The following is a 57,671-nucleotide window of genomic DNA, read 5'->3' as shown; positions in this document are numbered from 1 at the left end:
AGCCGATGAACTCACTCGGCGAGATGACGGTGCACTTCACGATGGGTTCGTACACGTGCCGCGACTTGCCCTCCGGCCAGTACGACGGGTTGGTGACGACGTGTTCGGTGCCGTCCTCCATCTCCACCCGGTACACCACGTTGGGCGCGGTGGAGATGAGCTCGAGACCGAACTCGCGCTGCAACCGCTCGCGGGTGATCTCCATGTGCAGCAGACCGAGGAAGCCACAGCGGAAGCCGAAGCCCAGCGCCACCGAGGTCTCCGGCTCGTAGGTGAGCGCGGCATCGTTGAGCTGCAGCTTGTCCAGCGCGTCACGCAGATCCGGATAGTCGGAGCCGTCGACCGGGTACAGACCGGAGTAGACCATCGGTCGCGGCTCGCGGTAGCCGGTGAGTGCTTCGGTGGCGCCGTTGCGGGCGCTGGTGACGGTATCGCCGACCTTCGACTGGCGCACGTCTTTCACGCCGGTGATCAGATAGCCGACCTCGCCGACGCCCAGCCCCTGGGTGGGCTTGGGTTCGGGCGAGACGATGCCGACTTCCAGCAGCTCGTGGGTCGCGCCGGTCGACATCATCTTGATCTTCTCGCGTGGGGAGATCTTGCCGTCGACCACGCGGATGTAGGTGACCACACCCCGGTAGGTGTCGTAGACCGAGTCGAAGATCATCGCGCGGGCCGGTGCGTCGGCGTCGCCCACCGGAGCGGGGACGGCCTCGATCACCTTGTCCAGCAGCTCGGTCACGCCGACACCGGTCTTGCCCGAGACCCGCAGCACGTCGCCCGGCTCGCAGCCGACGATGTGGGCCAGCTCGGCGGCGTAGCGATCGGGATCCGCGGCGGGCAGGTCGATCTTGTTGAGCACCGGAATGATCGTGAGATCCTTCTCCAGCGCCAGATACAGGTTCGCGAGAGTCTGCGCCTCGATGCCCTGGGCGGCGTCGACCAGCAGGATCGCGCCCTCACAGGCCTCGAGCGCGCGAGAGACCTCGTAGGTGAAGTCGACGTGGCCCGGGGTGTCGATCAGGTGCAGGACGTAGTCGGTGCCGTCGACCTGCCACGGCAACCGCACGTTCTGCGCCTTGATCGTGATGCCGCGCTCACGCTCGATGTCCATCCTGTCCAGGTACTGGGCACGCATGGCCCGCTCCTCGACCACACCGGTCAGCTGCAACATCCGATCGGCCAGGGTCGACTTGCCATGGTCGATGTGGGCGATGATGCAGAAGTTCCGGATCCGGGACGGATCGGTGAACGTCGTATCGGCAAAACTGGAAGCCACTCCACTCCTCGCGGGGTATAGGCGAACTGCGCCCATCGTCCCATGCGCCCAGCTACTCCACTCGCACCGGTGCACCCGACCGCGTCATTCCTGCGAGCCCGGGCCCTGTCACCGGTGCACCGAAGTGCGAGTCGGCGTTATATTTCACAGATGGCCAGCAGTTGGAACAGTCTCGGCAAGCAGCTCGGCGTCATCGCCAAGGAGCAGGGGCCCAAAATCGTGCGCAAGCAGGGGCCACGACTGCTCGAGAAGCTGGTGGACGCACTGGCGACCAAGCCGGGACCCGCCGTCGCGGTGCGCCCGACGGCCTCGACCCCCGTGCCGACGGCGCATCGCGCCCGCCAGATCGTCTACTGCCCGCAGCTCGACGGGCGCGCCGACCCCGGGGAGATCGTGTGGACCTGGGTGCCGTTCGAGGAAGACCCGACCAATGGCAAGGACCGGCCCGTGCTGGTGGTCGGGCGCGACCGCAAGACTCTGCTCGGACTGATGCTGTCGTCGAAGGCCGACCGCGCCCACGACCACAACTGGGTGGGCATCGGCACCGGCCCATGGGATCACGACGGCAGGCCGAGCTGGGTACGGCTGGACCGGGTACTCGACGTGCCGGAGGACGGCATCCGGCGCGAGGGTGCGATCGTCGAGCGCAAGACCTTCGACCTGGTCGCGCACCGGTTGGTAGCCGAATACAGCTGGAGCTGAACGACAATCGAACCCCGACCCGGAGACATCCGGATCGGGGTTCGACGGTTCGTAGCTAGGAGTGCACGTCCTTGGACCGGCCGAAGATCAGGCCGTAGAGCAGTGCGCCCAGCGCCCCGCCGATCAGCGGGAACACGATGAACGCCCATATCTGCCCCATCGCCCCGTCCTGATACGGCGCGACGCCCAGGCTGCGCGCCGGGTTCACCGAGGTGTTGTCGATCGGCAGCGAGACCAGGTAGATCACCGTGAGCGTGACGCCGATCGAGAGCCCGGCCAGTGGCACGTCGGAGATCTGATCGGTCGAGGCCAGCACCACGAACACCAGCAGCGCGGTGAGCATCACCTCGATGATGATGGTGGCCGCCAAGCCGTACCCGTTCTGCACCACCACATCACCGAGCGGACCGGTCACCGCCGACGGGCTGTGCGCACCCCAGCCGTTGGCGCCCAGACCGTCGACCGGCCGGTCGTAGGCGGGCAGATTGTTGGCCAACGCGAACACCACCAGTCCGGCGAGGAACGCGCCGACCACCTGGGCGATCACATAGCCGACCGCGCCGATCACACTGATCCGCCCGAGCAACATGTGCCCGAGCGTGACAGCCGGGTTGACATGGCAGCCCGAGATCGGCCCGATCGCGTAGACCAGGAACAGCAGCGACAGTCCGAAGGCGAAGGCGACACCGAGCGGGCCCACCCGATCACCCGCCAGCACCATCGTGCCGACGCCACAGACCACGAGGACGAAGGTGCCGAGCGCCTCGGCCACCCACTTCTTCGGCTCCGGGACGACTTCGATTTCGACGAGTTCCTGTGCAGTGGGAGACATCGGCCGCCACCTCTCCGGGAGGAATAAACCCCGCGGCGAGCGGGGTCCGCACGAGCCTCTCGGACACTACGCGAGCCGGGTGACCTCCACAACGACCTCCAGGTCTGTCGAGCCGCCGCCGGAGAACACGCCTTTCAACGGCGGCACATCGGCGTAGTCACGACCGACGCCGACCGACACGTGCTGCTCGTTGACGGCGAGATTGTTGGTCGGGTCGTAGCCCCACCACTGCCCGGTCCACGCCTCGATCCACGCGTGCGACTGGCCCGCCACCGTTTCGCCGATCGCCGCACCCGGCTTCGGATGCAGGTACCCGGACACGTAGCGACTGGGAATTCCCATGCTGCGCAACAACACCAGCGTCAGGTGGGCGTAGTCCTGGCACACGCCGCGACGTTCGGCGAAGGCCTGCAACGCCGAGGTGTGCACCGAGGTCGTGCCCGCGATGTAGTCCATCTCCTTGTGCACCCACTCGGCCGCGCGCACCACCGCCTTGGCCGGCTCCTCACCGCGCGAGAGCTGACGCGCCACCGTCGACAGTTTGCGATCGCGCGGCACATAGGCGGTGGGACTGAGCATTTCGTCGAACCGGTCGACGACCCGCCCGCCCTGCAGTTCGTCCCAGCTCAGTTCCTCGGTGGGTTCGGCGAACGGTTCGGTCTCGACCACCGAGGACCCGGTCACCTCGAGTTCGGTGTGCGGTGCGTGCAGGTCGAAGGCCGTGACGGCGGTGCCCCAGTAGTCGGTGTAGCGATAAGCCCTGGTGGCGGGCACGGTTTCGACGCGATTGAGGATTACGTTCTGCCTGCTGTCGGCGCGCGGGGTGAGCCTGGCCTCGTTGAACGACCGCGTCACGGGCGCGTCGTAGACATAACCGGTGGTGTGCACCACCCTGATCCGCCAACTCATAGCTCTCCCTCTACCTGCACGCGGCTGTCCTGCTTGCTGCGCACGTCGGTCCACGCCACCCACGGGGCGGCATGGAAGTACTGGCGTGACACGGCTTCACTGAGCTCACGGCACGATTTCTGCAGGGCGAGCAGGCGGCTCTGCAGATCTTCCAACAACACTCCCGGCGGCAGGAACTCGAGTTCGCTGCGCGCGCGTCCGAGCACCCGTTGCGCCTCGTGCCGCGCGCCGACGCGACTGCCCGGCCGCTGATCGAGCTCGGTCAGGCAGGCCTCGGCGACGCGCAGCGTGTGGAACACCGAACGCGGGAACAGGCGGTCGATCAGGATGAACTCGGCGACTCTGGCCGCGTCGAGGGCGCCGCGATGGGTGCGCAGGTAGGTGTCGTGCGCGCCCGCCGAGCGCAGCACCGTCACCCAGGCGGGCGAGGAGGTCTTGTCACCGGCGCGTGAGAGCAGCAGGCGCACCATCATGTCCACGCGTTCGATGGAACGCCCGAGCAGCAGGAAGCGGTAGCCGTCGTCACGACTCAGGGTCGAGTCGGTCAGTCCGGTGAACATCGCCGCCCTGCCCTTGATGTAGGAGAAGAACTCGTGCGGACCGAGGCCACGCGCCGCCCGCTCCGCCGCGGCCATGCCGTTGTAGGTGGCATTGAGGCACTCCCACATCTCACTCGAGGTGACTTCGCGTGCGCCGCGGGCGTTCTCGCGGGCTTTGGTGATGGAGTCACTGATCGAGACGCCGTGGTCGTGGCTGTAGGCGACGAGATCGGTGACCGACCACACGTCGAGGCGAAGGCCCTCGGGTGGTTCGATCCCGAGCACCTTCAGCAGCACGCGAGACGTGCGGTCCGCGTCGACGGTGGCGTCTTCGAGCAGTTGGTGCACCGCCACGTCCAGGATGCGCGCTGTGTCGTCGGCGCGCTCGACGTATCGGCCGATCCAGTAGAGGGATTCGGCGTTTCGAGCAAGCATGTCTCTATTCCCCGATCAACCGCTGTGTCTGCTGTTGTTGCTGCTGTTGCTGATTGGCCTGCGGGGTGCTGAGTTCGCGACCCAGCTCGAACGAATCCGCTTGCGGCGGTTCGCTGACGAGCTCGGGTCCGGCCAGTTCCCGGTCTTCGGTCCCCGAGCGCCCGGCCAGCACCCAGGTGTCCTTGCTGCCGCCGCCCTGACTCGAGTTCACCACCAGCGAGCCCTCCGGCAGCGCGACCCGGGTGAGTCCGCCGGGCAGCACCCAGATGTCGTCCCCGTCGTTGACCGCGAACGGGCGCAGGTCCACGTGCCGGGGCGCGAGATCGTCACCGATCTTGGTCGGCACCGTCGAGAGCTGCACCACCGGCTGGGCGATCCAGCCACGCGGGTCGGCCTTGATCTTGCGCTTGATCGTCTCCAGCTCGCGCGGCGAGGCATCGGGCCCGATCACGATGCCGTAGCCACCGGAACCCTCGACCGGTTTGACCACCAGTTCGCCGACCCGGTCGAGCACCTCCTCGCGTTCGTCGTCCAGCCAGCAGCGGAAGGTGTCGACATTGGGCAGGATCGGCTTCTCGCCGAGGTAGTACTCGATGATCTTGGGCACGTAGGTGTAGATGAGCTTGTCGTCGCCGACACCGTTGCCCACCGCGCTCGAGATCACCACATTGCCCGCGCGGGCGGCGTTGAGCACGCCGGCGACGCCGAGCACGGAATCGGGGCGGAAGTGCATCGGGTCGAGGAAGGTGTCGTCGATGCGCCGGTAGATCACGTCGACCTGACGCTCCCCCGCCGTCGTGCGCATGTAGACGACATTGTCGCGGCAGAACAGGTCGCGACCCTCCACCAGCTCCACACCCATCTGCCGGGCCAGCAGCGAATGCTCGAAGTAGGCGGAGTTGTGCACGCCCGGCGTGAGCACCACCACGGTCGGGTCGACCTCGTTGGGCGCCGCGGAGGCCCGCAGCGCGCGCAGCAGGTGGCCCGGATAGTCGCCCACCGCGCGCACCCGATGCGAGGAGAACAGATCGGGGAAGACCCGGGCCATCGTGCGCCGGTTCTCCATCACATAGGACACCCCCGACGGCGAGCGCAGATTGTCCTCCAGCACCCGGAAGTCGCCCTTTTCGTCGCGGACCAGGTCGATGCCCGAGACGTGGATGCGCACGCCGTTGGGCGGGACCAGCCCGGCGGCCTCGCGGTGGAAGTGCTCGCACGAGGTGACCAGACGCTTCGGGATCACCTGATCACGCAGGATGTTCTGCTCGCCGTAGACGTCGGCCAGGAACAGTTCCATCGCGGTGACCCGCTGTTTGATGCCGCGTTCGAGCTTGGCCCACTCCGCGGCGGCGATCACCCGCGGCACCAGATCCAGCGGGAACGGGCGCTCCTGGCCCGACAGCGAGAAGGTGATGCCCTGGTCGATGAACGCACGGTCCAGCGCGTCCGATCGTTTGGCCAGGTCATCGACATCATTGGCGGCCATCGCGGCGTGGATGCCCTTGTAAGGCGCCCGTACCTTCCCCGATGCGTCGAACATCTCGTCGAACGCGTCGGCGAAGCGGCCGGGGCCATATCCCTCGAACAATCCGGTGTGGGTGGCTGCCGGATGGCCGTTCGTTCTCACCATCGCCGGTGATGCAGATCGAGCCGTACTCGGCGCAGTGGTGGAGGTCATGACAAAAACTGTGCATCACCCGGCAGCAGGGTCGTGTGTGACACAGGTAAATTCTTTGCATCACCTGAAACGGGTGAAATCGGCGTTGTCTCCCCGGTCGACCGGATGAGGGCCGATTTCGCCGGGGGGTGGCGAGCTGGTAACCTCGATCTTCGGCGCGGTGTTACCCGTAGTTCAGCACCATCTGCTGCATCGTGGGCGCGCGCCCGACGAGCTTTCAAGGAATACCACCCAGCGACAGGAAACCAGAGGATACAGGCGTGGCCAACATCAAGTCCCAGATGAAGCGGATCCGTACCAACGAGGAAGCGCGCAAGCGCAACCAGTCGGTCAAGTCCGCGCTGCGCACCGCGATCCGCAACTTCCGTGAAGCTGCCTCCAGCGGTGACAAGGAAAAGGCTGCTGAGCAGCTGCAGTTCGCGAGCCGCAAGCTCGACAAGGCTGCGTCCAAGGGCGTCATCCACGCCAACCAGGCGGCCAACAAGAAGTCCGCGCTCGCGCTGGCTCTGAACAAGATCTGATCGACGGCGAGCCTGGTGCTCGCTGGCAATACTTCGCAAGACGCAGCCGCCGTGGCCTCGATGACCACGGCGGCTTTTGTCGTTCCCTTCCACCGGCTACCATTCGCGCCATGCTGACGGTGTACGCGAATCAGACGGTGGTACGAGGCGATGACCTGGCCGAGGTGATCCGCGCGGCGGAGATCCTGGGTATCGGTCTCAAGGTCGAAAATGTGATGGTGCCCGACGAGGACGGTGGCTACGGCGCCGCGTGGATCGTCACCCGTGAGGACGAGGTTCCCCTCTACGACGAGTGGGAGGGACGCTACGACGACCTCGACGACGACGAGGATGTGGACGTCTCGCTGGTCGTCGCCGGCGAGTAGTCAGTTCACGCAGGGCACCTGACCCGAGGTGATGTCGCTGCGGACCGGCCTGCCCGCGTCGGGAGTCTGTGGCGCCGACGTGGTCGTGCTGGTCTGCCAAGCGCCCGCTGTCGACTCCGACGACCAGGCGGCAGGCGGTTCGGTGCGTTGTCCGGTGCGCCTGGCCGTGGTGGAGGCCGGGACCGGCATACCGAAAGCCGCGGCCATCTCGCGGCGGATCGCCGACCGGTCGACGATGTTCACGTCCTGGCCGTTGATCACGTCGTAGCGCAGCACCGGCAAGGTACGGAACTCGACCTCGGGATCGTCGGCGGCGCCCAGGGTGCGGACGAATTCGGTCATGTTCCAGCCGTCCGACAGCACGATATTGCGATGCGCCACATCCATCAGTGCCGAGAGCTTGCGCGGGTCGGTGAGGGTGCCCGCGCTGCGAAGCTGGCGGGCCACCGAGGTCAGGAACGCCTGCTGGCGGTGGGTTCGGTCCAGATCGCCGTTCTCCAGCCCGTGCCGCTGCCGGACGAAAGCCAGCGCCTGTGCGGGATTCAGCTGCTGGCGGCCGGCGGGAAAATCGGCGCCGGAGAACTCGGAGTCCTGGACCGGCTTGTTCAAACACACTTCCACGCCGCCCAGCGCGGCGGCCAGCTCGTAGAAGCCCGCCAGGGTCACCTCGGCGAACCTGTCGATCGGCACGCCTGTCAGATCCCGGACCGCGGCCACGGTAGCGGCCCGCCCCGCCTCCCTGCCCGCCTGTTCCAGCTTCCGCTGATCGGTGATGCCCTGCGCGATCAGCCGGTCCTGCACGGCCGCCTTCTTCAACCCGTACGCCTCCTTGATCTTGGCGTGGGTGTAGCCCGGGATCCCGGTGACCGGCACATAGTCGTCGCGTGGTATCGACACCGCGACGATCTTGTCCATCGACGCCGGAATATGCACCAGGATCAGGGTATTGGCGTTGTATCCGCCTTCGTCACCGTCACCGGCGTGCAGTTGCTCGAGGACCTCGGCCGGTAGCTCGTTGCCGTTCTGATCACGGCGGGTATCCAACCCGATCAGCAGGATGTTGAGATCGCCCCCGAGTGAGTGCGGGGCGTCGTCACCGATCGCCCGCGACCGCAGGAACCCCGCATCGAAACTCCCCGCCGTCGACCACCCATATGCCGTGACCACCACCACCGTGGCCGACAACACCGCCGCGACCACCTGCACCACCCGCCGAGCTACCCGCCCCGCCGATCCCCGACCGCGTCGACCGCGCCCGCCTCGTCCATCCCGGCTACCACTCGGCTCAACCATCTCATGATCAACTGTGCCAGCCGCGAGAGCGACCGGACATCGCGATTGGATCCCGATTGGATGGCGGTGCGGCGCGCCTGCTCAGCCGCGCTGGTCAGCCAGTGGCGCGGAGGTCGAGGATGCGGGCGAGGGCGTGTTCCACCGCGTAGGTGGCGTCGGCGGCGCCGCCTTTGACGTCGGCATTGAGGGTGGCTACCACCTGTAGGGCGGTGCCGATGGTGGTGGGGTTCCAGCCGCGGGCTTGGGCTTGGGCTTTCTTGATCTTCCAGGGGGGCATACCCAGCTTCTGGGCGAGGGCGAACGGGTCGCCGCGGCCTGCCGAGCCGACTTTGGCGATGGTGTGGACCGAGTCGGCGAGGGCGTCGGCGAGCAAAACGTGGGGAACGCCGCGGTCGGTGGCCCAGCGCAGGGCTTCCATCGCGCCGGGACGGTCGCCGGCGACCGCGAGGTCGGCGACGTCGAAGCCGGTGACCTCGGCCCGGCCGGAGTAGTAGCGGCGGACCGCGTTCGCGTCGACCTTGCCACCGGTATCGGACACCAATTGTGAACAGGCGGCGGCCAATTCACGCAGCTCCGAACCGACCGATTCGAGCAAGGCTTGCACGACTTCGGTCGAGACCTTGACCCCGAGGGCCCGGAACTCGCCTCGCACGAACTCCACGCGCTCGGCGCCTTTGTTGAGTTTGGTGCACTCGTGGACCGTCGCGCCCTTCTTCTGCAGTGCGGGTGCCAGCGCTTTGGCCCGTCCGCCGCCCGAGTGCAGAACCATGAGCACCACACCGTCGGGCGGATCGGCCGCAGCCTCGGTGATCACCGCGACCGCGTCCTTGCCCGCTTCCGCTGCCGACTCAAGCACGATCACCCGGTCTTCGGCGAACAGCGAGGGGCTGAGCAACTCGGCCAGTTCCGCCGTGCTGGCGTCACCGGCGCGCAATCGGTCGACGGGTACCGAATCCGGATCGGGCGCACAGGCCCGCACCTGCGCGGTCACCATCGCAACCGCACGTTCGACCAGCAGTTCCTCGTCGCCGAGGACCAGATGCACCGAGGCAGGGCGTTCGCTCACCAGGCGATCCTACGTACGCCCACCGACATCCCTTGGCGCCGACCTCGGGCATGTTGCCGAGCACCGTCGTCCCGCTGCGCCTGGCCGAGTTCGACCAGCTCCCGAGGCGGCCGGAGGCGACTCGACCACCGGGAATCGACGTGCTGCTCGTTCTTCACGGTGACCTTCGAGCATCGGTCCGAGACGTCAGTCGTGACGGGTATCAACGTGCCCACCGACCGGATCGAGATCCTCGACGCCATCCAGACGTGGGGCCGTGCCGCGTCTGCGGTGCTCGTCGACGAGACGTGACGGTCCGCAGATCGGCGGCGGTACCCACGATCACGACGTCACCCTCGAGGTCGGTCCGAGCGACGGTTGCGCCGAGCGCGGCGAGGGTCGAGGTCACCGTGGGGTGCGGATGCCCGAAGGTGTTGTCCGACCCGGCACTGACCAACGCCAGGCGTGGTCCGACCGCACGCAGGAATGCCGGTGTGGTGGTGCGTGATCCGTGATGGGGCACCTTGAGGACGTCCGCCCGGACATCCTCACCGCGCATGATCCGGGCCTGTGCCTCGGCCTCGATGTCGCCGGTGAACAGGATCGTTCCGGCCGGTGTACGTGCTCGCATCACCAGTGACCGATCGTTGGCCGCATCGGCCGACAGCGACGTCGGCAGGTCCCGGCTCGGTGCCAGCACACGCAATCCGACTGCGCCGAAGGTCATTTCGTGCCCCGCGTGCAGTTCCATCAACGGAATATCAGCCGCACCAGCCAGTTCCGTCACCCGCTCCACTCCCTCGGTGTCGCCACCGTGGCCATGCGATTCTCGTTGGGAAACAGTCTGTTCCGCGGAACGGCGACCACTTGTCGCCGGCCTCTCCCCCGGCGTCCCACGCGGGCACACGACATGATCGTCTCCCGTCGGCCGCACCGCGGTGCCCACCGTCGACGCTCGCTCCTTCGGATGTGAGGTTGCGGTCGGCTGCGGTCGCCCTGGCATGGTCGGCGTCGCCGAGCGCGACGGCGGTCCGCCCGAGTCGTCCGGATGCAACGGTGGGACAGCCGAATCCACAGAGGGCACCCGCACGGCGACTACCCCCTGCGCAGGTGGTGACGATTCCGCTGTTCGCGATGGGTATCTCTCGATTTCTGTGGGATGCGAGGGAGTTCCGGTCGACGGGGTGAGGTTCGGCGGTGTCGGCGCAGTGCTCGGCGTCGGCGCAGTGCTCGGCGTCGGCGCAGTGGTGCGGTCTGCGGCGGCACAGGTTTCGGCGATCGCTGAGCGGAGTTCCCCCGGGGCGGTAGCTATAGCGTCGACAGTGCGGCCTCGGAGAGCGCCGGCGAGTCCGTTGATGTGATCGGCATGGGGGTGAGTGAGGACCAGTAGCGGGATGTGGGTGATTTTCAGGCGATCCAGGCAGGCCCGGATCGGGCGTGGGTCCGGGCCGACGTCTACGACGACCGCGGCACCGGGAGCAACAGACAGAGCCAGGCCGTCGCCCTGCCCAACGTCACACATCGCGAGCACCCAGCCCGATGGTGGCCATCCTGGCTGCAAGAAGCGCACTGGGAGCAGCACAATCGACACTCCCAGCACCACTACCGCGAGGAGTCTGCGGGTGTGCGACCAGCGCAGTGCCGCCACGACCACGACGACGATCACCGCCGCGACCGATCCTGCGACCACGCCGCCAGGCACCGTGATCGTGGCGCCCGGCACCGCGGCCGCGCGATCCGCGACGCCGAGCAACCACCACATCGGTGGCCGCGCACACCACAGCACCCATACCGCGGCATCACCCCATACGCAGGCCACGACCGCGCCCACCGCGCCGATCACCGTGATCAGCCCGACCACCGGTGCGACGAGCGCGTTGGCCACGATCGCCACCAGGCTCATCCGCCCCGACAGCGCAACCATCATCGGCACGGTGACCACGAACGCGGCTGCCGATACCGCGACGATCTCCGCGGGCGCGCGCCACCAACCATGCGCCCGCAACCAGTCCGCCCAGCTGGGCGCGAGCAAGATCAGCCCCGCGGTCGCGAGCACCGACAGCGCGAATCCCGCGCTCACCGCCAATTGCGGTGCAACGGCCAGCAATCCGATCACTGCCGCACACAACGCCGGCAGCGCCTGCTTGCGTCTGCCGGTAAGCAGGGCGAGCACTGTCACCGAGCCCATCGCTGCCGCGCGCAGCACACTCGGGTCGGGGCGGGCGATCACGACGAACAGTGCGACAGCCCCCGCCGCCGCGGCAGCACTGGTCCGCGGGCCGGCCGTGAGCAGGCGGGTGAGTGCCAACAGGGCCGTCAGCAGGATTGTGAAATTGGCTCCACTGACCACACAGAGGTGCTGCAATCCAGCAATTTCGAATGCGTCACGCACTTGTTCCGGCAGCGCGACAGTGTCACCGACAACGAGCGCGGGCAGCAACCCCGCCGCAGCAGGTGGCAGTGCCTTGGCGGACGCGTCCACCAGATCCGTTCGCACGCTCGCCGCGACCCGCTGCCACCACGGCGGCTCACCGATCCGCTTCGGTGCGTCGGCGGCGTGCAGGGTGGCAACCGTCAGATCGGCGCGGTTCGGCTCGCTGACCTCAGCCCGGAATCGCACCACTTGCCCAGGCGACAGCTCAGCCCACTCACTACCCTGCGCGAGCACCACAATCGAACCGCCTGCCTGCGTCCATGCCGGGCCATGACCGAACTCGCGCAGACCCGCACGAACAATCCACCGCCGCTCACCGCCGAACCCACCGGCGCGCAGGGGCTTCGCGTCATCGGTGACCACCGCGAGCACGTTCACCGACCGGCCGAACGATTCTCGCAACGGATGTGCCTGGACATGGTGCTCCTGCCAAGCACCGGCCGCCGCGAACCCCGCACCGAGCAGCATCGTCGCCAACCCGGTCACCGCGACAACCCGCCACCGCTCCCGCCGATGCGCCATCGCCCACAGCAGCACCACCCACAACCCGATCGCGACCACGACCGACGCAGCAGCCAGCACCAATCCCGCGACCCACCCCACAGTCACCGCGACAATCGTCGCCACCCAGCACCCGAACGCCGCAGGAACCAATCGCATATCGAGTACCTGTAGCTCCGGCTCCCCTTTGCCCGTTTGTTGTCCCACGCGTACCCGGCGTCCCGGCCCCCGCCCCGCCGACTCCCAGAGCTCTGCTGCTCGCGTCCACCGACGTCGACCCGACCTTTCCTGCGAAGCGCCCTCGCGTTCAGCCGTTCCCAGCCGCCCACGCCGGTCCGAATCTCCCGGAATCGTTCTCCCGTGCTGTACGGCTCTCGGTCGCCGGCGCGGTTCCTCCCGAACCGCTCCCTCGCCCGGCTCGTGTCTCATCCGCCTGCCGTGTCGTCAGGTCGGGGCGTACCGATGCCCAGGTCAACCACATCGTTCGCAGAACGAGAGTTCTCGCCCGATCCGAGTGGACATGCGAGGCGACTGAGATCGCCTGATCCCGGCGCGCCGTCCTCCACTGTTTCGATGGGCTGATCTGTGGCGGGCCTGGTTCCGAGCCGTGCGCAGGGCCACACCGGGCAGGTCACGCGATCACCTCCGCGCGGGGTGTCTTCGCATGGATCATGCCGTCACCAGGTCGCGGAGTCGAGCCAGCCGGGCGGGACCGATGCCGTCTACCTCGCCGAGTTGAGCGACATCGGTGAAGCGTCCGTTGGTGGTGCGCCACGCGAGAATTGCCTTGGCGGTGACCGGTCCTACGCCGGGCAGTGCGTCCAACTCGGCTTCGGTTGCGGTGTTCAGATCGATGCGCGAATTGCCGGACGAGACACCGCCACTGAGACCGGCAGTGCTCGAACCTGCGGTGCTCGAACCTCCTGGTTTCGAGCTCGCGGTGTTCGAGCCGCCGGTGCCGGGCGGGGTCACAGGTGCGCGACCAGCACCGATCGTGATGCTGCCGAGGCGTGGTTGACCGGTTTGAGGATCCGTGGCTCCGACTATGACCTGGTCCCCGTCCACCAGTCGTTGAGCCAGGTTCAGGCCTGCCAGGTCGGCACCGTCACGAATCCCTCCTGCCTTCTCCAAGGCGTCGGCGATCCGGGAACCGTCCGGCAATCGGTGCAGCCCGGCTCGTTCGACCAAACCGACCACGCTGACGACGACATCGGCACTCGAGGTCGGACCTGGACCGGACATGGCCGAGACCACCGTGGTCGGGCCGGGCTGTACTGCAACGCTTTCCGCCCGCAGTACAGGTACCGGCGGAACCGCCCGCGCCACCGGCTGATCGCGTAGCACCATCACACCGGTGAGCACCACAGCGATGACCCCGACCAGCCCGAGTACCAGCGCGCCGCGACGCCCCGGATCCAGCCGTGCGTTTTGGAAGCGCGCTGGCACCAGGCGGTTTCGCCTGCCCGATCCACCATCGTCGAGCCATCCGGGTGTCCCCACTGGGCCTGCCGGTCCGGCCGACGGCGCGAGTTCGTCATCGTCCCACTGTCCTTCGCCGTCGCCAGAGCGCGCAGCACTGTTCCCGGCCTCCATCCCGGACGCGCGTAGCGGCTGACTACTCGGTCGCGCTCGCTCGCGGACCGCCAGCCCGCCCAGCCGCTGCCGTACTCGCTCGTGCTCTTCGTGTCGTGACATGGCAGCGACGCTAGGCCGACGCCGACCTGACGAACCCCTGCCGACCTGGGCTTCGAGGAAATCTGTGGATAACTCCGAACCTGTGGACAACTCACCGGTCAGCGTGGCTTCGCACCCGGAATCTCGTCTGCCCGAGTGGATACCGTGCGCTCATGGCCGATTCGACGTACCCAGGAACCCATGGAACTCGCACAACGATTCCGCGACTTCGCACTTCTCGAAGCGCGCGGAAATTCCCCGCTCTATCACCGGCGAGCGCTGGATATCAGCGTGGACGCGGAGGTACTGGCGCTGATCGCCCAATTGCCTACGGACAAACAGCAACCCAACCTGATCCTGGCCGCCGCGCGAGTGCACGGCGCGACCGCGGTTCCCTATCACGAGTTCCGCGACCAACTGCGCGAGAACTGGTCGGCGATCTCCGCGACTACGCTGCGCAGACGTACACAGACGAACGAGGCGGGCCGGGCGGCCACCCTGCTGCCGGTGCTGGCCCGCCTGCCCGGACCCCTGTCGCTCATCGAGGTCGGAGCATCGGCCGGACTGTGCCTGTACCCGGACCGTTTCAGTTATCGCTACAACACCGCCGCGCTGGATCCGGCAGACGGTCCGTCATCGGTTGTGTTGGCCTGCAGGACAACCGGAGCGGTGCCGATCCCGGACCGGCTCCCCCGGGTCGTCCATCGGGCAGGAGTAGATCTGAACCCGCTCGATGCCGGCAACAGCGACGACCGGCAGTGGCTGTCCGCGCTGGTCTGGCCGGGACAGGACGAGCGGCTGTCGCGCTTGCGTTCGGCCTGCGCGATCGCGGCGGCGGAACCACCGGCCATCGTCACCGGCGACCTGAACGAGCAGGTCACCGAGCTGGTACTCGCGGCGCCACGCGCCAGCACCGTAGTGGTTTTCCACAGTGCTGTACTGAGCTACCTCTCCCCTCAGGCGCGGGCGGACTTCCGGGCGACGGTGCGGGACCTGCCCTGCCACTGGGTGTCGCAAGAGGGCACCGGGGTTCTCAGCACGCTGGCCGACCGGTTGCCCCCGCGCGAGAGCACAGCGGCCCGATTGGTGCTCGCCCTCGACGACGAGCCGTTGGCTTTCGCCGGGCCGCACGGCCAGTCGCTGGACTGGTTCGGCCCGGCGTAGCGACCTCAGAGTCGGCGCATCACCGACACGACGCGGCCCAGGACGACGGCTTCGTCACCGTCGATCACGGAGTAGGCGGGGTTGCGCGGTTCGAGCTGCACGTGCCCGTTGCGGCGGCGGTACACCTTGACCGTGGCTTCCTCGCCGATCATCGCCGCGACGATATCGCCGGAGTTGGCCTCGCGCTGACTACGGACCACCACGAGGTCGCCGTCGCAGATCGCGGCATCGATCATGGAGTCGCCACGCACCCGCAAGCCGAAAACCTCACCGCGGCCGACCAGTTCACGCGGGAGGGTCATGACGTCGTCGGGGTTGTGCTCGGCCAGGATCGGAGTGCCCGCCGCGATGTCGCCGACGACGGGCACCGACACCGAGGCGTCGGAGTCGGCGACGGACGCGCCACGCAGGAACAGGCGCACGTCGATGGGGCGGGTCATGGTGGCGGCACGGCGCAGGAACCCGTCCTCCTCCAATGCCTTCAGGTGTTGGGAGACCGTGGATGTGGAGCGCAGGCCCACCGCGTCGGCGATCTCCCGCGTGCTCGGCGCGTAGCCGTGGGCGAGCACCGAATCCCTGATCACGGCGAGGATGTGTTGTCTGCGGGGAGGCAGGCTCGCGGCGTCGAGGTGGTCGAAGTCGTCGTATCCGGTCATCGGGGAATCGTAGATCCTCCCGCGATCATCACTTCAGTCCAGGTTCCTCGCGAAACAGTTCGACTGCGGCAGGACGTGATACGGCGCGAACAGCGGAATCCGGTGATAGCCACTGCGCTCGTAGAAGCGCACCGCTTCCGGCTGCAGATGCCCGGTCTGCAGGATCATCCGGGGCCGGCCGGCCGCGCGCACGGATGCTTCGGCGGCGTGCAAGAGCGCGGTCGCGGTTCCGGTGCCACGGTAGGCGGGACGCACGAACATCCGCTTGAGTTCGAGGTCACCGGCGTTCCAGCGCACCGCGGCGTGCCCGACAGGCTCCGCGCCCACGTACGCGACGAACGTCTGGTGCACGGTCGCGTGATCGACCGCGATCGGCGAGGGACCGCGCAGGGCGAGCTCGAGGTGGGCGTAGCGGGGACGGACCTCGGCCGACATCTCCGCGCGCAGCGACTCGGCATCCGGGTCGTCCCAGTCGACCACGAGCACTCGTGGCGAAACGTCGGTCTGTGGGGAAGTGTGGCCAACCATGACAACCACGGTAGGCACCGGATCATCGTCACCGGACTGTTTGCCCTCAGCGAGATTCTGAACCGGCAGCGATCAGACGCATCCGCCGGGCAACACCGCGACACCGAGTGCGCCGACACCGAGGTGCACACCGAGTGCGGGGCCGAACTCGGCAACGTAGAGCTCTTGCACCTCCGGCAGCTGCTCACGCAATTGCGCCGCGATGTTTTCGGCGGCCTCGGGGGCACCGAGATGCTGGATGCCGAGCGCCGCACCATCGGATGCGGCCGCCTCCACCGCGGCAGCCACCAGCTTGGCGTAGGCACGCGATCTGGTTCGCACCTTCTCGCGCATTTCGAGCTTGCCCTCCACCAGCTGCAGCAGTGGTTTCGTCACCAGTTCACTGCCGAAGAACGCTGCGGCGCTGCTCAGCCTGCCACCCTTGCGGAGTTGCTCGGTGCGGTTGACCAGGATGAACGTGCGCGAACGGGTCGCGGCCGACACTGCGCGCTCGTAGACATCGTTCAACGCCTCGCCTGCCCTCGCCTTACGCGCGGCGGCCAGCACGGGCAGGCCGGTCGCCAGGCCGGCCCCGAGCGAATCGACAACGCGCACACGATCTTCGGCGCCCATGTCGCGCACCGCCTGGCGGCCCGACTCCCACGTCGCCGACAATCGGCGCGACAGATGGACGGCCACCACACCGTCGCCGTCGCTGAGGCTCAGCGCTCGTTCGTAGGCTTCGCGCAGTTCTCCGGGCGAGGCGGCCGACGTGGTGACCGAGTCGGCGGTGTAGTCGATCTCGATCGGGTCGACGCCTTCCCGGATCTCGTGCTCACCGACGAGCACATGCAACGGCACCACTTCGATACCGAGCTCGGCGACGAGATCGGCGGACAACCCCGCCGCCGAATCGGTGACCACCACAACGGCCACGGACTACCGGACCTCCTGCAGCGCCTTCGTCATCGCCGTCGCCACCGCCGCGTGCCCGGCCCAGCCCCAGTGGATGCCATCCGGGTTCGCCGATCCCGACTCGATGTCGTCGCGCACGGCCTCGCCGAGGTCGACGAGCGGCACCGACGTACGGCCCGACCACGCCTGCAATGCCTTGACCGCCCGCGCCCTGCCCCGGTGGACCCGCCCGTAGGCGTCGCACTTGTGGACCGACGGCAGCACCGCCACGACAGGCAGCTCCGGACGCAGATGATTCAGCGCGGTCCGCGACTGCTCCAGGTAGTCCACGCTCACCTTGGGCGGAAGGGCAACCGGGCGACCGAGTTTCGACAGCTTCGGCTGCAACCAGTTGTAGGACGCCCGCACGCCACGGCGCAGACGCGGCGGACGGATATAGCGAATCATCTCCCGCAGCGCGGTGGGCAGCGGGGACGGCAACGTGTCCATGCCGCCGACGGCGAATACGACCGCCCCGGCGCGCGGCACCGCGGCCCACACGCGCGGATCTCCGATCAGCGCCCAGTAGGCATCGCGACAGGTCCAGCCGATCCGAGCGATCAGTTCGACATCCCAATCCAGTTCCGCGGCAACCATATTCGGCCAGATCCGTGGATCATCGGCAGGCAGCCCGCCCTTCGGCCCGTAGTAGGCGAGCGAGTCGGCGATCACGAGCAGCACTGGACGCGGTGCGGCCGACTCGACCGGCCTGGGCGACACAGCTTCCTCGACGAGCAGCGAACCGGAGATCTCCGCAGCGCCCGATTCACCGGGCGAGACAGCAGGTTTCGCGGACACCTCGACCGCGGGATCCGCGACAGGGGTTGCCGAGGATGTCGGCAAGCTGTCCGCGATATCGAGGTCCACGTCCGGAAGTGCGGCGGGAGGATCGACCTGCGCATCAGCAGAACCGGTTTCGACGGCGGTCGCCACCTCAGCCGAAGAAACTTCGGACGAGGTAGCGGCATCGACCCGAACCGGATCGCTCGCCTCCGGCCGGAGTGGTTGCGGCGCAGCCGTATCCGTAGATCCGGCGGCATCCACGATCGACTCGGCGACTGCCGGGTCATCGACGGACTGCTCCGTGGACTTCTCACTGCCGGCAGCCGATACCGTATCCGCAGCAGCGGCGATATCCGCAGTGGACTGGGCGGTATCGGTCTGTGCAGCACCGGAATCCGCATCACCGAGTTCGTCTGTCGAACCGTCATCTGCGACAACATCCACCGATGCCGTGGCACCGGAAGTCTCGCTGTCTGCTTCCTGCACAGCGGAACTGGATGCGACGTCGACAGCGCCGCGTGCGGCCTCGGCATCGTCACCGATCGAGGTCACCGCACTGTCGCCGTCGACACTGCCGTCTGGGGAAACATCGGCGGTCGGGGACCCGGAATCCGCTGTCCCCGAGCCGGACTCGACGACGTCTGCCGCCGAGTCGACCGGCTCGGGTTCCGCGACGACCGGCGGGGGCACCGGGCCGAACAGGGCATCGGGCAGCGATCGCGCGCTGCGTGCGGTGACCTGCTTGAAGAGCTCATCCGGTACCGAACGGATCGGCTCCTCACGCTCTGCGCGCGCGGGCCGAGCGGGTGGCGGACCGAATAGCGCGTCCGGCAATTGCCGTCCGGCTTTGGCCGTCACCTGCTGGAACATCTCATCAGGTACTGATCGGTCGGGCTCTTCATTGGACATCGGGAGCTACCTTCGCCGCTGCGTTCCACACATCGAGGCGCCAGCCGGGTCGATCGATGTCCGGGCCGTGGCTGGAAAGCTGCACCCAGCTGGTATTGGCCAGCCCACCCAGGGCAGGCCAGTTCTCCGGTGGCAGTTCCAGCAACGCGGCCGTCAGAGCAGCGATCAGCCCGCCGTGCGCAACCAGGATGATAGTCCGACCGGGCCAATCCTGCCGCTCGTTGTACAGTTCGCGCACCACAGGCAGGGACCGGGCACCCACCTCGAGCTTGCTCTCGCCGCCGGGCGGTGTGTAGGTCGCATCGAGACGCCACTGCACGCGCGCGCCGGGGTAATCGGCGTCGACTTCGAGGTGGGTCAGGCCTTCCCAGTCACCCAGGTTGGTTTCGCGCAGTCGCGGATCGGTGATGACAGGCAGATCGCTGATGTCACCGAGTGCCTGCGCGGTTTCCTTGGCGCGACGCAGATCGGAGGCGTGGATCGCGATGGCGTTGCGTGAACCCAGTTCGCGCGCGGCCTCTTTGGCCTGCTGGCGACCGAGTTCGGTGAGATCGGTGTCGATCTGACCCTGCATCCGGTCGGCCGCGTTCCATTCGGTCTGCCCGTGCCGCAACAGGATCAGGTTGCGCACATGGGCGTACTTGCTCACTCGTTGATTCCCTCTACCTGCGCGTCGTCGTCCGCGGCCGGAGTCGGGAGTGCGGCGATGCCTTCGACGGGAACCGCCGGGCAGTCACGCCACAGGCGCTCGAGTGCGTAGAAGTTGCGCTCGTCGTTGTGCTGGACGTGCACGACGATATCGACGTAGTCGAGCAGCGCCCAGCGACCCTCACGGGTGCCTTCGCGACGGACCGGCTTGTGGCCGGCTTCGCGCAGCTTGTCCTCGATGTTGTCGACGATCGCGTTGACCTGGCGCTCGTTGGGCGCCGACGCGATGACGAAGCAGTCGGTGATCACCAGCTGCTCGGAGACGTCGAGGACGACGACATCGGTGGCCAGCTTGTCGTCGGCGGCGAGTGCGGCGACCGTGGCCATCTCGATCGCTTCGGTAGAGGCACTCATACGGTCTCCTCCTGCGGGGTCAGACCCTCGCTCATGTGGCTCAACGTCAGCTACCTTCCGTTCCTGCGGGCACGTAGAGGTGCCGCTTCGATATGTACTGCACCACGCCGTCGGGGACGAGGTACCAGACCGGCCGACCCTCCGCGGCGCGGCGGCGGCATTCGCTCGACGAGATGGCCAGCGCGGGGATCTCGACCATCGTCACGGCGTCGGCGGGAAGGTCCCGCAAATGCTCCTCGAGATGATCGGTGTTCAGTTCGTAACCCGGTCGGCTCACCCCGACGAACTTCGCCAGTTCGAACAGTTCGGTCCAATCCTGCCATGTCAGGATGTTGGCCAGCGCGTCCGCACCGGTGATGAAGTACAGCTCCGCGTCGGGATGCGCGTTTTGCATCTCGCGCAGGGTGTCCACCGTGTAGGTGACCTTGTTGCGTTCGATGTCGGCCCGGCTGACGGAAAACCTCGGGTTGGACGCGGTGGCGATGACCGTCATCAAATAGCGATCCTCGGCGGGGCTGACCTGCTTGTTGACCTTCTGCCACGGCTGGCCGGTCGGCACGAAGATCACTTCGTCGAGCTCGAACCGGTTCGCGACCTCGCTCGCCGCGACCAGGTGGCCGTGGTGGATCGGGTCGAAGGTGCCGCCCATGACGCCGAGCTTGCGGCGCGGCCGAGCTGTTTCGTGCATGAGGTCTGAGCTTAATCCGGCCCATGAGATCGAGGCGGACCGGACTACTCCGCGCCATCGCGACGCTCGCGAGGTCCCGACGCCTGCGCGCACATCTGCGCGAACTGGGCACGGGTGCGTTTCAGCTCCTCGACGAGGTGTGCGGCCGGCTCGGCGGCTACCCGGCGGTCCAACTCGGTCAACAACACGTCGATCGTTACCCACCAAGGCCCACGCACACGCCCCTGCGGTCCGCGCAGTTGCAACCAGGCGGCGGCACGCAGGCAGCGGGCCCGCGGCACGATCTTGTCCTGTTCGCCCCACAGGCCCGCGGCGCGCAGGTAGCCGCCGAGCGCCTCGGTCTCCTGTCCACAGCACTCCCGGGCGACCGCGGCCGACCAGACCAGATCGGCATGGCGGCGGCGCAACGAGGGCATACCGCCGATCAGCCGTGCCGCCTCGGTGAACTGCCAGGCGGCCTGGCGGTAGCGACCGACGTGGTTCAGCGATTCGGCGAACTGGGCACGTACCAGCGCGAGCTCGGCAGGTGGGTAGCCGACAGGGCCGGTGAGCAGTGGGCGGTCGAAGGCGACCACCGCTTCGCCGTGCCGACCCGCACGATGCCAGGCACGACCCGCGACCAGCCACAGGTGGACCGCGTCCGCACACGAGATCGGCTGCCAACAGGCAGCGGCCGAGGCGGCGGCGCGGGCTACGTCGCGGTCACGGCCCGGCTGGGCGGCGACCGCGGTCACCAGCTGCGTGCGCATCGCGGCGAGTTCGCGCCCGGCCAGCTCACCCGCGCCGACAACCAGCGCCCGACGCAGCTGCTCCTCCGCTGCCGCGGGAGCGTCTGCCAGCCGAGCGGCGGCGATACCGGCCAGTCGCCGCGCCGCCCGAGCCCCTGAACCCGGCGCCAGCGGACCGGCATCCGCACCGAACGAACCTGCCGCGAGCACCGTGGCCTGCCCTGCGCCGACCGAACCCACCTCGAGGCCACCGGCAGGCGGAAGGTGAGGTTCTTCTTCTCGAAGCGAATCGTTCTCGTTCGCGAACGCATCGTTCACCGGGCGGAGCTCGCCGACCGCGCGAGCGCACAGCCCGGCAGAACCACCACTGCATCCGATATCCGTCGATCGGATCGCTCGTCGTCGCGCGACGCCCCTGCCAGCATGGGCGTGATCTTGGTAGCCGTGCCATGTGAGCCGCTTAACGTCGGCTGAAGTACTCAGGCGGTGGGGCGCTTCGACTTCGGGAGCTTGGCGACGACCGCGTCGTAGGAGGCGTCGATCAGTTCGCGTAGTTCGTCGTCCGGCACCGCGCCGCCGACGCGGATGCTGTTCCAGCCGTAGCGGCCGATGTAGGCCGACACGGTGACGTCATCGGGGTAGATGTCGACCAGCTCGTCGGCTTCGGTGCGGTCACGCCCGCACTTGAGCCCGATCGACGTGCCCGCGCCGAGGAACGCGAAGACTTTGTCGCCGACCTTGGCGACGGTGTCGCCCTCCCACGGCTCGTCCTCCCAGGCGCCCGGTTTGGCCAGGCAGTAAGCCAGGACGTCGACACTCATCGTCAGCTCCTTCAGACGGGCAACAGTCGGGAGACCACCTCGGTCAGCTGCCGAGCTGATCGGCATTCGTGCATCTCGATCACCGAACCGTAGTCGCGTGCCGCTGAATCGCCTGTCCCCCAGAGGTTCTGGGGTTCCGGATTCAGCCAGTGCGCGTGCCGGGCGGTGCCGACCAGTTCGCGCAGGGTATCCAGCTGCGGGTTGCGGTAGTTGGTGCGGCCGTCGCCGAGAACCAGCAGCGAGCTGCGGCTGGTGACGGCCTCACCGAAGTTCTCGGCGAAGCTGGTCAGCGCGTAGCCGTAGTCGGAGTGCCCGTCGGCGTCGATGATGCGCGACTCGGTGAAGATCCGGGTCATCACATCGTCGAGACCCGCGTACGGCTCGAAGAAGCTCGTCACCTCATCGGTGCGGTCGACGAACGCGAAGATCCGCACCCGGGAGAACTGCTCCCGCAGCGCGCTCACCAGCAGCAGTGTGAAGTTGCTGAACCCGGCCACCGAGCCCGAGATATCGCACAGCAGCACCAGTTCCGGTCGACCGGGGCGCGGCTTGCGGTTCACCAGATCGATCGGCACCCCGCCGGTGGACATCGAGGCACGCAGGGTCTTGCGCAGATCGATTTCGCCGCGCCGCGCTCGTTTGCGCCGCACCGCCAGCCGGGAGGCCAGGATCCGAGCCAGTCGCTGGGTGCCGCGCCGCAGTTCGGTGAGCTCGCGTTCGGACGCGCGCAGGAAGTCGGCGTCCTCGGCCTGGCGCGCGACACCGTAGGTCGCGACGCGTTCGCGCCCGATCTGCTCTGCCACGCGCCGATTGGTCTCGGCTTCCACGCTGGCCCGAAACCCCGCGATGCGTTCCCGTGCGACGCGGCGGGCAACCTCGGTGTCGCGCTCGCTCGCGTCCGGCGGCAGAGCGAGACCCGCGAGCACCTTGGCCAGCAACGACTGGGGCGCGAGATCTTTGAGAGCCTGGTACGCGGAGAACGACGGTCCACGCGCGGACTGGTACTGCCCCAGCTGTTCGACCACCTGTCCGGCCAGCATCTGCAACTGCTCGCCACCGCCGTCGGCGGCGAGCATTTCGGCGAGCTGCTCACGGAGGGCGGCCAGGTCGATCTGGCCGTCGGGGGTGCGTGGCAGGTCCGGAGTCTCAGCGGTGCGATCACCCACGGCAACGGGGAACCACAGATCGAACAGGCCGTCGAAGGTGGCGCGGTGGGTAGGCCTGCGCAGCAGCGCACAGGCCAGCCCTTCGCGCACCGCTTCGCGATCGAGCAGATCCAGCACGGTCAGTACCCGGCCCGCATCGACGGTTTCCGAGGGTCCCACCGGCACGCCACGGGCACGGAGCGCACCGACGAAACCGGCGACGTGGCCGCCGATTCCGTGGGGTGCTGGCGCGGTCACGATCAGGCCAGTTTCAGCTCGGCCAGCGCGCGCTGGTGATCGCTGCGGTGCTTGAGCACCACGCCGAGCGTGGCGCGCACGGTCGCGTCGTCGAGGTCGGCGGCGCCCAACGCGAGCAAGGTGTTGCCCCAGTCGATCGTTTCGGCGACCGAGGGCAGCTTCTTGAGTTGCATACCGCGCAACACGTGCACGACCCGCACCAGTTGCTCGGCCACGGTGCTCGGGAGTTCCGGCACACGGCTGGCCAGGATGCGGCGCTCGAGATCTTCGTCGGGGAAGTCGAGGTGCAGGTACAGGCAGCGGCGTTTGAGCGCCTCCGACAGTTCCCTGGTGGCGTTCGAGGTGAGCACCACGAACGGCTTGCGCGTGGCGGTGATGGTGCCCAGCTCGGGCACGGTCACCGCGAAATCGCTGAGCACTTCGAGCAGCAGACCCTCGATCTCGACGTCGGCCTTGTCGGTCTCGTCGATCAGCAGCACCGTCGGCTCGGTGCGGCGGATGGCGGTGAGCAACGGGCGCGAGAGCAGGAACTCCTCGGTGAAGACGTCGGCTTTGGTTTCGGCCCAATCATTTTCACTCGACGCCTGGATCCGCAGGATCTGCTTGGCGTGATTCCACTCGTAGAGCGCGCGAGCCTCGTCGACGCCTTCGTAGCACTGCAGGCGGACCAGTTCGGCATCGGCGACCTGGGATACCGCCCGCGAGAGTTCGGTCTTGCCGACACCGGCCGGGCCCTCGATGAGCAGCGGTTTGCCCAGCCGGTCGGCAAGGAAGACCGAAGTGGCCGTTGCTTTGTCGGCCAGGTAGCCGGTGGTGGCGAGGCGGGAGATGACATCGTCTACCGACGTGAAGATCGGTTCCTGTACGAGAGTCACGATCACACCGGCCGAGTCTGGCCGTCGCCCCACACGATCCACTTCGTGGAGGTGAGTTCGGGCAGTGCCATCGGGCCGCGGGCGTGCAGTTTCTGGGTGGAGATGCCGATCTCGGCGCCGAACCCGAACTGCTCACCGTCGGTGAACGCGGTGGACGCGTTCACCATCACCGCGGCGGCGTCCACGCGGGCCGTGAACTCGCGAGCGGCGGCCAGATCGGCGGTGACGATGGCCTCGGTGTGGCCGGTCCCCCAGGTGTTGATGTGGTCGACGGCGGCATCGAGGTCGTCGACCACCTTCAGCGCGATATCGAGGGTGAGGTACTCCTCACCCCAGTCGGCGTCGGTGGCCGGGACCTGGCCGGGCAGGTCGCCGTGGATGGTGACGCCCGCGTCGTCGAGCGCCTTGCTGAGCCGCGGCAGCGCGGTCTCGGCGACGGCGGCGTCGATGAGTACGGTCTCGGCGGCGTTGCAGACGCTGGGTCGGCGGGTCTTGGCATTGAGCACGATGGCCTCGGCCATGTCCAGATCGGCGGCCGAGTGCACGTAGACGTGGCAGTTGCCGGTGCCGGTCTCGATGGTGGGCACCTGCGCGTCGCGGACGACGGCGTTGATCAGGCCCGCACCGCCGCGCGGGATCACCACGTCGACGAGGCCGCGGGCCTGGATCAGGTGGGTGACGCTGGAGCGGTCGTTGCTCGGCAGCAGTTGCACGGCGTCGGCCGGAACATCCTGGGCGACAAGGGCCTCGCGCAAGACCTCGACCAGTGCGGCATTGGAGTTCGCCGCCGAGGACGACCCGCGCAGCAGCGCCGCGTTGCCCGATTTGAGAGCGAGACCGAACGCGTCGACGGTGACATTGGGCCGCGCCTCGTAGACCATGCCGACCACACCGAGGGGGACGCGGGTCTGGCGGATCTCGAGGCCGTTGGGCAGCGTGGAACCGCGCACGATGACACCCACCGGGTCGGGCAGAGTGGCGACCTGCCGCAGCCCCGAGGCGATGCCGTCGATGCGGGCCTTGGTGAGCCGCAGCCGATCGAGCAGATTCTCCTCGGTACCGGCGGCCTGCGCGGTCGCGATGTCCTCGGCGTTGGCCGCGAGTACGCGATCGGCGGCGGCGAGCAGGGCGTCGGCCGCCGCGTGCAGGGCGTCGTTCTTCTGCGCCGTGGTCAGCTGAGCCAGCACACGGGACGCGACGCGAGCCCTGCGGGCGGCGTCGTGCACCGCTGCGCGGATGTCCAGCTCGGGGGTCACTTCTACCGTCATGGATATCAGCCTACGCAGGCCGCCTCGCGCGCTCGACGCCACCCGGGACCCGGAATAGCCCTCCGACCGGCACCGGGACCGAGTTGTGCACAGGTTCGGCGACGCCGTCGACAAAGTTGTCCACAGCAACGCCGTCGCCGCTAGATTCGGCGTCATGGATCGCACCGGTTCGCCGACCGTCGTCGTGCTCGGCAGCGTCAATATGGACCTGGTCACGACGGTCCCACGCAGGCCCGCGCCAGGTGAGACGGTGCTCGGGAGCGACTTCGCGACCGTGCCCGGCGGTAAGGGGGCGAACCAGGCGATCGCGGCCGCGCGATCCGGGGCGCGGGTGCGATTTCTCGGGGCGATCGGCGACGACGCGTTCGGGACGGACCTGGCGGCCACGTTGTCGGGGGCCGGCGTCGACATCACTTTGCTCCGCAGGGTCGACGGCGCCAGCGGGATCGCCTCGATCGTGGTCGACGAGGCAGGCGAGAACAGCATCATCGTGGTGGCGGGGGCCAACGGGCGGGTAACCGATCTGACGGCAGCCGAACTCGCCGCGATCGCGCGTGCCGACATCCTGTTGTGCCAGTTGGAGATTCCGATCCACACGGTGCTCGCCGCGGCACAGCACGCCCGCGCGTCGGGCACCGTCGTCGCGCTCAATCCGTCCCCGGTTCAGCCGCTGCCCGACGAATTATGGGCGGCCGTCGATGTCGCGATCGTGAATTCCCTGGAGTCCGAGCAGTATTCGGACGAGCTGACGCACGTCGCGCATCTCGTGCGCACGCTCGGTGGGGACGGCGCCGTTTATCGCGACGCCGACGGAAACGAGCGATCCGTCGGCGGTCGCACCGTCGACGTCCTCGACACGACGGGCGCGGGCGACGCGTTCACCGGCGCACTGGTCGCAACCTGGAATCAGGGCGTGTCTACCGCGCTGAACTGGGCGAACACCGCCGGAGCTCTGACGACCACCCGGCTCGGCGCGAGCTCGGCGATCCCCGGAAGCGACCGGATCGCGGCGGCCCTCACCGCCGACTGACCTGTCGGGCGCGGCGAAAATCAGGTGCGCCGCCTCCACCCCATCCCTACCGTTGGTCCTTCATCAAGGAGAGGACCGACCATGTTTCCCGTCGAGCTGCGCGGTACGCGAGCGCAGACGCTCATGTGGGCCGACGAGCACGAGATCGAGCAGTCAGCGCTGCGCCAGCTTCGCAATATCGCGAACCTGGAATGGGTGCACGGACTGCGCGTGATGCCCGATGTGCACCTGGGCAAAGGGGCGACGGTCGGGTCCGTGATCGCGATGCGTGATGCGGTGGCGCCTGCCGCGGTCGGGGTGGATATCGGATGCGGGATGGAGAGCGTGAAGACCGATCTCACCGCCGCCGACCTGCCGGATGACCTGCGCTCGTTGCGCAGCCGGATCGAGAGCGCGGTACCGGTCGGCTTCCAGGCGCACAAGGACGCGGTGAACGTCACGAAGCTGGGTGCGGAGTTCGCGGCGTCGCATGGGCAGGCCGCGTTGCGGGCCAACAGCTGGGAGCGGTTCTGGCGTTCGTTCGGCGAGCTGCATCCCGGGGTCTCCCAGCTGGAGTCCAAGGCGCACAAGCAGATCGGATCGCTCGGGTCGGGCAATCACTTCATCGAGGTCTGCCTCGACCAGGACGATGCCGTCTGGATTCTGCTGCACTCCGGTTCGCGCAATATCGGCAAGGAGCTCGCCGAGCGGCACATGGCGGTGGCCCGCGCGCTGCCGCACAACCAGTCGCTGCCGGATCGCGATCTGGCCGTCTTCGTCTCCGGGACAGCGGAAATGGACGCTTACCGGCGCGACCTCACCTGGGCGCAGGAATACGCCGCGCGTAATCGTGCGGTGATGCTGTCGCTGGTGTGCCGTGCGGTGCGCGATGAATTCGCCGGGCGCGAGGTGCGTTTCGACGAGCCCATTTCCTGCCATCACAACTATGTGGCCGAGGAGATCATCGACGGTGAGCCGATGCTGGTGACCCGTAAGGGCGCGGTGCGGGCCGGATCCGGTGAACTCGCGTTGATTCCGGGTTCGATGGGGACGCGGTCGTATGTGGTGCGGGGCAAGGGGAATCCGGCGTCGTTCCAGTCGGCCTCGCACGGTGCGGGGCGGCGGTTGAGCCGGTCGGCGGCCAAGCGGCAGTTCACGGTCGCGGATCTGGTCGCGCAGACCGAGGGTGTGGAATCGCGTAAGGACGCGGGCGTGGTCGATGAGATCCCGGCCGCGTACAAGGACATCGATCAGGTGATCGCGGCACAGGCCGATCTGGTCGAGGTGGTGGCGACGCTGCGGCAGGTGCTGTGCGTGAAGGGCTGATTCATGGTCGGCTATCTGTGTTGCCCATCGAACCTGTCGGAGGTGTACGGCACGATAGGCGCATGACCTCACCCGCAGGCAACGATGTGCTCGACCTGACGGCTCCTGACCTGCGCGAACGAGCCGAACAGCTGCTTCGTGAGCTCGCCGGACCCGATGCGCGGCTGCGGGAAGATCAGTGGATCGCGATCGAAGCGCTGGTGGTGCAGCGCAGGCGGGCGCTGGTCGTGCAACGGACCGGGTGGGGTAAGTCGGCGGTGTACTTCATCGCGGCCAAGTTGCTGCGCGGAGCGGGGCGTGGGCCGACGGTGATCGTGTCGCCGTTGCTGGCGTTGATGCGCAACCAGGTGGCGGCCGCCGAGCGCGCCGGGGTGGTGGCGGCCACGATCAACTCGGGCAACGTCACCGAGTGGGACGAGATCCATCAGCAGGTGGCCGACGGTGCGGTCGACGTGCTGCTGGTGAGCCCGGAACGGTTGAACAACCCCGACTTTCGCGATCATGTGCTGCCGCGCCTTGCTGCCGACGCCGGGCTGGTCGTCATCGACGAAGCGCATTGTGTATCGGACTGGGGCCACGATTTCCGGCCCGACTACCGCCGCATCCGCACGTTGATCGCCGACCTCGGGTCGGAGGTGCCGGTCCTGGCGACCACCGCGACCGCCAACGACCGGGTGGTCACCGACGTGGCCGGACAGATCGGCACCGATACGTTGGTGCTGCGCGGCACTTTGGATCGCGAATCACTGCACCTGTCGGTGGTGCGGTTCGACGACGCGGTGCAGCGCACGGCGTGGCTCGGCGAACAGCTACATCGGATGCCGGGCTCGGGCATCATCTACTGCCTCACGGTCGCGGCGGCCAACGATCTGGCCGACCTGCTGAATTCACACGGCCACACCGTCGCCGCCTATACCGGCCAGACCGACCCGGCCGAACGCGAGGTGCTCGAGGCCGCGCTACTGAACAACGAGGTGAAGGCGTTGATCGCGACGTCGGCACTGGGCATGGGTTTCGACAAGCCGGATCTCGGATTCGTCGTGCACGTCGGTGCGCCGTCCTCGCCGATCGCCTACTACCAGCAGGTCGGTCGCGCGGGGCGCGGTACCGAACGCGCCGAGGTGGTCCTGCTGCCCGGCCCCGAGGACGCGCGGATCTGGAGCTACTTCGCCTCCGTCGCCTTCCCGCGTGAACACATCGTGCGCTCGGTGCTCGCCGCGCTGGACACCGACCGGGCGATGTCGACGGTGGCGCTCGAACCGCTCGTCGAGCTGAACCGATCGCGTCTCGAGATGGTGCTGAAGGTGCTCGACGTCGACGGCGCCGTGCGCCGGGTGCGCGGCGGGTGGCTCTCGACCGGCCAGGACTGGACCTACGACACCGAGCGCTACGAGGGCCTGGCCGCGGCACGCGACGCCGAACAACAGGCGATGATCGATTATCAGTCGACGGCGTCGTGCCGGATGACCTTCCTGCGCCGCCAACTCGACGACCCCGGTCTGGGCGGGCTCGCGACAGCGCAGCTGGATTGCGGCCGCTGCGACAACTGCACCGGCACCCGTGCCGACACCACCGTCGACGACGCCGCGATCGCCGCGACCCGAGCCCGCCTCGACCGTCCCGGCCTCGACCTCGCCCCCCGCAAACAGTGGCCCAGCGGCATGGCGAAATTGGGAATCCCGTTGTCGGGCAAGATCTCCGGCGGTGCCGAGACCGGCCGTGTCCTCGGCCGACTCACCGACCTGGGCTGGGGAATGCGGCTGCGCGCCCTGCTCGACGCCACCGACGCACCGGTCCCCGACGCGGTCTTCGACGCCTGCGTCGCGGTACTGCGTGACTGGACCTGGACCACCCGTCCCACCTTGGTGCTGGCTCTCGAATCCCCCCGATATCCCCAGCTCACCGCCAGTCTCGCCGAACGCCTGGCCCAGATCGGCCGACTCGACAACCTCGGCACCCTCCGCACCAGACCCGACCGTCCCCCGGTCTCGGCGGCGAACTCCGCCCATCGGGTCGCCGGGCTGTTCGACTCCTGGGAGATCCCCGACCTCTCCGGGGTCGACGGACCGATCCTGCTCGTCGACACCCTCACCGACACCGGCTGGACCATGACCGTCGCCGCCCATGCCCTGCGCACCAGCGGCGCCGACGCCGTCCTCCCCTTCGCCCTGGCTACCCCGACCTGACCCAGCCCGAGCTCCCCGACCCCGAGGGGCGGCCGGGTCGCCCCTCGGAACCGCGAACACGTGTGCCCCGGCGCGCCGAAAACACAGCCCAACACGCCGCCCCGATTGTGGGCACCCATCACCACCAGTGCTTGAATGCGCCTATGACCAGGACCACATTTGCTCGAACCCTGATGGCCGTTGCCGCGGGCTGTGCGGCCGGATTCACCCTCTTGACCGTTCCCGCCCAGGCGTCGAACGAGAACCCGCTCGACTGCGCCGGCGTCCCCGGCGCCCAGGCCGCCGCCGACCGTGAGAGCGCGATCCGCGGCATCGCCATCACGCCGCTGTGCTTCAGCGGCGGGCTCTACAGCGGCGTCCACGCCGGTATCCCCCTGGCGGTGCTCAATCCGTTGACGATGCCGGGCACCGCGAGCGTGTGCGTCGCCGAACGCGAAACCGTCGAGGCGGCAGCGAGATTCGAATGGACCGACCGGGTCCACGTGATGCCGATGTGCATCCAGAATCGGGCGTTCGGCGTGTACGAGCTGTAGCTCGCCCCGCACGGAGCGGTCCGCACGGAGTCGATCCGTGCGGACTTTTTTTGCCTCTTGCCCTATACGTATACATCTACTTATAGTGAGTCGGACGGAACGAGTACCGCTACCGCACAACTGAACACAGACCCACGACGACGGCCCGGAACGCAGGGCACGCCGCTCGTATACCCATGCCCACATGCGCACTGCCTTATCAAATCGGAGCAATCGATGACCATCGAACCCGCATACGACACTGCCGTAGACACCACCGAGCCGAACACCGACAACGACGGGTTCGCCCCGGTGCTCGTCAAGGTCGGTCCAGGTGGCGGCCGCACCCAGCGCTTCACCGGCCGCGAGGTCGGCCGGTCACGCCGGGTAACCCGCAAGGCCATCGAAACAGTCCGGGTCTACCTGACCCGCAAGGGCAACTTCCTGGTGCACAAGCAGACCTCCGCATGGTCGGACTACAACGAGCTCGGCGACTGGACCGTGGACTGGAAGAACTGGCGCTCGATCCTCGGCAAGGGCGAGCAGAGCTGGGGCGACTACACCACCGAGGTCGTCGATTCGCTCGACGCTGTGCGCCCACTGGTCTCCCCGAAGGTGCACCTGATGATCGTCGACCGCGTCCAGCACCCGCGCAACCACGACCTCGACATCTGACCAGCCGGGCCGGGAAAGGACCTACCACTATGTTCGCCAGACTGGGACGCGTCGTCGTCCACCATCCCTGGAAAGTGATCGGGCTGTGGGTGCTCGCGATCGTCGCCGTGTTGTCGACGGCGCCGACGCTCACCGCGACGACCGACCAATCCGAGTTCCTGCCTTCGCATTACGAGTCGATCCAGGCGATGAAGTTGCAGGAGCAGGCATTTCCGCACCATTCCGCGCCCGCCGCGCTCATCGTGATGGTCCGCGCGGACGGCGCGGCGCTCACCGACGACGACTCGACTACGGTCGACGCGGCAGCGGCAGCGTTGACTGCACGCAATATCAAGGGGGTCACCGGCATTCAGGTGACACCACCGTCGGAGAATCGCCTGGTTCAGGTCGTCGCGGTGCAGATGACCAAGCTCACCGACGCCGCCGACAAGACGCAGGGCGAGGCGGTGAAGAGCCTGCGCGAACAGCTGAAGGAACAGGTGCGTGACACCGGGTTGAAGGCAGGCATCACCGGCACCGCGGCACAGACCCTCGATCAGACCGAGGAGGGCGAGAAGGGCATGGCGATCATCGGCATCGCCACGATCGTGCTGATCCTGGTGCTGCTGCTGATCATCTTCCGCAGCCCGGTCATCGCCTTGCTGCCGGTGATCACCATCGGCGCGATCTCGAGCACGGTCAGCGGCCTGATCGCCATGGCGGCCAAGGCATTCGACCTCGATATCGACACCTCGATCAGCGCCATCCTGCTGGTCGTACTGTTCGGCGTCGGCACCGACTACATCCTGTTCCTGATGTTCCGCTACCGGGAACGGCTGCGAGCGGGCGACGATCCCAAGACCGCGATGATCAACGCCGTGGCCCGCGTCGGTGAGGCCATCACCTCGGCGGCAGCCGCCGTGATCATCGCGTTCATGGCGCTGACCCTGTCGAGCCTCGGCATGTTCCGGGCGATGGGCCCCGCGCTGGCGATCGCCGTCGCGGTGGCGCTGCTGGCCGGTCTCACGCTGGTACCCGCGATCGTCTCCCTGCTGGGCACCAAGGTGTTCTGGCCCTCGAAGGCATGGCAGGTCGAACCGAGAGGCGCGCGGTTCGGCGCGATCGGCGCGGCGATGGGCAGGCGGCCGGGCGTATTCGCTGTCGCCTCCGGCGGAGTGCTGGTGGCGCTCGGGGTGTTCGCGGTCGGCTTCAACCCGACCTTCGATCTGAGCTCGGGTTCCACCTCCGACGCCTCCGAGTCGGTGGTCTTCACCACCGAGCTGCTCAAGGGAATGCCCGCGGGCGCCACCCAGCCCTCCGACGTGCTGCTGCACTCGCCCGGCGGACCGCTGAGCGAAGACCAGCTCACGACCTACCGAACGGCGTTGACCCAGGTCGAAGGCGTCGGGCAGGTCGGGCAGGTGCAATTGTCACCGGACCGCACGATCGCCGACTTCCAGGTGACGCTCGCCGACGCACCGGAATCCGATGCGGCGCTCGACACGGTGGCCGGTCCGCTGCGTACGGTCGCGCATCAAGCGGCGCCCGCGGGGGCCACGGCAGCGGTCGGCGGCATGACCGCGGTGTTCGTGGACTTCAAGGACGCCATGAACCACGACTACGCGATCGTTTTCCCGGTAGCCGCGATCCTGATCATGCTCGTGCTGGCGCTGCTGCTGCGCAGTCTCGTCGCACCGTGGTACCTGATGGCCTCGGTGTTCCTCGGCTTCGCCGCGACCTTGGGTGCCACGGTGCTGGTGTTCCAGCAGATCCAGGGCGAGAACGGCCTGATCTTCACGCTGCCGGTGATCATGTACCTGTTCGTCGTCGCGCTGGGCACCGACTACAACATCCTGATGGTCGCCCGGCTGCGCGAGGAAGCCCGCGAGGGGCACACGCCACGCGAAGCGGCGGCGCTGGCCGTGCGGCACACCGGGCCGACCGTCGCGGCAGCCGGACTGATCCTGGCGGGCACCTTCGCCTCGATGATGCTGGCGGGCAACAGCACCCTGTCGCAGATGGGCTTCGCCATCTCGGTGGGCATCGCGATCGCCGCGTTCGTGATGGCGCTGTTCTTCACCCCCGCGGTGACCGCGCTGCTCGGGCGGCGCGCGTGGTGGCCCGGACACGGTGGTGACAGCGACGCGGACGCGAAGTCCCGCTGGGCAGAGCACTCCTACGCCGAGAGCTACTACACCCCGCCGACGGAGCACAGCCGCTGGTAACGGCCACACCGACGCAGGCTCGCTCCCCCACGGGGGCGGGCCTGCTCGTCTATCGTTGGGCGGGTGGCCAAGTCTGCGGCGCCTGCGGTCGAACTACCGGTGGGTGAGCACACCGTGCGGGTCAGCAATCCCGACCGGGTGTATTTTCCCGAGCTCGGCGTGACCAAGCTCGACCTCGCGCAGTACTACCTGAGCGTCGGGGACGGGATCGTCAACGCCCTGCGGGATCGGCCCTGCATGCTGCACCGATTCCCCAAGGGACTGCCGGGCGGAAAGGTGCACCAGAAGCGGGTGCCTGCGGGTGCGCCGGACTGGATACCGACCGTGCGCGTGTATTTTCCGCGCTACGGCAGGCATGCCGACGAGCTGTGCGTGCACGAGCTCGCCGAGGTGATCTGGGCTGTGCAGATGTCCACCGTGGAGTTCCATCCCTGGAATTCGCGGGCCTCCGATACCGAGTCGCCCGACGAATGGCGCATCGACCTCGATCCGATGCCCGACTGCCCGTGGTCGCGGGTGCAGCGGGTGGCCGGGGTGGTGCACGAGGTGCTCGACGAGCTCGGCGCGGTCGGCTGGCCGAAGACCTCCGGTGGGTCCGGACTGCACGTGTACGTGCGGATCGCGCCGGAGTACGGGTTTCAGGAGGTTCGCCGGGCCGCGCTCGCGTTCGCGCAGGAGATCGAACGGCGTGCGCCCGAGGATGTCACCACGGCCTGGTGGCGCAAGGACCGCGATCCCGCGCAGCTGTTCGTCGACTACAACCAGAACGCGCGCGACCACACCATCGCCGCCGCCTACTCCGTGCGTGGCGTGCCGGAGGCCACCGTGTCGACGCCGGTTCGCTGGACCGAGATCGACGACATCGTGCCCCGCGACTTCACCATCCAGACCGTGCCTGCCCGTTATGCCGAACTCGGCGACCTACAGGCCGACATGGACAACGCCGTCTTCGACATCGCGCCCCTGCTGGAACTGGCCGACCGGCACGGCGTCGAGGAACTCGTCGACCTCGACGAACAGTGAGCAGTCCCGGACCACTTCGCGAGACCGGGAGGGTGCGGAGGCGCCGTCGACAGCGACGAGGAAGAATCAGGGTCCGGTACCGCGTGCGGTGCCCAGGACAGCGCTCGAGCCGCAGTGCGGCACCGGCAGCCGATCGACCCAGGAGGTCTCTGTGCAGGAATCCGCGACCACGATCGCGATCGCCCCGGATCAGCCGGCGCCGCGCTTGCTCGAGAAAGCGGTCGTCGGAGCGGGCGCTCGGGTGGGTGAGGTGGCGGAGGCCGACGCACTGATCTGGACCGGCAAACCCAGCGATTTTCCGGCGACCCTGCCGTCGTCGGTGCGCTGGGCGCAGTTGCCCGCCGCGGGGATCGAGGACTTCTTCGACGCGGGCGTGTTCACCGCGCATCCGGACGTGGTGTTCACCTCCGCGGCAGGGGCGTTCTCGCACAGTGTCGCCGAACACGCGCTGATGCTGTTGCTGGCCGGGGTGCGGTACCTGCCCGAACAGTTACGGGCGACGTCGTGGCAGCAGCGGGAGTTCTTCCCGCACGTCGGATCGCTGCGCGGCAAGACCGTGACGATCGTCGGTGCCGGCGGGATCGGTCGCGCGCTGATCCCGATGCTGGCGCCGCTGGGCGCCCATGTGATCGCGGTAAACCGGTCGGGACGTCCGGTGACCGGCACCGGTATTCCCGCCGATGTCGAGACGGTGCCGACCGATCAGCTCGCGCGGGTGTGGTCGCACACCGATCATGTGGTGGTCGCGGCACCCGCGACGGCGCAGACGCGCCACCTCATCGGCGCCGACGAACTGTCCAGGCTCAAGCCGTCGTCGTGGGTGATCAATGTGGCCCGTGGCAGCCTGATCGACACCGACGCGCTGGTGGACGCGCTGACCGGCGGGGTGATCGGCGGCGCCGGACTCGACGTCACCGACCCGGAACCGCTGCCCGACGGGCACCCGCTGTGGACATTGCCGAACGCGATCATCACCCCGCACGATTCGAACCCACCGCAGTTGCGGTTGGCGGCGTTCGCCGATCATGTCGGCGCGAATGTGGCACGGTTCGTCGCGGGCGAGCCGTTGGACGCGATCATCGACACTGCGCGCGGTTACTGAGAGGTCCGGCCGCTGACCCGGACTGCGATCGTAAAAACGTCGGCCGACCTCAGCGTCCGCCGGAACAGTCAGCTGAGGTACTCAGAGCGGGAAAAGATTCCGTTCGGAGATATGAGGCTCGATCGGCACGCCGGAATCGGACAACGCGGGTTAGGCTGTCCCCGTCCTGGTTCGGTAAGGATGGGATCGGCAATGGGATGGACCTTCACCGCTGACGAATTCGCGCACGTCTGGCGGGAATCGGGTCAGGATCGCATGCCGTTTCCGTTGCGCGTGCTCGAGTCGCCGCACACCGAGAACGACGCGGCGCGGCTACGCGCGGGACTCGACGACCGACTACGCGGGGGTGACCCCGACCTCGCCGCCTGTCTGCGGATCATCGCCGAACCACACGCCAGGATCGTGCTGGTCGGCGGCGCCCATACCCCAGGCAGCGAAATCCGGCTGCTGGCCTGCGCGGTCTACGACCATGCGGTGCTGGTAAGGCAGGAACCGAGTACCCGGCCCGATTACGGTGGCAGCGTGCGTGTTTCGATCGGGCACACCGCGGGGATCGGCGCGCGCGTCACCGCCTGCCTGCCCGATACCCCACCCGGACGCGAACCCGCGCGCGAGGCCGCGACCGAGGCGGTGCGCGACGAGGAAACTGTGCTCGCGACCCATCCCGCCGTGCCCCGCATCCAGCGACTATTACGCAGGCCGCACACCGCCGAGGGCCACATCCGCATCGAAACCGGGCTCGACCGTCCGGTGCCGAACCCACCGGTGCACTACAGCTGGATCGACGTGGCCAACGACGGCCGCTACCTGCTGCGAGCGGGCGAAACCGTGCACGTGGTGCCCGCGTCCACTGGGCAACTGGCCGCGCAATTGCAGCGCAGATTGGTGCCGGCGCACAGTTCGCACAGCAGAAGGTCCGGCTAACCTGGACTCCACCGCATCATCTGGAGGGGAGACGCGATGACGATCGAGAGCAGCAGAGCCGAGATCTCCCGGTTCCGCAGCGCCGCCGTGGCGGGGACACTGACATTCGACCCCGATGCCGCGCGCCGATGCGCCGACCTCTACGAACAGCAGGCCGAGCATCTCGCCCAGCTGCGACAGGGGCTCGAGAACGCTGCCGAGGCAGCGGGATTCGGCGGCTTCGTCTCCGCCCAGCAGTTGCAGGCGGGCTTCGCGCACAAGGCACGCGACGCCGCCGAACTGCTCGATCGCTACATCGAGGCGGCCTACCGGATGAAAGAGGCGTTCCTGCTCAGCGCGGGCCTCTACGAGGAAGCCGACGCCGCCGCGGCCGCCGCCCTGCGCGCCGTCGATACGCGGGTGCGCGGATGAGCACCGACCCCACCTACATCAGTGCGATGGAACATTTCGAATCCATGCCGCACGAACAGATCTACACGCGCGCCCAGCAGATCGACGCCGGTGCCGTTCTCGGCGCGTCGATGACCTGGCTGGAGACCGCCGCCACCCTCTCCACCTCGATGCCGCTGACCAAATCCGGCGCCGAGCGGGTGATCAACGACACCGGCTGGTCCGGCGCCGCCGCCGATGCCGCCGCCGCGAGCACCCGCAGCTTCGCCGCCTCTATCGACGAACTGGCCACGGTGATGGCCGAAGTCGGCGCCCGCCTGGGCGGTGTCGCCGCGGCCGCCGAAGCCGTGAAGCTGGCCGTGGTGGCGCCGGGCGGTTCAGGCCCGATCGGGGCGATCGCCCGCCTGCTGGAGAGTGCGCAGGTGATCGACGCGCAGATGGCGGCCGAGGCGCTACGCCAAGAAGCTGTGCTGGCGATGAACATGATCTACAAGCCGGCGTATTCGCTTGCCGGAACCGGTGTCCCAGCACTGCCCACCGCACCAGGGGAGACAGAAACGCCGTCGGGCCGAGGTGGTTCACCCTCGCCGGGCAACGGGTCGACTCCGAGTCCCTCCGCACCACAAGGCAATTCGGCGGAATCGACTCAGGAACCAGAATCCGGCGCGGCGCCCGGTGAAGCCCCCGCACCCAGCGCCACCGTGACGCCAGGCGAAGCCCCCGCACCGTCGGAAAACCCTGCACCCCAAGGTCAGAGCTCTACCCCACAGTCTCCGGCATCCGAGACCCCCTCGCCCACCACCGAAGCGCCCGCACCGTCTTCCGAAGCGCCCGCACCTACTACCGAAGCGCCCGCGCCGTCTTCCGAAGCGCCCGCTCCCACCACCGAACCGCCCGCGCCACCCGCACCGCCTACCGAAGCGCCCGTGCCGTCTTCCGAAGCGCCCGCACCCACCACCGAAGCGCCCGCGCCACCCGCACCGCCTACCGAAGCGCCCGTGCCGTCCTCCGAAGCGCCCGCACCCACCACCGAAGCGCCCGCGCCGCCTACCGCCGTACCCGCGCCGCCTACCGAAACGCCCACACCCACCACCGAAGCGCCCGTGCCGTCCACCGAACAACCCGCTCCACAGAGCCAGAGCCCGACCGTTCCGCCGACGAGTTCGCCCAGCGAGGCGCCCGCTCCCCCGCCAACGCAGCCGAATCAGCTACCGACACAGCAGGATTCGAATCCACCGGCACCGAGGCCCCCGTCCACGGAAACCCCGCGGCCGACCGAAGCGCCCGCACCGACCTCGGAACAACCGGCCTCCCCGGCACCACCCGGTCGCCAAGCGCCACAACCACTTCCGCTGCCGGGCATGCCCGACATGTCCGACCCGGGCGGTCAGCCCGGCGTCACCGGCCCGGTTCCCGGATCCGACGTGTCCCCGTCACAGCCCGCCACACCCAAGGCGCCACCGCCCGAGACCGATCAGCCAGGAGTAGTCCCGCCGCGGTAGATCATCGACCGCGATACGTCCACGGCCCTTTCGTCGGAGTGCCCACCTCGAACCCCAGGTCATCACGCCCCGCAGCCGCGTGAACACCCCGAACGAAGGTCTCCGTTCAGACCTTCACCAGATCGTCCGCGTGAATCACCGGACGTTGCATCGTGTCGGGGAGATCAGTCGTAGACCGGCCGAGCATAGAGACGAGCTCGGCACTGTCGTATTCGATAACCCCCCGAGCCACAACCGCGTCATCAGGGCTGACCAGATCCACCACATCCCCCCCGAAGAAGCGACCACGAATCCCGGTGATACCCGCCGCCAACAACGAGTGTCGTTGAGCCACCGCATCAACCGCCCCCGCATCGAGCAGAACCGCGCCCCGCGGATCAGCGGCATGGCGAACCCAGAACTTACGACCGGAGAGCCGGATCGGGCGAGCAGCGAACGCCGTACCCACGGTGCCGCCGGTGAGAGCAACCGCAGCATCAGCGGCCGAAGCCAGCAGGACAGGAATGCCCGCATCGGCGGCGAGGCGGGCAGCGGAGAGCTTGGAGGCCATCCCGCCGGTCCCGAGCGCGCCACCGCTACCCGCGATCACGCCGTCGAGGTCGGCACTGCTGCGCACCTCGGGAATGAAGTTGGCGGCGCCCTTACGCGGGTCGCCGTCGTAGAGCCCCGCCACGTCCGACAGCAGGATCAGGGCGTCGGCGCCCACCAGGTGCGCCACCAGGGCGGCGAGCCGGTCGTTGTCGCCGAAGCGGATCTCCTCGGTGGCGACCGTGTCGTTCTCGTTCACCACCGCGATCGCGCCGAGCGACCGCAACCGGTCCAGCGTGCGCTGGGCGTTGCGGTGATGCTCCCGGCGGGCGAAATCGTCGGCGGAGAGCAGGATCTGGCCGACGGTGCGGTCATAGCGGGCGAACGATGTGCCCCACGCGTGGGCGAGAGCCAGCTGTCCGACGCTGGCCGCGGCCTGCTTGGTCGCGAGATCCTTGGGCCGTTTCGACAGACCGAGCGGAGCGAGTCCCGCGCCGATCGCGCCCGAGGACACGACCACCACATCCGAACCGGCCCGCATCCGCGCCTCGACCGCGTCGGCCAGCAGATCGAGGCGGGCGGTGTCGAGGCCACCTTCGAGGCTGGTCAACGCCGACGAGCCGATCTTCACCACCACGGTGCGCGCCGACACGATCGCCGCGCGTCCCTGACTCAGCTCCGAACCCACCTGCATCGTTCAACTCCCTGCACCACGATCACCGAGCTACCTCGTCAACCATCGCAGTATGCCGATCCAATGGCCGCGCCCGACAGCGATTTTCGCCGGGCGCGACCCACCTCACTCTTTGCGTTCGCCGTTTTCGTCGAGCAGACCACGTCGCGCCTGCGAGGCGAGCTTGCGCTCGGCCGCACCGATACGGTCGTTGGTCTCGAGCCGGAGGTCGGTTCCGCGGCCGGTCGGCTGCATATCGACACCCGCCGAGATCATCGGCTCCCATTCGAACGTCACACCGGCGATGGTGACCGGGCAGCCCGGTTGCGCACCCTGTTTGACCAGCGCGGCTTCGACACCCAGGCGAGCCAACCGGTCGGCCAGGTAGCCGACGGCCTCGTCGTTGTTGAAGTCGGTCTGGCGAATCCAGCGCTCGGGGCGAGTGCCGCGCACGATGAAACCACCCGCCTCCTCCGGGTCGGCGATGACGCTGAAGCCGGTCTCGTCGGTCGCGATCGGGCGGATGATGGTGCGCTTGGGCGCGGCCTTGGGGTGATCCTCGCGATACTGACGAACCATGTCGGCCAGCGCGAACGTCAACGGGCGCAGGCCCGCGCGGCTCACGGCGGAGATCTCGAACACCGGCCAGCCACGCTCGGCGAACTCGGCGGACACCATTTCGGCCAGCTCGGCCGCATCGGGCACGTCGGTCTTGTTGAGGATGACCACGCGCGGGCGGTCGGCCAGATCACCGAGGCTGGCGTCACCTGACAAGGCGGGCTTGTAGGCGGCGAGCTCGGCCTCGAGTGCATCGACGTCGGAGACCGGGTCGCGGCCGGGTTCCAGGGTCGCGCAGTCGACGACGTGGGCAAGCACCGCGCAGCGTTCGATGTGGCGCAGAAAGTCCAGGCCGAGGCCGCGGCCTTCGCTGGCACCGGGGATCAGGCCGGGCACGTCGGCGATGGTGAAGGTCGTGTCACCGGACAGCACGACGCCCAAGTTGGGGACCAGCGTGGTGAACGGGTAATCGGCGATCTTCGGCTTGGCCGCGGACAGCACCGAGACCAGCGACGACTTGCCCGCGGACGGAAAGCCGACGAGTCCGACGTCGGCGACCGACTTCAGCTCGAGTACGACGTCGACCTCGTCGCCCTCTTCGCCGAGCAGCGCGAAACCGGGCGCCTTGCGTGCCTTGGACGCCAGCGAGGCGTTGCCGAGGCCACCGCGGCCGCCACGGGCGATGATGAACCGGTTGCCCGCGCCGACGAGGTCGCAGACCACCTTGCCGTCGTCATCGACGACGACCGTTCCGTCGGGGACCTGCAGCACCAGATCGGCGCCGTTCTTGCCCTCTCGGTTGCTGCCCTCACCCGGCTTGCCGTTGCCGGCCTTGGCGTTGGGGTGGAAATGGAAATCGAGCAGGGTGTGGACGTTGGCGTCGACCTCGAGGATCACGTCGCCGCCACTGCCGCCGTTGCCGCCGTCGGGCCCACCGAGCGGCTTGAACTTCTCACGATGCACCGAGGCGCAACCGTGTCCACCTCTACCGGCACGAACATGCAGCACGACGCGGTCGATGAATTTGGACATGGGTTGATCCTCCTCCTTCTGACTAGTCGTTTGCGGTAAGGGGTGGGGAGAACACGACAGAGCGGGTCAGGGAATCAACCCTGACCCGCTCTGGTGTCTGTGGGGAGCGAAGCTCCAGGCGGTCAGGCCTGGACCGGCTCCGGAACGACGATGTTGACGGTCTTGCGGCCACGCTTGGTGCCGAACTCGACCGCGCCCGCCTCGAGGGCGAACAGCGTGTCGTCGCCACCACGGCCGACGTTCACGCCCGGGTGGAAGTGAGTTCCACGCTGACGGACCAGGATCTCGCCCGCGCTGACCTTCTGGCCGCCGAAACGCTTCACGCCGAGGCGCTGGGCGTTCGAATCGCGGCCGTTCCGGGAGCTGGATGCGCCCTTCTTATGTGCCATTGCTTCGTCTCCTCGGGAAAATTCTTACTTGATGCCGGTGACCTTGATGACCGTCAGCGGCTGACGGTGACCCTGGCGCTTGTGGTAGCCGGTCTTGTTCTTGAACTTGTGGATCCGGATCTTCGGGCCCTTGGTCTGGTCGATGACCTCAGCGGCCACGGAGATCTTGGCCAGCTTGTCGGCGTCGGTGGTCAGATCGGTGCCGTCGACGACGAGAACCGGGGTCAGCGCCACGGCGGTGCCGACCGCGCCCTCGATCTTCTCGACCTTCACCAGGTCACCGACCGCGACCTTGTACTGCTTTCCGCCGGTCTTGACGATTGCGTACGCTGCCATCGGTCGGCTTCCTCCACTCACATTGGTCCTGCACATGTCCACGCCGCAGCTGCGACGCGTATTCCTGGGCTCATCCCCGCACGAGCGGGGGAAGAACGTTTGCTGCCTGCGGTATCACCCGGCCTGCTCGGCTGGATGCTCAATCACTGGGCAGCGACCGACCTAGGTTACCAGAATGGTATCCACTCCCCCAATTCGGCCGGTCAGGGGCCGAATCGGGGCTTGCGTGCGCGGAGCGATCCGCGCACGCAAGCATCGGGTTACTTCGATTCGGCGGCCGGCGCGCCCGCGGGACGACCCACGGCGCGACGACGCGGCTTGCGCTCCGGGACGACCACCGGCTCCGCCGCGAAGTCCACGACGGCCGCCGCGGGCGGCTGCTCGTTCGCCGACAGGACGAATACGGCTCCCGCGCTGTCCGGCGCGGGCGCTGCCGTCGACCGGGCTACGCGACGCCTACGCGGTGCCCGCGGTGCGGGTTCCGCGGCGGCGGCAGCCGGTTCGGGCTCAGCGACCGGGGCCGGCTGCGCGGTCTCGACCGCGGCCGGTTCGGGCTGCGAGGTCTCGACGACCGGGGTCTCGGCGACAGCGGCGGTATCGGCAGCTGCCGAGATCACCGCTTCCTCCTCGGCCTCGGGTGCCTCGGGTTCCGCCTCGCCGGAGATGACCCCGGTGAGCGGCCCCTCGGTGCTCTGCTCGGTATTCGCCGCGGCGGCACCACGACCCGACCGGCGCGACCGCGAACGCGACCGCGACCTGGTGGGCTCGGCGGGCGCTTCCTCGACGACCTCGGTGTGCTCGTCGCTGGACTCGTCGTCGTGATGACCTGCCATCGCGAGTACCACCGGGTGGGCCCGCTTGACCGCGATGTCCTCTTCGGCGTGCTCGGCGGCCGGTGCGGTGCCGTTGGTCGCGGGCGCCGCGGCGGCCGCGGGCTTGTCGCGATCCTTACCGCGACGACGACGCGAACCGCCCTCCTTCGACCGCGGCTCCTCGACCCCGGACCCGGAATCCACCGGGTAGGAGTGCACGAGAATGCCGCGACCGTGGCAGTGCTCACAGGTGGTGGAGAACGCCTCGACCAGTCCGGTGCCCAGCTTCTTGCGGGTCATCTGGACCAGGCCCAGCGAGGTGACCTCCGATACCTGGTGGCGGGTGCGGTCGCGTCCGAGCGCCTCGGTGAGACGACGGAGCACCAGGTCACGGTTGGATTCGAGGACCATGTCGATGAAGTCGACGACGATCATGCCGCCGATATCGCGCAGCCGCATCTGGCGCACGATCTCCTCGGCCGCTTCCAGGTTGTTCTTGGTGACGGTCTCTTCGAGGTTCGACGAGCCCGAACCGGTGAACTTGCCGGTGTTGACGTCGACGACGGTCATCGCCTCGGTGCGGTCGATCACCAGGGTGCCGCCCGAGGGCAGCCACACCTTGCGATCGAGCGCCTTGGCCAGCTGCTCGTCGATCCGGAAGGCGTCGAACACGTCGACACCGTTGTTCTCGTGCCGGTTGACCCGCGGCAGCAGGTCGGGCGCCACCGTGCGGACATAGGTTTCGACGGTGCTCCACGCGCGGTCACCTTCGATGACCAGCTTGGCGAAGTCCTCGTTGAACAGGTCGCGGATGACCTTGACCAGCATGTCGGGCTCTTCGTAGAGGGCCTTCGGTGCGTTGGTCTCCTTGGCGGCGGCCTCTTCGATGGTGCGCCAAGCGGCCTGCAGCCGCTCGACGTCGCGAGCCAGTTCGGGCTCGCTGACACCCTCGGACGCGGTCCGGATGATCACCCCGGCGTCGGACGGAACGATCTCGCGCAGGATCTCCTTGAGCCGCTTGCGCTCGGTATCGGGCAGCTTGCGACTGATCCCGGTGGACGTGCCACCGGGCACGTACACCAGGAAGCGACCCGCGAGGGAGATCTGGGTGGTGAGACGGGCGCCCTTGTGACCCACCGGGTCCTTGGACACCTGCACCAGCACCTGATCGCCGGGCTTGAGCGCCTGCTCGATCTTGCGCTCGCGACCGCCGAGACCGGCGGCTTCCCAGTTCACCTCACCGGCGTAGAGCACACCGTTGCGGCCGCGGCCGATGTCGATGAACGCCGCCTCCATGCTGGGCAGCACGTTCTGGACCTTGCCGAGGTAGACATTGCCCACCATCGACGCCTGACCGGAACTGGTGACGAAGTGCTCGACGAGGATGTTGTCCTCGAGGACCGCCACCTGGGTGGTGGTCTGGTGACCGGGCGCGTGCTCGGCGGGGTCGAACGCCTTCTCGCGCACGACCATCACCCGGTCGACCGCCTCGCGGCGAGCCAGGAACTCCGACTCGGTCAGGATCGGCGGACGACGACGCCCGGCTTCCCGGCCGTCACGGCGACGCTGACGCTTCGCTTCCAGCCGGGTGGAGCCGGAGATGCCCTGCACTTCGTCGGGGTTGCTCGCGCTGGAACGGCCGCGGCTCTTGTTGCGGGGCTCGCGCTCGTGCACCACGGTGTTCGGCGGATCGTCTTCGGTCGCCGACTCGGCGTCGGCGGACTCACCACCGACCTTGCGACGACGGCGACGACGGCGACGACGGCTCGCGCCATCGGAGGAGCCGTCTTCGTCATCGGTGTCGGATTCGGTGTCCTCGGCCTGCTCGGCTTCGGCGGTGACCTGCTCGGCCGGCTGCTCGGCCTCGTCGGTGTCGTCGTCATCGCCGTCGGAGTCGGTGTCCTCGCCGTCGGCGGACTGCTCGCCACGACCACGACCCCGGCCACGACGGCCACGACGGCGGCGGCGCGGCTGGCCGTCGGCGTCGTTGTCACCGGACTGATCGGCGGACTCGTCCTCGGCCTCGGCGTCGAGCTCCTCGGCCTTGGGCGCGACGGTTTCCTCCACCGGCGGCGCGGTGGGCTCTTCGATCTTCTTGGGAGCCCGTTCGGCCCGACGGCGTTTGCGGGTCTCCTCGGCGGCGGTGGCGTCCGGCGGGAGGAACAACGGCATATCCACCGAGGCGGGCGCCTCGAAGGTCACCGGCTCGGCCCGCACGGGGGATTCCGACGCCCGGTGGGTGAACAGATCCGTGTGCGCGTCCTCGCGCATCGCGGCGAACACCTCGTCGGTGCGCGCGACGTGGGGCGCGGAGAACAGCGACGCGGGCGCCGCGGACGTGTCGGCCGGCTGCTCGGCGACGGGGGTGGACGCGGCACTCTTCTTCGCGCGCGTCGTGGGTGCGGGTGCTGAAGGTTCGCCGGGTTCGGCGTCAGCGGCGGCGATCGCGTCGCGCACCGTTTCGGCGACCGAACGGTCGACATTGGATTGAACGCTGCGCGCCTCGGCGCCCAACTCGGCCAGTTTGGCCAGGATGCGTTTGCTGGTCACTCCCAACCGCTTGGCCAGTGCATGAACTCGAATTCGCTCCGGCAATTGATCGGCATCCTGTTGTGTTGTGTCCAGCGGCTCTTTTTCGGCCACGAAGTCTCCTCGGGCCCCCGGGCGCGTCCTTCCCCGGTACGGGAGTGACGCGGCCGACGCGGGGGCATCGTCCGTGCACCTCGTACCCGATGGTACGAGGGTCATCTGGTCTCGCCCCGCGTGTCCGGTCGCACCTTGATCGATCATCTGGCGGGCCAACCGGTCACACGGCGCCTGGCTGTACGGCGTGGCACCGCGCTTTCGAGCGCTCATCCAGCGTGCCTGCGCGGGCGGCCCCAGCAACAGGGCCATCCGTGGCAGCGATGATCGGCATCAACCGCGGTGTCATCCGGTCATGTCCGACACCGCGTCACGTACCTGCGCGACAGGTCGGCGTCGAACACATCCGTAATCAGTATCCCATACGGTTCGCGCGGGGATCGCCATCGGCGCAACTCACGCGAACTCCGCCCCGCTCACGGCGGTGGTATCACCCGGTGGATCCGGCAAGCGAGGGCGCCCCGGCCGAGCGGAGTTCGATACCGCCTGACCGGGTGTCCTTCTACCTTTGCTGCGCTATCGACCGCTGCCGGTCAAGCGGGAAATTCGGGGAACCAGAGGGCGATCTCGCGCTTGGCGGACTCGGGCGAGTCGGATCCGTGGACCAGATTGAACTGGGTCTCCAGGCCGAAGTCGCCGCGGATGGTGCCGGGCACGGCCTTCTCTACCGGGTCGGTGCCACCGGCGAGCTGACGGAACGCCGCGATCGCGCGCGGGCCTTCGAGCACGGCCGCGACGACCGGGCCGGAGGTGATGAATTCGATGAGCGAGCCGAAGAAGGGCCGCTCGGCATGTTCGGCGTAGTGCTCGGCCGCGAGTTCCGCGGACACGTTCTTCAGCTCCAAGGCCTGGAAAGTGAGGCCCTTGCGCTCGATGCGCGCGAGGATCTCGCCGGTGAGGCCCCGGGAGACACCGTCCGGCTTGATGAGTACCAACGTCTGCTCAGTCACGGGGTAACCCTAGCGTCGGCCGTGTCAGGACGCCGATCGGGCCCTCGAGCGGTCAGGACTTGGTGCCCATTCGCTGGCTGGGGAGCAGTCCCGCGTCCATTCGGCGCTGGACATCCGAGCGCAGGACGAGGATGAACGCCCAGACCGCGATGAACACCACCGCGATCACGCCGATCGACAGGTGGATGAAGGCGCCCGCGAGCAGCAGCACCTGCAGGCCCAGGTTGAACGGGATCGCCCACGGCTTCCGCTGTACACCCGCGCCCAGGATCATCAGCACCGAGAGCACCACGAGATAGGTTCCGGAGAACCACGTGACACCGCCGCCCACGTCGGCGACCACCGGCAAAGCCAGCAACACCACGATCGCCTCGAGGATCAACGTCCCCGCCATGACGCCGCGCAGACCCTTCCACGGATCATTGGCGGGAGGGGGCACTTGTTCTTCACTCACGCCGGAGCCTTTCCGAACAGGGCGCGCGCCGCGCCCGCGGTGACGACCGACCCGGTGACCACCACGCCGGCGCCGGAGATCACGTCGCCCTCATCGCCCGCCTGCTCGGCCAGCGCGATCGCCGACTCCAGCGCGTCGGGCAGGGTCTCGGCGGTGATCACGCGTTCATCGCCGAACCGCTGCACGGCCAAGTCGGCCAGCGAGTCCACGTCCATGGCCCGCGGCGAGCCGTTGCTGGTGACGACGATTTCGTCGAAGACCGGTTCGAGCGCGTCGAGGATCCCGGCCGCGTCCTTGTCGGCGAGCACCGCGACCACCCCGACCAGCTTGCGGAAGTCGAACTCGCCGGTGAGCGTCGCGGCCAGCGCCTGCGCACCCGCCGGGTTGTGGGCGGCGTCGACGAAGATGGTCGGCGCGTTGCGCATCCGTTCCATCCGCCCCGGGCTGGCCACCGTCGCGAAACCGGTGCGCACGGCCTCGATATCGAGCTGACGATCCGCGCCCGCCCCGAAGAACGCCTCCACCGCGGCCAGCGCCAGAGCCGCGTTGCGGGCCTGGTGCTCGCCGTGCAGCGGCAGGAAGATCTCGTCGTAGACGCCGCCGAGCCCCTGCAGGGTGAGCAGCTGCCCGCCGACGGCGACGCCCCGTTCCAGCACCCGGAACTCCGCGCCCTCGCGGGCCACCGCGGCATCCTCGGCGACGGCCCGGCGCAGCAGCACGTCCATCACCTCGGGTTCCTGCTCGGCGATCACCGCGACGGTGTCGGTCGGGATCAGCGCCTCGGGTGCGCGCTTGATGATCCCCGCCTTCTCCTTGGCGATCGACTCGAGGTCGGGACCGAGGTACTCGGTGTGGTCGAGGCCGATCGGGGTGATCACCGCGACCTGCGCGTGGATCACATTGGTGGCGTCCCAGGTGCCGCCCATCCCGGTTTCCACGACGGCCACATCGACCGGCGCCTCGGCGAACGCGGCGTAGGCCATGCCGGTGAGCACCTCGAACTTGCTCATCGCCGGGCCGTCGGATTCGGCGGAGCGCTGGTCGATCATGCCGATATAGGGCGCGAGCTCGTGATAGGTCGCCACATAGCCGGCCGGGGAGATCGGTGCGTTGTCGATGCTGATCCGCTCGGTCGCCAGCTGCAGGTGAGGGCTGGTGATCCGGCCGGTGCGCCGATGCAGGGCGGTGAGCAGGGCGTCGATCATCCGGGTCACCGAGGTCTTGCCGTTGGTGCCCGCGACGTGGATCGCCGGATAGTTGTTCTGCGGGTTGCCCAGCAGATCCATCAGGGTGGCGATCCTGGTGAGCGAGGGTTCGATCTTGGTTTCGGGCCAGCGCTTGTCGAGCTCGGCCTCGACCAGCGCCATCTCGGCGAGGTCGACCGGCGACGGCCCGGTGCTGAGCTGGGCCGCGCTGTAGTCGCTGCCGCCGAAGTCGGCGTCTTCGGGGTCGAGGTCACCGGGGCCCATGTCGCTCACTTGGCGCTCAGCTCCGCCAGGCGGGCGCCGATGCGGGTGACTTCGGCCGCGGCCACATCACGTCGACCGGTGATCTTGTCGACGACCGGCTGCGGCGCCTTGGCCAGGAAGGCCTCGTTGCCGAGCTTGGCCGTGGTGGTGTCGAGGTCCTTCTGCGCGGCCGCGAGATCCTTCTCCAACCGGCGACGCTCGGCGTCGAGGTCGATCGCGCCGGAGGTGTCGAGCTGCACGGTGACGGTGCCGCCGGACAGCCGCACCTCCACCTCGGCGGTGGTGGCGAAGTCCTCGCCCGGTTCGGTGAGCCGGGCCAGATTGGCCACCGAGTCGGCGAACCCGCCGAGCCCGACCTCCTCGATCCCGACGAGCGTGGCCTTCACCTTCTGCTTGTCGGCCAGGCCCTGATCGCCGCGGAACCGGCGGATCTCGGTGATCAACCGCTGCGTATCGGCCACGCGCTGCGCGGCGAGTTCGTCGGTCGCCACGCCACTGGCCTGCGGCCACGCGGCGATCACCACCGATTCACCGCCGGTGAGCGCCTGCCACAGGGTCTCGGTGACGAACGGGATCACCGGGTGCAGCAGGCGCAGCACCGCGTCGAGCACACTGCCGAGCACGACCGCGGTGCTCTCGGCGCGCGCGTCGGATTCGGCGAACTGCACCTTGGACAGCTCCAGGTACCAGTCGCACAGCTCGTCCCACGCGAAGTGGTAGAGCGCCTCACAGGCCTTGCCGAATTCGTAGGCGTCGAAGGCGGTGTCGACCTCGGCGCGGACCGCGTCGAGCCGGTCGACGATCCAGCGGTCGGCGTCGGTGAGGGTCTCGCGCGGGGGCAGCTCACCGGTGCGCGCACCGTTCATCAGGGCGAACTTGGTGGCGTTGAACAGCTTGGTGACGAAGCTGCGCGAAGCCAGTGCGTGCGCATCGCCAACGGACAGATCGCCGCCGGGCTGGGCGCCGCGGGCCAGGGTGAAGCGCAGCGCGTCGGCGCCGTAGGAGTTGATCCAGTCGAGCGGATCGATGCCGTTGCCGCGCGACTTCGACATCTTCTTGCCGTGCTGGTCGCGGATGAGGCCGTGCAGGAACACGTCTTCGAACGGGACCTGCTTCCGGCCGCCCTTACCGGCGGTGAGCACCGGATCGTCGCTCACGTACATGCCGAACATCATCATCCGGGCCACCCAGAAGAACAGGATGTCGTACCCGGTGACGAGCACGCTGGTCGGATAGAACTTCGACAGCTCGGGGGTCGAGTCGGGCCAACCCATCGTGGAGAACGGCCACAGACCCGAGGAGAACCAGGTGTCGAGCACGTCCGGGTCCTGCACCCAGCCCTCGGGCGCTTCCTCGCCGGGGCCGAGGCACACGATCTCGCCTTCGGGGCCGTACCAGATCGGGATGCGGTGGCCCCACCACAGCTGACGCGAGATGCACCAGTCGTGCATGTTGTCGACCCAGTCGAACCAGCGCGGTTCCTGGCTGGCCGGGTGGATCTTCACGTCGCCTTCACGCACGGCGTCGCCCGCGGCCTTGGCCAGGGTGTCGACCTTGACCCACCACTGCATCGACAGGCGCGGCTCGATCGGCTCGCCGGAGCGCTCCGAGTGACCGACCTGGTGCTTGTAGGGGAACTTGCGGCCGACGATGCGGCCTTCGGCCTCGAGCCGCTCGCGGATCTTCACGCGGGCCTCGAAGCGGTCCATGCCGTCGAATTCGGTGCCGCTGTCGGCGATCCGGCCGGTCTTGTCCATGATCGTCGGCATCGGCAGGCCGTGGCGCAGGCCGAGCTCGAAGTCGTTGGGGTCGTGCGCCGGGGTGATCTTCACTGCGCCGGAACCGAATTCGGGGTCGACGTAGTCGTCGGCGACGATCGGGATCTGACGGCCGGTGATCGGGTGGTACAGCGTGGTGCCGATCAGCGCCTTGTACCGCTCGTCGTCCGGGTGCACCGCGACGGCGGTGTCACCGAGCATCGTCTCCACGCGGGTGGTGGCCACGATCACGTGCGGTTCGTCGTCGTTCAGCGAGCCGAACCGCATGCTCACGAGCTCGCCGTCGACCTCCTTGTGGTCGACCTCGAGGTCGGAGATGCCGGTCTGCAGCACCGGCGACCAGTTCACCAGGCGCTCGGCGCGGTAGATCAGCCCCGAGTCGTAGAGCCGCTTGAAGATCGTCTGCACGGCACGCGAGAGGCCGTCGTCCATGGTGAAGCGGTCGCGGCTCCAGTCGACGCCGTCGCCGAGGCGACGCATCTGGCCCTGGATCTGCCCGCCGGACTCCTGCTTCCAGTCCCACACCTTGTCGATGAACAGCTCACGTCCGAAGTCCTCTTTGGACTTCCCGTCGACGGCGAGCTGCTTCTCCACCACCGTCTGCGTGGCGATACCCGCATGGTCCATGCCCGGCAGCCACAGCACCTCATAGCCCTGCATCCGCTTGCGGCGGGTGAGCAGGTCCATGATCGTGTGGTCGAGCGCGTGGCCCATGTGCAAGGTGCCGGTGACGTTGGGCGGCGGCAGCACGATCGAGTACGGCGGCTTGCTCGAGGAGGCGTCGGCGGCGAAGTACCCGGCGTTGACCCAGCCCTCGTACAGGTCGGCCTCTACCTCGCCGGGGTTCCAGCTCTTGGGCAGGGCATCGGCACGATTACGCGAGTTGTCAGGGGCTGCGCTGGTCACGTCCCAATCCTAAGGGGAGCGGCAACCAGCTTTTTCCCCGCCTACCCGAGCACAAAAAAAGACGGAATCTTCGGTGGATGAGGGACACCGAAGACTCCGTCTACAGCTCTGATACTACCGGCGATCGACCCCACTCAGCAGAATCCATATGGAATTCTCAGCTTCTACCCGGTGCTGGTCAGCATGGTCTGTGACGCGCCACGACGACACGCGGAAACCGTTGTCTCCCAACCCTCCAGCCGAAATATCCGGGCAACCCCCGATTGCCGTTTTGTCCGTTTTACCGGACCCTGGAGAGGGTGACGCCCCCGCTCGATTCCTCGTCTCCCGTTCCCGCGTCGGCACCGAGGATCATCACCCCGATCGCCCTGCTGGACCTGCGCGCGAGCGAGGTCCAAGAACTGCGCTACCCGAGCACCACCGTTCTGGTCTTCGCCGGTGTCCCCGGCGCGGGAAAGTCCACCGCACTACACCGCTTCTTCGGCTCGGGACCCGATGCCGAGCAACCGGTGCGGACCGCGTCCGGCGCCCTCGTCCTCGACTCGAATCACACCCGCAATCGCCTGCGTCACCGGTTGGGCTGGGCGCCGTATTCCCTGTGGCGCCCGCTGGTCCACCTCGCGCACTACCGCGCGATCCGCGACGCGGTCCGCGACAGCGACGGACCGGTCGCCATCCACGACTGCGCCACCTTCCGCTGGAGCCGTCGCCTGATCGCCCGCTGGACCGAGCAGGGCCGCCGCGAACTGCACATGGTGCTCATCGATGTGCCCGCCGAGCAGGCCAGATCGGGTCAGATCAGCCGAGGCAGAAGCGTCAACAGCCTGGCCTTCACGGGACACTGCCGCCGCTGGGAAACGATGATGGACTCCCTGGGAGCCCGCGGCACCGCCCTCGCACCGGACCCGCAACCGCTGTCCTCGACCTCGGTGGTGATCATCGACCGCCCGACACTGCACGCGGTGTCCCGGATCGCCTTCGACCCGGCTTGATCAGGGCACCAGCACGCTCAACGCGCCCGGCATCGCCTGCACCGTCACCGGCAACATCCCCGCAGGCTCACCATCGGCCGTGGCGTATCCGCCCTCGGCACCGACCGTGATCCGCCGCGCCCGATAACGCTTGGTCGCCGGATGGTCGATCCGTTTGCCCGCCGACAACGCGGGCAGCAGCCGCGCCATCTCCAGCCGTGACACCGCGCCGACCACCGTGATGTCGAGGTACCCGTCGTCGGCGAGCGCTTCCGGACACACCAGCATGCCGCCGCCGTAGGTGCGGGTGTTGCCGATCGGCGCCATCACCGCGTCGGTCAGGATCACCACGTGGGAGTCGGGCGGATTGTCCAGCGCACCGGGCGCGAGGCCGGACAGCTCGATCCGGAACGGCAGTGTGTAGCCACGCATCAGCTCGACGACCGCGGCAGCGGTGTAGCGCAGCGGGCCGCGGGGATAGCGCATCTTGTTGGCGCGCAGCGTGACTCGCGCGTCGAAGCCGGTGCCGACCACGGTCGCGAACCAGGTGGGTGCGGCGTCCGCCGATTCGATCCGCCCCAGATCGATGGTCCGGGCTCGACCGCCCAGCACGATCTCGACGGCAGCCCGGGGGTCACCGGTCGGTATCCCGAATTCGCGCGCCAGGTCGTTGCCGGTGCCCGCGGGCACCAGCCCGAGCGGCACCCCGCTGTGCGCGACAGCGGCCAGCAGCACGTTCATCAGCCCGTCACCGCCGACGCAGATCACCGCATCCGGCCGGTCCTCGCCGGCCACGAGCGTCCTGACCTGTGTCACCGACTCGTCCGCGCTCGGGGCTCGCACCTCGACCACCTCGACACCGCGCGCCAGCAGTTCGGCCAGCACTGCCTCGGCGACGTCGTCGCCCCGGCCCGACCCGGAACGCGGGTTCGTGACGACGACAACGCGCCGCATCGAATGTTCGCTCACGGCACCAGCTTCCCAGGGTTGAGCACTCCGGTGGGGTCGAGTTCGCGCTTCACCGCACGCAACACCCGAACCCCCAGGTCACCGATTTCAGCGCCCATCCACGGCCGGTGGTCGGCGCCCACGGCGTGGTGGTGGGTGATGGTGCCGCCCGCGGCGACCATCGCGTCGCTCGCGGCGGATTTGGCGATGCGCCACTGCGCGATCGGATCATCGAGCTGCTTGGCGACGACGGTGAAATACAGCGATGCCCCGGTTGGATAGGTGTGCGAGATGTGGCACATGACCAGTGCGGGCGTGCCCTGCGCACCGAGCGCGTCCATCAGCGCGCCGGTGACCTTCACTTTGAGATTCGCCAGATTGGCCCAGCTGGTAGCGGTTTCGAGCGTCTCGCACAGCACGCCGACATCGAGCAGCGCGTCACGCATGTACGGCGCGGCGAACCGACCGTGCTCCCACTGCTGGGCAGGTGCCTCGCCGAGTGCGGTGCCGCCCGCGGCAGCGAGCAGTTCGCTCGCCTCGGCGGATCGGGCCGCGACATGGGCCCGGCTGCCTTCGAAGGTGGTGATGGCGAGACAGCCCGATACCGGATTGCCGCCGACGTCGGCGGAGCGCGCCAGGTTCAGACCCGTTTCGGCCTCGTCGGACAGCCGCATCACCGTCGGCGCGGCGCCGGCCTGCACCACACTGCGCAGTGCCGCGGCGCCGGTGGCGAAGTCCGGGAACGACCAGGCTTGGTAGCCCACGGTTTCCGGCACGGGATGCACCCGCAGGGTGACCGAGGTGATGATGCCGAGCGCGCCTTCGGATCCGACGAACAACTCGCGCAGGTCTGGACCGGCTGCCGACGCGGGCGCGCGCCCGAGGTCGAGGGTGCCCTGCGGGGTGGCGATCACCAGGCGTTCGACCATGTCGTCGAACCGGCCGTAGCCCGCCGACGCCTGACCCGACGACCTGGTCGCGGCGAACCCGCCGATGCTGGCGAATTCGAAACTTTGCGGAAAGTGCCCGAGCGAGAGTCCGTGCGCACCGAGCAACTCCTCGGCCTGCGGGCCGGTGAGTCCGGCGCCGAGGGTGGCAGTGCCGCTGGCCGGATCTACCGCGGTGAGCGTGTCGAGCCTGCGCAGATCGAGTGCGATCACGGTGCCGAACTGCCCACGCACGGGATCGACGCCACCGACCACGCTGGTTCCGCCACCGAACGGTACGACGGCGACGCCGTGTTCGGCGCAGTACTCCAGCAGCGCCAGGACCTGCGGGTGATCGGCGGGGAAGACGACGGCGTCGGGGGCGTCCTGCGGGGTGTTCGCGCGTCGGCGCAGCAGGTCTGGGGTGCTCTTGCCGCCCGCGTGCCGCAGCCGGTCGAGATCGGCGGTAGTGAGATGTTCGTCACCGACGATCGCCGCCAGGCCTGCCCGATCGGCGGCCGTGAGCGTGGTGGGGATCAGCGGCACATCGTTCTCGTCGCGGCGTACGACCGGCTCACCCGAGATCCCGAACACCTGCGCGAGCAGGCCACGGATCTGCGCCGACAGCGGCTGGTGACCGGCGGCTACGCCCCAGGCGTCCCACACCATGCTCGGTGCCACGGTGGCGGACCCGGTTTGTTCGTGTTGCGTCTCGACCATGCGTTACATAATGACATATAGTGTCAAGCAGTAACCAACGATATGTCCCAGAGTCGACATCCGTACCGCTGTCGGATGTCACTACCGACCCTTCGCGACGGAAACCCCGCTGGTCCGCTCGATACCCTTGGGCGGTTCCAGCCCGACCACGGCGCAGCTGTCCCGGCGCCACCGAACCCACCGGCGGTGAAGCACGATGATCGATCTCGCGACCCACGCTGACCAGCTTTCGCCCACCGACGTGGCGATTCTCGATGCCACGCGGGCCTGCGTCGTCGACTTCGGGGTTCGCCGAACCACGCTCACCGAGGTGGCGCGCCGGGCCGGGGTGAGCAGGCCGACGGTCTACCGCCGCTGGCCCGACACCGGATCGCTGATCGCCGAACTGCTGGTGCGTGAACTGCGCACGATCGTCGCCGAAACCATGCCCGACACCGGCCTCGGCCGGGATCGGCTGGTCCACGGCATCGTGACGGGCTCGGCGGCGATTCGGTCGAACGCGGTGTTCGCCAAGATCTTCCGCACCGACACCGACCTGATGCTCACCTATGTGTTCGGCCGGCTCGGCCGCAATCAGCGCACGCTGATCGGGCTGTTCGCGACCGTGATCGAGCTCGGGCACCGAGACGGGTCGATCCGGTCGGGTGATGCCGAGCACATGGCCACCATGCTGCTGCTCATCACCCAGTCGGCGGTGCAGTCGGCGGGCACGGTGGAGTCGCTGCTGGCCGGTGCGGAGTTCGACGCCGAATTGTCCAGGGCTATCGAGGGTTATCTGCTCCCGCCACCCGAGAAGGACTCCTGATGCCTGCTGACTTCCCCATTTCCGGTGCCACCCTGAACGCCGCGCGCCGCACCACCGACCTCACCGCACTGGGCGAGAACCCCGAGGTCGACGTGGTGGTGATCGGCGCCGGTGTGACCGGAACCGGCGTCGCCCTCGACGCCGCCGCGCGCGGACTGCGCACAATCCTGGTGGAGCGCAACGACTTCGCCTTCGGCACCAGCCGCTGGAGTTCGAAGCTGGTGCACGGTGGGCTGCGATATCTGGCGAGCGGACGGGTCGGGATCGCGCACGAGAGCGCGGTCGAACGCGGCATCCTGTTGCGCACCACCGCACCACATCTGGTGCACCCACTCCCCCAACTCGTTCCCTTGCTGCCCGGCATCAAGCTGGGCCAGAGCTCACTCATCCGCGCGGGCTTCGCCGCCGGTGACGCGCTCCGGATCGCCGCGCACACCTCGGTCGACACGTTGCCACGCTCGCGCCGGGTGGCCGCCGCCGAGGCCCTGCGCCTGGCACCGACCGTGCGGCGCGACGGGCTGCGCGGTGGATTGCAGGCCTGGGACGGTCAACTCGTCGACGACGCCCGCCTGGTCGTCGCGCTGGCTCGCACGGCGGCCGCGCACGGCGCGACGGTGCTCACGCGCATGGAGGCGGTTGCCGCGAAGGGTGATTCGGTCCAGCTGCGCGACAGCCTGACCGGCGAGACCTTGACGGTTCGGGCGCGCGCGGTCGTGAACGCGACCGGAGTCTGGGCGGGCGAGGTCGACCACAGCATCGAACTGCGGCCCAGCCGCGGCACCCACCTCGTCTTCGACGCCGCGGCGTTCGGTGGCCTCAGCGCCGCGTTGACGGTGCCGGTACCCGGCAGCATCAGCCGGTTCGTCTTCGCGCTGCCCGCCGCGCACGGCCGCGTCTACCTCGGTCTCACCGACGAGGACGCGCCGGGCCCGATCCCCGACGAGCCACAGCCCACCGAGGCCGAGATCGACTTCCTGCTCGACACCATCAACACCGCGCTGCGCGAACCGTTGACCCGCGCCGATATCCGCGGCCGGTTCGCCGGCCTGCGCCCGCTGCTGAAGACCGCCGACGACAGCACCGCCGACATCTCCCGCGAACACGCGGTCCTCACCGCTCCCGACGGCCTGATCACCGTCGTCGGCGGCAAGCTCACCACCTACCGCCAGATGGCCCAGGACGCCGTCGACGCCGCGGTCGCCCAGGCCGCGCTCACGGCAGGCCCTTGCCGCACCACCCGGATCCCCCTGGTCGGCGCGGTCGCCGGTGCCGCCCGCGACCGGATCGATGCCCCACCGGTCCTCATCGAGCGCTACGGCAGCGAGGCGAGCCAGATCGTGTCCGCCTGGCTGGCCGATCCCACCCTCGCCGAACCGGTCGCCCCCGGAATCGACGTCACCGCCGCCGAATTCGACTTCGCCATCACCCACGAGGCCGCCCTCACCGTCGACGACCTCCTGGACCGCCGCACCCGCATCGGCCTGGTCCCCACCGACCGCGAAGCCGCCACCCCCGCCGCCGAAGCCGCCTTCACCAGACACGCCGCCATCACCACCTGATCAACCAAGCCTTCCCCCGACCGCACTCCCAACCACACGGTCCACCCAACCCCCCGTCTTGAACAACCACCGCGCGCACCCCAGCCAGTCCCCTCGTCAAAACCACTGCGCACACACCAGCCAGTCCTCCTCGTCAACAACCACACCGCACACACCCAGCCAGTCCCCCTCCCCACCAACCACACCGCAAACCCAGCCCGTCCCCCTCTTCAACAACCCACCCAACCCAGCAACCGCACTCCCGACCCCTAGGGAGGGACGGCCACGAAGTGGCCGGTCCGCGGCCGGGTCGCCGGTCAGGCGCCGCGGAGATGCGACGAAGGAGCGATTCCGCGG

General features: G+C 68.3%; 50 protein-coding genes (1 of these 50 running past the window's edge). 18 read left to right on the top strand and 32 right to left on the bottom strand.

Going from position 1 to position 57,671, the window contains the following annotated elements:
- Positions 1-1,315, bottom strand: partial view of a translation elongation factor 4 gene (lepA, locus tag ACWFRF_RS24725; RefSeq protein ID WP_378993794.1) — the 5' portion only. The gene continues 560 nt to the left of window position 1, outside the view; only the first 1,315 of its 1,875 coding nucleotides appear in the window; it begins with the start codon at positions 1,313-1,315; its stop codon lies beyond the left edge, outside the window.
- A gap of 114 nt (positions 1,316-1,429) precedes the next feature.
- On the opposite strand from lepA, the gene ACWFRF_RS24720 reads away from it, so the two are divergent.
- Positions 1,430-1,981, top strand: coding sequence for a type II toxin-antitoxin system PemK/MazF family toxin (locus ACWFRF_RS24720; RefSeq protein ID WP_101463946.1), 552 nt, complete (start codon positions 1,430-1,432; stop codon positions 1,979-1,981).
- A 55-nt stretch (positions 1,982-2,036) separates the two neighbouring features.
- On the opposite strand, the gene ACWFRF_RS24715 is transcribed toward ACWFRF_RS24720, so the two are convergent.
- From ACWFRF_RS24715 to ACWFRF_RS24700, 4 genes are all read right to left on the bottom strand, one after another.
- Complete coding sequence (locus ACWFRF_RS24715; protein ID WP_452452444.1) at positions 2,037-2,813, bottom strand: aquaporin; 777 nt, start codon at positions 2,811-2,813, stop codon at positions 2,037-2,039.
- 66 nt (positions 2,814-2,879) lie between these two features.
- Positions 2,880-3,722 carry a transglutaminase family protein gene (locus ACWFRF_RS24710; RefSeq protein ID WP_378637428.1) on the bottom strand — a complete coding sequence of 281 codons (843 nt, stop codon included), beginning with the start codon at positions 3,720-3,722 and terminating at the stop codon, positions 2,880-2,882.
- On the bottom strand, positions 3,719-4,696 hold the full coding sequence (locus ACWFRF_RS24705; RefSeq protein ID WP_101463949.1) for an alpha-E domain-containing protein: 978 nt from the start codon (positions 4,694-4,696) through the stop codon (positions 3,719-3,721). The genes ACWFRF_RS24710 and ACWFRF_RS24705 overlap by 4 nt, the downstream gene beginning before the upstream one ends.
- 4 nt (positions 4,697-4,700) lie before the next feature.
- Entirely contained in the window at positions 4,701-6,326 is a 1,626-nt protein-coding gene (locus tag ACWFRF_RS24700; protein WP_378994041.1) for a circularly permuted type 2 ATP-grasp protein, read from the bottom strand.
- A 308-nt stretch (positions 6,327-6,634) separates the two neighbouring features.
- On the opposite strand from ACWFRF_RS24700, the gene rpsT reads away from it, so the two are divergent.
- Both rpsT and ACWFRF_RS24690 read left to right on the top strand, forming a co-directional pair.
- Positions 6,635-6,895, top strand: coding sequence for a 30S ribosomal protein S20 (rpsT, locus tag ACWFRF_RS24695; protein WP_056821462.1), 261 nt, complete (start codon positions 6,635-6,637; stop codon positions 6,893-6,895).
- A gap of 110 nt (positions 6,896-7,005) precedes the next feature.
- The gene (locus tag ACWFRF_RS24690; RefSeq protein WP_378637424.1) at positions 7,006-7,260 is read left to right on the top strand and encodes a hypothetical protein; all 255 of its coding nucleotides are present in this window, start codon (positions 7,006-7,008) and stop codon (positions 7,258-7,260) included.
- Here the strand turns inward: ACWFRF_RS24690 and ACWFRF_RS24685 are convergent, their stop codons facing one another.
- From ACWFRF_RS24685 to ACWFRF_RS24670, 4 genes are all read right to left on the bottom strand, one after another.
- Positions 7,261-8,469 (bottom strand): LCP family protein, encoded by a 1,209-nt coding sequence (locus ACWFRF_RS24685; RefSeq protein ID WP_378993789.1) that lies wholly within the window; start codon positions 8,467-8,469, stop codon positions 7,261-7,263.
- Positions 8,470-8,647: 178 nt separating this feature from the next.
- Entirely contained in the window at positions 8,648-9,619 is a 972-nt protein-coding gene (holA, locus tag ACWFRF_RS24680; protein WP_378993787.1) for a DNA polymerase III subunit delta, read from the bottom strand.
- A gap of 202 nt (positions 9,620-9,821) precedes the next feature.
- Positions 9,822-12,692 carry a ComEC/Rec2 family competence protein gene (locus ACWFRF_RS24675; protein ID WP_452452440.1) on the bottom strand — a complete coding sequence of 957 codons (2,871 nt, stop codon included), beginning with the start codon at positions 12,690-12,692 and terminating at the stop codon, positions 9,822-9,824.
- Between the two features lie 510 nt (positions 12,693-13,202).
- Positions 13,203-14,228 (bottom strand): ComEA family DNA-binding protein, encoded by a 1,026-nt coding sequence (locus tag ACWFRF_RS24670; protein ID WP_452452438.1) that lies wholly within the window; start codon positions 14,226-14,228, stop codon positions 13,203-13,205.
- A gap of 180 nt (positions 14,229-14,408) precedes the next feature.
- On the opposite strand from ACWFRF_RS24670, the gene ACWFRF_RS24665 reads away from it, so the two are divergent.
- The gene (locus tag ACWFRF_RS24665) at positions 14,409-15,371 is read left to right on the top strand and encodes a DUF2332 domain-containing protein (protein ID WP_452452436.1); all 963 of its coding nucleotides are present in this window, start codon (positions 14,409-14,411) and stop codon (positions 15,369-15,371) included.
- A 5-nt stretch (positions 15,372-15,376) separates the two neighbouring features.
- Here ACWFRF_RS24665 and lexA read toward each other — a convergent pair whose 3' ends face one another.
- From lexA to ACWFRF_RS24605, 12 genes are all read right to left on the bottom strand, one after another.
- Positions 15,377-16,027, bottom strand: coding sequence for a transcriptional repressor LexA (gene lexA, locus ACWFRF_RS24660; protein ID WP_452452435.1), 651 nt, complete (start codon positions 16,025-16,027; stop codon positions 15,377-15,379).
- A gap of 33 nt (positions 16,028-16,060) precedes the next feature.
- The gene (locus ACWFRF_RS24655; protein WP_379318846.1) at positions 16,061-16,555 is read right to left on the bottom strand and encodes a GNAT family N-acetyltransferase; all 495 of its coding nucleotides are present in this window, start codon (positions 16,553-16,555) and stop codon (positions 16,061-16,063) included.
- 72 nt (positions 16,556-16,627) lie between these two features.
- Positions 16,628-17,470: a DegV family protein gene (locus ACWFRF_RS24650; RefSeq protein WP_378993775.1), complete on the bottom strand. Its 843-nt coding sequence runs from the start codon at positions 17,468-17,470 to the stop codon at positions 16,628-16,630.
- Between the two features lie 3 nt (positions 17,471-17,473).
- Positions 17,474-19,180 carry a diglucosylglycerate octanoyltransferase gene (gene octT, locus ACWFRF_RS24645; protein WP_452452433.1) on the bottom strand — a complete coding sequence of 569 codons (1,707 nt, stop codon included), beginning with the start codon at positions 19,178-19,180 and terminating at the stop codon, positions 17,474-17,476.
- Positions 19,170-19,829 (bottom strand): histidine phosphatase family protein, encoded by a 660-nt coding sequence (locus ACWFRF_RS24640; protein WP_101463961.1) that lies wholly within the window; start codon positions 19,827-19,829, stop codon positions 19,170-19,172. The genes octT and ACWFRF_RS24640 overlap by 11 nt, the downstream gene beginning before the upstream one ends.
- A complete protein-coding gene (gene rsfS, locus ACWFRF_RS24635) occupies positions 19,826-20,242 on the bottom strand; it encodes a ribosome silencing factor (protein WP_056821472.1) in 417 nt (138 codons plus the stop codon). The genes ACWFRF_RS24640 and rsfS overlap by 4 nt, the downstream gene beginning before the upstream one ends.
- Before the next feature lie 46 nt (positions 20,243-20,288).
- A complete protein-coding gene (gene nadD, locus ACWFRF_RS24630; protein ID WP_101463962.1) occupies positions 20,289-20,930 on the bottom strand; it encodes a nicotinate-nucleotide adenylyltransferase in 642 nt (213 codons plus the stop codon).
- Between the two features lie 44 nt (positions 20,931-20,974).
- Positions 20,975-21,898 carry a hypothetical protein gene (locus ACWFRF_RS24625; protein ID WP_379315040.1) on the bottom strand — a complete coding sequence of 308 codons (924 nt, stop codon included), beginning with the start codon at positions 21,896-21,898 and terminating at the stop codon, positions 20,975-20,977.
- A 239-nt stretch (positions 21,899-22,137) separates the two neighbouring features.
- Complete coding sequence (locus ACWFRF_RS24620; protein WP_358071889.1) at positions 22,138-22,479, bottom strand: MmcQ/YjbR family DNA-binding protein; 342 nt, start codon at positions 22,477-22,479, stop codon at positions 22,138-22,140.
- A gap of 11 nt (positions 22,480-22,490) precedes the next feature.
- On the bottom strand, positions 22,491-23,888 hold the full coding sequence (locus ACWFRF_RS24615) for a vWA domain-containing protein (protein ID WP_452452609.1): 1,398 nt from the start codon (positions 23,886-23,888) through the stop codon (positions 22,491-22,493).
- Positions 23,885-24,763 (bottom strand): AAA family ATPase, encoded by an 879-nt coding sequence (locus ACWFRF_RS24610; RefSeq protein ID WP_452452430.1) that lies wholly within the window; start codon positions 24,761-24,763, stop codon positions 23,885-23,887. Before ACWFRF_RS24610 ends, ACWFRF_RS24615 begins: the two co-directional genes overlap by 4 nt.
- Positions 24,760-26,025 (bottom strand): glutamate-5-semialdehyde dehydrogenase, encoded by a 1,266-nt coding sequence (locus tag ACWFRF_RS24605; protein WP_378993768.1) that lies wholly within the window; start codon positions 26,023-26,025, stop codon positions 24,760-24,762. The genes ACWFRF_RS24610 and ACWFRF_RS24605 overlap by 4 nt, the downstream gene beginning before the upstream one ends.
- A gap of 154 nt (positions 26,026-26,179) precedes the next feature.
- Between ACWFRF_RS24605 and ACWFRF_RS24600 the strand changes: the two genes are divergently transcribed.
- The 11 genes from ACWFRF_RS24600 (at position 26,180) to ACWFRF_RS24550 (ending at position 38,878) form a co-directional block, all read left to right on the top strand.
- Positions 26,180-27,055: a ribokinase gene (locus ACWFRF_RS24600; protein ID WP_452452428.1), complete on the top strand. Its 876-nt coding sequence runs from the start codon at positions 26,180-26,182 to the stop codon at positions 27,053-27,055.
- An 81-nt stretch (positions 27,056-27,136) separates the two neighbouring features.
- Positions 27,137-28,360, top strand: a complete 1,224-nt coding sequence (locus ACWFRF_RS24595) for an RtcB family protein (RefSeq protein WP_452452426.1) — start codon at positions 27,137-27,139, stop codon at positions 28,358-28,360.
- Positions 28,361-28,422: 62 nt separating this feature from the next.
- Positions 28,423-30,546, top strand: a complete 2,124-nt coding sequence (locus ACWFRF_RS24590; RefSeq protein ID WP_452452424.1) for a RecQ family ATP-dependent DNA helicase — start codon at positions 28,423-28,425, stop codon at positions 30,544-30,546.
- A gap of 143 nt (positions 30,547-30,689) precedes the next feature.
- Complete coding sequence (locus tag ACWFRF_RS24585; RefSeq protein ID WP_378637387.1) at positions 30,690-31,079, top strand: hypothetical protein; 390 nt, start codon at positions 30,690-30,692, stop codon at positions 31,077-31,079.
- Positions 31,080-31,295: 216 nt separating this feature from the next.
- Complete coding sequence (locus ACWFRF_RS24580) at positions 31,296-31,733, top strand: EXLDI protein (RefSeq protein ID WP_379315609.1); 438 nt, start codon at positions 31,296-31,298, stop codon at positions 31,731-31,733.
- Positions 31,734-31,762: 29 nt separating this feature from the next.
- Positions 31,763-33,937, top strand: a complete 2,175-nt coding sequence (locus ACWFRF_RS24575; RefSeq protein WP_452452422.1) for an MMPL family transporter — start codon at positions 31,763-31,765, stop codon at positions 33,935-33,937.
- Between the two features lie 63 nt (positions 33,938-34,000).
- Positions 34,001-34,960: a non-homologous end-joining DNA ligase gene (gene ligD / locus ACWFRF_RS24570; protein WP_387447700.1), complete on the top strand. Its 960-nt coding sequence runs from the start codon at positions 34,001-34,003 to the stop codon at positions 34,958-34,960.
- Positions 34,961-35,111: 151 nt separating this feature from the next.
- Positions 35,112-36,062: a D-isomer specific 2-hydroxyacid dehydrogenase family protein gene (locus ACWFRF_RS24565; RefSeq protein WP_378993754.1), complete on the top strand. Its 951-nt coding sequence runs from the start codon at positions 35,112-35,114 to the stop codon at positions 36,060-36,062.
- A gap of 192 nt (positions 36,063-36,254) precedes the next feature.
- Positions 36,255-36,986, top strand: coding sequence for an ESX secretion-associated protein EspG (locus ACWFRF_RS24560; protein WP_378993752.1), 732 nt, complete (start codon positions 36,255-36,257; stop codon positions 36,984-36,986).
- A 36-nt stretch (positions 36,987-37,022) separates the two neighbouring features.
- Positions 37,023-37,397 carry a hypothetical protein gene (locus ACWFRF_RS24555; RefSeq protein WP_387447698.1) on the top strand — a complete coding sequence of 125 codons (375 nt, stop codon included), beginning with the start codon at positions 37,023-37,025 and terminating at the stop codon, positions 37,395-37,397.
- Positions 37,394-38,878, top strand: a complete 1,485-nt coding sequence (locus ACWFRF_RS24550; protein ID WP_452452420.1) for a hypothetical protein — start codon at positions 37,394-37,396, stop codon at positions 38,876-38,878. The genes ACWFRF_RS24555 and ACWFRF_RS24550 overlap by 4 nt, the downstream gene beginning before the upstream one ends.
- Positions 38,879-38,984: 106 nt before the next feature.
- On the opposite strand, the gene proB is transcribed toward ACWFRF_RS24550, so the two are convergent.
- The 9 genes from proB to ACWFRF_RS24505 form a co-directional block, all read right to left on the bottom strand.
- Positions 38,985-40,100 (bottom strand): glutamate 5-kinase, encoded by a 1,116-nt coding sequence (proB, locus tag ACWFRF_RS24545; RefSeq protein ID WP_378993746.1) that lies wholly within the window; start codon positions 40,098-40,100, stop codon positions 38,985-38,987.
- A gap of 105 nt (positions 40,101-40,205) precedes the next feature.
- Positions 40,206-41,669 carry a GTPase ObgE gene (gene obgE / locus ACWFRF_RS24540; RefSeq protein ID WP_378993744.1) on the bottom strand — a complete coding sequence of 488 codons (1,464 nt, stop codon included), beginning with the start codon at positions 41,667-41,669 and terminating at the stop codon, positions 40,206-40,208.
- A gap of 122 nt (positions 41,670-41,791) precedes the next feature.
- Positions 41,792-42,058, bottom strand: coding sequence for a 50S ribosomal protein L27 (gene rpmA, locus ACWFRF_RS24535; protein WP_056821498.1), 267 nt, complete (start codon positions 42,056-42,058; stop codon positions 41,792-41,794).
- A gap of 24 nt (positions 42,059-42,082) precedes the next feature.
- Complete coding sequence (gene rplU, locus ACWFRF_RS24530; protein WP_067456085.1) at positions 42,083-42,394, bottom strand: 50S ribosomal protein L21; 312 nt, start codon at positions 42,392-42,394, stop codon at positions 42,083-42,085.
- A gap of 260 nt (positions 42,395-42,654) precedes the next feature.
- Positions 42,655-45,849 (bottom strand): translation initiation factor IF-2 N-terminal domain-containing protein, encoded by a 3,195-nt coding sequence (locus ACWFRF_RS24525; RefSeq protein ID WP_452452418.1) that lies wholly within the window; start codon positions 45,847-45,849, stop codon positions 42,655-42,657.
- 533 nt (positions 45,850-46,382) lie between these two features.
- On the bottom strand, positions 46,383-46,799 hold the full coding sequence (gene ndk / locus ACWFRF_RS24520) for a nucleoside-diphosphate kinase (protein ID WP_266298471.1): 417 nt from the start codon (positions 46,797-46,799) through the stop codon (positions 46,383-46,385).
- 52 nt (positions 46,800-46,851) lie between these two features.
- Positions 46,852-47,193 (bottom strand): DUF4233 domain-containing protein, encoded by a 342-nt coding sequence (locus tag ACWFRF_RS24515; protein ID WP_378994037.1) that lies wholly within the window; start codon positions 47,191-47,193, stop codon positions 46,852-46,854.
- Positions 47,194-47,249: 56 nt separating this feature from the next.
- Positions 47,250-48,620, bottom strand: coding sequence for a bifunctional tetrahydrofolate synthase/dihydrofolate synthase (folC, locus tag ACWFRF_RS24510; RefSeq protein WP_452452606.1), 1,371 nt, complete (start codon positions 48,618-48,620; stop codon positions 47,250-47,252).
- 107 nt (positions 48,621-48,727) lie between these two features.
- Positions 48,728-51,406: a valine--tRNA ligase gene (locus tag ACWFRF_RS24505; protein ID WP_452452416.1), complete on the bottom strand. Its 2,679-nt coding sequence runs from the start codon at positions 51,404-51,406 to the stop codon at positions 48,728-48,730.
- 299 nt (positions 51,407-51,705) lie between these two features.
- Here ACWFRF_RS24505 and ACWFRF_RS24500 point away from each other — a divergent pair, with 299 nt between their 5' ends.
- Positions 51,706-52,398 carry an AAA family ATPase gene (locus ACWFRF_RS24500; protein ID WP_379314004.1) on the top strand — a complete coding sequence of 231 codons (693 nt, stop codon included), beginning with the start codon at positions 51,706-51,708 and terminating at the stop codon, positions 52,396-52,398.
- Here the strand turns inward: ACWFRF_RS24500 and ACWFRF_RS24495 are convergent, their stop codons facing one another.
- Entirely contained in the window at positions 52,399-53,346 is a 948-nt protein-coding gene (locus ACWFRF_RS24495; protein WP_379314005.1) for a diacylglycerol kinase family protein, read from the bottom strand. It lies immediately after the preceding gene.
- Positions 53,343-54,971: an FAD-binding oxidoreductase gene (locus ACWFRF_RS24490; RefSeq protein ID WP_379314006.1), complete on the bottom strand. Its 1,629-nt coding sequence runs from the start codon at positions 54,969-54,971 to the stop codon at positions 53,343-53,345. Before ACWFRF_RS24490 ends, ACWFRF_RS24495 begins: the two co-directional genes overlap by 4 nt.
- Before the next feature lie 196 nt (positions 54,972-55,167).
- Here ACWFRF_RS24490 and ACWFRF_RS24485 point away from each other — a divergent pair, with 196 nt between their 5' ends.
- Together ACWFRF_RS24485 and ACWFRF_RS24480 are read left to right on the top strand one after the other, a co-directional pair.
- A complete protein-coding gene (locus ACWFRF_RS24485; RefSeq protein ID WP_378993732.1) occupies positions 55,168-55,776 on the top strand; it encodes a TetR/AcrR family transcriptional regulator in 609 nt (202 codons plus the stop codon).
- Positions 55,776-57,335, top strand: a complete 1,560-nt coding sequence (locus ACWFRF_RS24480; protein ID WP_452452413.1) for an FAD-dependent oxidoreductase — start codon at positions 55,776-55,778, stop codon at positions 57,333-57,335. Before ACWFRF_RS24485 ends, ACWFRF_RS24480 begins: the two co-directional genes overlap by 1 nt.
- The last annotated feature ends 336 nt before the right edge of the window (positions 57,336-57,671 follow it).

The sequence above is a fragment of the Nocardia sp. NPDC055165 genome (assembly GCF_053606985.1).
The sequence above is the reverse complement of the archived record's forward strand: the minus strand, read 5'-3'. Positions and strand labels throughout refer to the sequence as shown.

Coding starts and splice junctions, on each gene's coding strand:
- ACWFRF_RS24720 (WP_101463946.1), top strand. CDS start 1,430: ATGGCCAGCAGTTGGAACAGTCTCGGCAAGCAGCTCGGCGTCATCGCC.
- ACWFRF_RS24715 (WP_452452444.1), bottom strand. CDS start 2,813: ATGTCTCCCACTGCACAGGAACTCGTCGAAATCGAAGTCGTCCCGGAG.
- ACWFRF_RS24710 (WP_378637428.1), bottom strand. CDS start 3,722: ATGAGTTGGCGGATCAGGGTGGTGCACACCACCGGTTATGTCTACGAC.
- ACWFRF_RS24705 (WP_101463949.1), bottom strand. CDS start 4,696: ATGCTTGCTCGAAACGCCGAATCCCTCTACTGGATCGGCCGATACGTC.
- ACWFRF_RS24700 (WP_378994041.1), bottom strand. CDS start 6,326: ATGGTGAGAACGAACGGCCATCCGGCAGCCACCCACACCGGATTGTTC.
- ACWFRF_RS24690 (WP_378637424.1), top strand. CDS start 7,006: ATGCTGACGGTGTACGCGAATCAGACGGTGGTACGAGGCGATGACCTG.
- ACWFRF_RS24675 (WP_452452440.1), bottom strand. CDS start 12,692: ATGCGATTGGTTCCTGCGGCGTTCGGGTGCTGGGTGGCGACGATTGTC.
- ACWFRF_RS24670 (WP_452452438.1), bottom strand. CDS start 14,228: ATGTCACGACACGAAGAGCACGAGCGAGTACGGCAGCGGCTGGGCGGG.
- ACWFRF_RS24665 (WP_452452436.1), top strand. CDS start 14,409: ATGGAACTCGCACAACGATTCCGCGACTTCGCACTTCTCGAAGCGCGC.
- lexA (WP_452452435.1), bottom strand. CDS start 16,027: ATGACCGGATACGACGACTTCGACCACCTCGACGCCGCGAGCCTGCCT.
- ACWFRF_RS24655 (WP_379318846.1), bottom strand. CDS start 16,555: ATGGTTGGCCACACTTCCCCACAGACCGACGTTTCGCCACGAGTGCTC.
- octT (WP_452452433.1), bottom strand. CDS start 19,180: ATGTCCAATGAAGAGCCCGACCGATCAGTACCTGATGAGATGTTCCAG.
- rsfS (WP_056821472.1), bottom strand. CDS start 20,242: ATGAGTGCCTCTACCGAAGCGATCGAGATGGCCACGGTCGCCGCACTC.
- nadD (WP_101463962.1), bottom strand. CDS start 20,930: ATGCACGAAACAGCTCGGCCGCGCCGCAAGCTCGGCGTCATGGGCGGC.
- ACWFRF_RS24620 (WP_358071889.1), bottom strand. CDS start 22,479: ATGAGTGTCGACGTCCTGGCTTACTGCCTGGCCAAACCGGGCGCCTGG.
- ACWFRF_RS24605 (WP_378993768.1), bottom strand. CDS start 26,025: ATGACGGTAGAAGTGACCCCCGAGCTGGACATCCGCGCAGCGGTGCAC.
- ACWFRF_RS24600 (WP_452452428.1), top strand. CDS start 26,180: ATGGATCGCACCGGTTCGCCGACCGTCGTCGTGCTCGGCAGCGTCAAT.
- ACWFRF_RS24595 (WP_452452426.1), top strand. CDS start 27,137: ATGTTTCCCGTCGAGCTGCGCGGTACGCGAGCGCAGACGCTCATGTGG.
- ACWFRF_RS24590 (WP_452452424.1), top strand. CDS start 28,423: ATGACCTCACCCGCAGGCAACGATGTGCTCGACCTGACGGCTCCTGAC.
- ACWFRF_RS24585 (WP_378637387.1), top strand. CDS start 30,690: ATGACCAGGACCACATTTGCTCGAACCCTGATGGCCGTTGCCGCGGGC.
- ACWFRF_RS24580 (WP_379315609.1), top strand. CDS start 31,296: ATGACCATCGAACCCGCATACGACACTGCCGTAGACACCACCGAGCCG.
- ACWFRF_RS24575 (WP_452452422.1), top strand. CDS start 31,763: ATGTTCGCCAGACTGGGACGCGTCGTCGTCCACCATCCCTGGAAAGTG.
- ACWFRF_RS24560 (WP_378993752.1), top strand. CDS start 36,255: ATGGGATGGACCTTCACCGCTGACGAATTCGCGCACGTCTGGCGGGAA.
- ACWFRF_RS24555 (WP_387447698.1), top strand. CDS start 37,023: ATGACGATCGAGAGCAGCAGAGCCGAGATCTCCCGGTTCCGCAGCGCC.
- ACWFRF_RS24550 (WP_452452420.1), top strand. CDS start 37,394: ATGAGCACCGACCCCACCTACATCAGTGCGATGGAACATTTCGAATCC.
- proB (WP_378993746.1), bottom strand. CDS start 40,100: ATGCAGGTGGGTTCGGAGCTGAGTCAGGGACGCGCGGCGATCGTGTCG.
- obgE (WP_378993744.1), bottom strand. CDS start 41,669: ATGTCCAAATTCATCGACCGCGTCGTGCTGCATGTTCGTGCCGGTAGA.
- rpmA (WP_056821498.1), bottom strand. CDS start 42,058: ATGGCACATAAGAAGGGCGCATCCAGCTCCCGGAACGGCCGCGATTCG.
- rplU (WP_067456085.1), bottom strand. CDS start 42,394: ATGGCAGCGTACGCAATCGTCAAGACCGGCGGAAAGCAGTACAAGGTC.
- ACWFRF_RS24515 (WP_378994037.1), bottom strand. CDS start 47,193: ATGGCGGGGACGTTGATCCTCGAGGCGATCGTGGTGTTGCTGGCTTTG.
- folC (WP_452452606.1), bottom strand. CDS start 48,620: ATGGCGCTGGTCGAGGCCGAGCTCGACAAGCGCTGGCCCGAAACCAAG.
- ACWFRF_RS24490 (WP_379314006.1), bottom strand. CDS start 54,971: ATGGTCGAGACGCAACACGAACAAACCGGGTCCGCCACCGTGGCACCG.
- ACWFRF_RS24485 (WP_378993732.1), top strand. CDS start 55,168: ATGATCGATCTCGCGACCCACGCTGACCAGCTTTCGCCCACCGACGTG.
- ACWFRF_RS24480 (WP_452452413.1), top strand. CDS start 55,776: ATGCCTGCTGACTTCCCCATTTCCGGTGCCACCCTGAACGCCGCGCGC.